Source organism: Ramlibacter monticola, from assembly GCF_016722785.1.
Taxonomy (GTDB): Bacteria; Pseudomonadota; Gammaproteobacteria; order Burkholderiales; family Burkholderiaceae_C; genus Ramlibacter; species Ramlibacter monticola.
The window spans coordinates 277,955-333,699 of sequence record NZ_JAEQNE010000004.1 but is presented as its reverse complement, the minus strand read 5'-3'; the positions used below and the strand labels follow the sequence as shown (position 1 = coordinate 333,699).

Genomic DNA, 55,745 nt, shown 5'->3' with positions numbered 1-55,745 from the left:
ACGGTATCGGTCGACCAGGTTCGTTCGGCCGGCTCGCGCGCAAGGGCGCGAGGTACGGTGTGGACCTTGGCGGCAGACTTCATGTTGGTCGAGTGTGGCAGAACCGCAGCGCTCCGGTGACCATCGCCGGAGCTGATCCTGCGTGACCGCAGCAGGGATAACCCGCGCTGCGCGGAAATCGACCGCACCGCACCCGGCGCGGCAGGCCTCAGTGCGTCTCGAACGCCGCGCAGGCCTCGAGCAGCTTGTCGCTGTCGATCAGCTCGCAGCCGCACGCAGCCACGCGCGCCTGCATCTGCAGCGCGGCCGCCGCGAGTTGCTGCCAGTAGGCCGCCGCGGCCTCCAGGTCGTAGCGGACGAGGTCCAGCTGGATCGAGAGCACGTCCATGGGCCCGCAGCGGCCCTGCAGGCGTGCGACCGCCTCGCCGTGGTGCTGCAGAGCCTGCCGGGCGGCCTTTTCCTGGATCCCGCGCATTGCCTCGAAGCCGCTGAACATCGCGCACGCCGCGTGGCTGGCCATCGTGGAATGCTGGCGGGGCAGGTCCAGCAGGGCCGACCAGGCCTGGAAGGGCTGCCACACCGCCTGCGCCGCCATGGGCGCCGTCAACCGCATATCCATTGCTCGCCTCCTTCGATGGGTGTCCCATGCATTGTTGGAAGCAGCGTGCGCCCGACCTTGACGCGGCGCAAGACGTGTCTTCGCCTACGCCCTGCGTCCGCGCCCGTCCTTCGCCGTCACCTTGAGCAGGGTCAAGGTTCCGACCCTCACCGCAGTCCTAAGCTTGCCGGGGGCCCGCTGCGCCGGCGAGAGATGCTGCCCGTCACCTTCCTCCTCTTCATCGCCTCCCTGGCCATTCCCGCCGGCTTGTTCGGCTTCATGGCGTGGGAGAGCCGCGAGGAAACCGTGGCGGCCGCGCTCCGGCACGTGGAGCAGACCACCGGCATCCTGCACGAGAACGCGGAGAAGGTGCTGGAAATCAACGCCGGCGCGCTGGAACGCGCGGCGCAATTCATGGCCGCGCCGGACGGTCGCGGCGCGTTGCACGGCTTCCTCGCCCGGGTGGAGCGCAGTTCCCCGTCGATCCAGTCCCTCTGGGTGTTCGCGCCTGACGGACGCGCCCTCGGCACCAGCATGCCGTCGCCGCCACCCCAGGGGCTGGACGTGAGCGACCGCGAGTACTTCCTGCATCACCGCGCGCATCCCGGCACGAGCTTCTTCGTCTCCGCACCGCTGATCGGCCGCGCCGACGGCCGACAGCAGTTCGCCCTGACGCGGCGGCTGGAGGACGGCAGCGGCCGGTTCGCGGGCGTCGCTCTGTCCGGCATCGCCTCCGTCTACTTCGAGCGCCAGTGGCAGGGCCTGTCGCCCGAACTGCAGCCGACGGCGGCGCTGGTGCGCGACGACGGCGTCGTGCTGGTGCGCCACCCCGCGCTGCCCGTCACGGCCCCACCCCTGCCGCCCGACTCCGAGTACATGCAGGCCGTGCGGCGCGAGCCGCAGGGCGTCCGGCAGATGGGCTCCACCATCGACGGCAGGGACCGCATCGTGGGCTTCCGCAGGCTGTCCGGCTATCCGGTGTCGATCGCCTACGCCGTCAGCCTCGACGCCGTGCTCGCCGGCTGGCATCGGCTGCTGGTGCTCTACGGCTTCGTGTGCGGCTCGGTCGCGCTGGCGCTGCTGGCGATGACGGCGCTGGTGCACCGCCGGTCCCGGCTGCGCGAGATCACCGCGCGCCTGCGCGAACGGCAGGCGGTGGTGGAGGCGCACGAGGAGGTGCAGCGCGTCACGCAGGGCTTCCAGCGCGAGCTGATCGCTGCCGTCGAGGCGCGCCAGGCCTGCATCGCGCGCGACCTGCACGATTGCGTCGGCGCTTCGCTCGCGGGCGTGTCGCTTCTCGTCGGCTCCGCCCGCGCGCTGGCGGCGGACGCGCGCGCCGCGGCCGCCCTCGACAAGGCGCAGGAGCAGGTCGCGGCGACGGCCGAGGCGGTGCGAGGCATCTCGCGCGGCCTGATGCCGGCAGGCACGGATTCGGGCGGACTGCTGCACGCGCTGGAGCAGTTCGCGGCCGACCTGACGGACACCAGCGGCGTGCTCTGCATGCTGCGCGCGCGCGGCACCTTCGCCACCCTGGGGGCCGAGGAGGCCACGCACGTGTTCCGCGTGGTCCAGGAAGCGGTCGCCAACGCGCTCCGGCACGGTCACGCGACGGAGCTGCGCATCGTGCTCTGCGAATGGCGCGGTCGCTGGCGCATTTCCGTGGCCGACAACGGCCGCGGCTGCGACTTCGGCCGCCTGCCCCGCACCCATCCCGGCCTGGGGCTGCGCTCCATGCAGGCGCGCGCCCGCGCGCTCGGCGGCGAACTCGAGCTGGGCCCGGACGCCTGGGGCGGCTGCCGCGTGCGCGTGACGTGGACCGCGTCGCCCGCGCGCCGGAGCGGGCTTGTTCTGCATCAAGATCGGGAAGCGTTCGCGCACTAGCATGGAACGCATGACCAGCGATGCCCTGCCGGCGAAGCCGGGTTCCGTGGTCGTCATCGACGACCACGACATCGTGCGCTTCGGCCTCGAGACGCTGATCCGGCAGTGCCCGGACCTGCGCTTCGCGGGCTCCGCGGCGACCCTGCGCGAGGGACTGGCGCTGATCGCCGCGGAGCAGCCCGACCTCGTGATCACCGACATGGGAACCACCGACTCGCGCGGCCTGGACACGGTGCGCGCCGTGCTGGCGGTGCAGGAGCCGCGCGCGACCCTGGTGGTGTCGATGCAGGAGGAGCTTCTGTACGGTCAACAGGTCCTCGCGCTCGGCGCGCGCGGCTACCTGATGAAGGAGAGCGCCCACGCCCTCGTGATCCCCGCCGCGCTCGCCGTGCTGCGGGGCGGCACCTGGGTCAGCCCGCAGCTCAACGCGAAGCTGCTCAATCGCTTCCTGCAGCGCGCACGGCCGGGGCCGACGGAGTTCTCCCACGAAGGCGAAATGGAGCTGACGACGCGCGAGATCGACGTGCTGGAGCTGCTCAAGTCCGGGCGCACCACCAAGGAGATCGCCGCTTCGCTGGACCTCAGCACCCGCACCGTCGACATCCACCGGGCCAACATCAAGCGCAAGCTGCGGCTGCGCAGCGGGGCCGAACTGATCGCCTACGCCTCCAGCCACCTCTAGCAAATACCTGCACCGGCTAGGTGCAAGTACATAGCGCAGCCGCGCCGCCCGCGCCCACCATGGGAGCACAAGGGGCGGAGGAACCACAATGGACTTCACCACCAGCAGCCGCGACGTGCTGGCGGCAGGCGGCGCGCAACTGCCGCCAGCGCCCGCGCGCACGCCATCGCGCGCCGCCCCCGCTCCGCAGTGCGTGGGCTGCGGCGCCCGCCAGCGCTGCCTGCCCGCCGGCCTGAGCGAGCACGAGGCGCGCTGCCTGCATGCCGTCACCATCGGCCGCCGGCGGGTGCGCAAGGGGCAGGCCCTCTACCGCGAGGGCGAGCGTTTCCTGTTCCTGTACGCGGTGCGCTTCGGCACCTTCAAGTCCACCGCGATGCTGAACAGCGGAAGCGACCAGGTCACGGGCTTCCACCTGCCCGGCGACGTGATGGGCTTCGACGCCACCGTGAGCAACCGCCATCCCACGACGGCGACCGCGCTGGAAGACGCCGAAGCCTGCGCGCTGCCCTACTCGCAGCTGACCGATGCCTGCGCCGAGGAACGCAGCCTGCGCATGCAGATGCTGCGCCTGGCCGGTGCGGAACTCGTCCGCGACCAGCGGCTGCTGGCGCTGATCGCGCACACGCATTCGGAGCAGCGTGTCGCCGCCTTCCTCCTGAGCCTGTCGCAGCGCATGCGCGAGCGGGGCTTCTCGCCCAGCGATTTCCTGCTGCGCATGACGCGCGCGGAGATCGGCAGCTATCTCGGCACCACGCTCGAAACGGTCAGCCGCAGCCTCTCGGCCTTCGCGCGGCGCGGCTTCATCACCGTGCGCCGGCGCCAGATCCACCTGGCGGACCTGGACGCGCTGCGGGCGGAGTTCGAGACCGACCTGCCGTGACGCTCGAGGCGCCACCGGACCCCGGGCAGCGCCGGGGCCCGCATTGCCCTCAACGCAGCGAACGCAGTTCCTCGAGCGTCGTGGGGGTGACGGTCTCGAAGGTTCCGTCGCCGTTCGCATCCACCTGCAGGCTGAAGCTGTTGATGGCCGTCACCGACAGCAGCAGCGCGGACTGCTTGCCGTCCACCCGCAGGCTGCCCGCCGTCACGTTGCCGGAGGGATCGGCGATGACCATGGCCGTCGGCGTGCTCACGCGGTAGTTCACGGGTGCCGTGCCCAGGCGGCTGTTGAGGCTCTCGAAGTCACCGGTCACGGTGAAGCTGTTGCTGCCGCTGCTGAACGCGACGGCCTGGCGATAGTCCCGCATCGTGAACGAACGGGTGCCGCCCGCGGTGGTGACGCTGCTGGCGAGCGAGCTCCCGGTCAGCACCACGTTGCCCTGGCTTTCGCTGGTTTCGGTGAGGTCGAACACCATGTCGCCGTTCGTGGTGCTGCTCTCGCCGCCGGCGGTGACGCCGAAGCCGGCGGCGTGGATCGTCATCACGACGTGGTGCGGGAAGGGCGAGCCAGGCAGCATGCTGCCCGAAGCGACCGTGAGCGTGAGGCCGCCCGACATCATGGTCGCGACGCCGCCCACTGATTCGCGGCAGCCCGAAGCCGTGAGCGTGACGTGGTCGCCGGCCACGAGGCCGCTGTCGCCCGCAACATCCCCCGTGACGTGCACCGAGCCTGCCTCCGTGCAAGGCATCGTTCTCTCGATCGCAACGCCCATCGGCATGCCGGAGGCCGGGGCACGCTTGCTCACGAGCGCCCGGACCGCGGCCACGAGCGGCACGCTGCCCCTCGCCGGGAGCGCATTGGGCGCGACCTGCGCGCTGAGGATGAATTCGCTGCCGCCCCGCGCGGCATCGATGTTGGTCGCGTTGTCCAGCGCGTCGGCGGCGACGGGCTTCGCATTCGCCGGGGTGATGACCAGGTCGGCCTGCAGCCCCGCTCCCCCGCCGCCCCCGCCGCCACCCCCGCCGCCGCAGGCGGAGAGCGCCAGCGGAATGCACACGAGCAGCACCTGTGTTTGCAGTGCGGTGGAAATGCGGCGACGGGTCCGTGTGGCCATGGAATCCTCCTGATCGGCAATGGCGCCTCTTCAGGCTAGGAGGCCCGGCGGCGCCGACCTTGTGGCGCATCAACATCGCTGCGTCGCCGGGTCCTAGATTGAGTGCAGGAATCCATGAGGAGGACTTCATGTACCAGCGCATCCTCGTGCCCGTGGACGGCAGCGACACGGCCGTCCGCGCACTCGTCGCCGCATTGCAGATGGCCCGCGAGAGCGGGGCCCGCGTGCGCCTGGTCCACGTCCTGGACGAAATGGCGTACCTCGCCGAATTCGATCCGCAGGGGCAGGTCATCGCGACCGCGCGGCACGCCGGCGGCAAGGCACTCGATGACGCGATGGCGATCGCGCGGGCCAGCGGCGTGCCGGCGGATTGCCGGATGCTCGAAGCGCAGGGACGCCGGCTGGGCGAAGTGGTGGCCGACGAAGTCCGCAACTGGGAGGCAGATCTCGTGGTCGTCGGCACGCATGGGCGCCGGGGCGTCGAGCGCGCGCTGCTGGGAAGCGGGGCCGAGCAGGTGCTGCGCCTCACGCCGGTGCCGGTGCTGGCGATCCGCAGTCCGGAGGCGCGGGCAATCGCCTGAACCGAGGCGCCAGGGGCGTCAGCCCTGGCGCGCGAGCTGGCGCGCCCGCGCTTCGACCTTCTCCAGCGCCTTGGCCAGCGCCTCGCGTTCCTCGGGAGAGAGGTCCGACAGCAGGTATTCCTCGCGGGCCTGCACCATCGGCACGATCTTGCGATACAGGGCCGCCCCGGCGGGCAGCAGGCGCACCCGCCACGCACGCCCGTCCTCCGGATCCGGCGAGCGGGCGAGCAGGCCGCCCTGCTCCAGCCGGGCCAGCGCGCGACTGACCTGCATCTTGTCCAGCGTGGTGCGGTCCTTGACGTCCGCCGCCCGGACTTCGCCCTGCTGCGCCAGCGCCGCCAGCACGCGCCATTCGTCGCGACCCAGCGCGAAGCGCGTGCGGTAGACCTGCGCCGTCGCCAGGCTGACCTGCTCCGCCAGCAGCGCGATCCGGTAGGGGAAGAACTTCTCGAGCTCCATGCCCCAGATGGTAGCTCGTGTTACCACCACGTGCCAGCGCGGCGGCCGGTCGCATCGGTGTTTACACCTATGAAAAAAGCGCTTGCGGGAACGACCGGGTCGGCTAGGATAGTAACCGTCGTTACTACCCAAGGCCATCGAAGGAGTTCGAAGATGAAGATCCAGCGCATCCACCACGTCGCCTACCGCTGCCGCGACGCCAAGGAGACCGTCGAGTGGTACCGCAAGTACCTGAACATGGAGTTCGTGCTCGCGATCGCCGAAGACCGCGTCCCCTCCACCAAGGCGGCCGACCCCTACATGCACCTGTTCATGGACGCCGGCAACGGCAACATCCTGGCCTTCTTCGAGATCCCGAACTCGCCCCCGATGGGCCGCGACCCGAACACGCCCGACTGGGTCCAGCACATCTGCTTCAAGGTCGAGAGCGAGGCGGTGATGCTCGAGGCCAAGGCGCGCCTGGAGGCGGCCGGCATCCCCGTGGTGGGCGTGACCGACCACACGATCTTCAAGTCGATCTACTTCTACGACCCGAACGGGCATCGCCTCGAGCTGTGCTTCGACTGCGCGACGCCGGAGCAGATGAAGCAGCTCGACGACGTGAAGTGGGAGATGCTGGAGGAGTGGTCGAAGACCAAGCGCGCGCCCAAGCACGCCGCGTGGATGCACGAAAGCGAACTCGCGCAGTGAGGGGCGTGGTGCAGAAGACCTATACCTATCCCGAGTTCGCCTACCGGCAGTCCGAGGAACAGCGTCTCGGGACGGTCAGGCGCCATCCCGTCGTGATCGTCGGCGCCGGCCCGATCGGCTTGACCGCCGCGCTCGAATGCGCGAGCCGCGGCATCCCCTGCGTGCTGCTGGACGACAACAACACCGTCAGCGTCGGCTCGCGCGCCGTCTGCTACGCCAAGCGGCCCCTGGAGATCTGGGACCGCCTCGGCGTGGGCGAGGCCATGGTGCGCCGGGGCGTGAACTGGAAGGTCGGCAAGGTCTTCTTCCACGACGACCTGGTCTACCAGTTCGACCTGCTGCCTGAGGAAGGGCACAAGATGCCCGCGATGATCAACCTGCAGCAGTACTACCTGGAGGAGTACCTGGTCGAGGCCTGCGGAAAGAGCGAGCTGGTGGACCTGCGCTGGAAGCACAAGCTGATCAGCCTGGTGCAGGAAGCCGACCATGCCAGGCTCACGCTGGAAACCCCGGACGGCATCTTCCAGTTGGAGGCCGACTGGGTGATCGCCTGCGACGGCGCCAACAGCGACACGCGCAAGATGGTCGGTGCCGAGTTCACCGGCCAGTTCTTCCAGGACCGCTTCCTGATCGCCGACGTGGTGATGAAGGCGGACTTCCCGACCGAGCGCTGGTTCTGGTTCGACCCGCCCTTCCACCGCGGCCAGAGCGTGCTGCTGCACCGCGAGTGCGACAACGTCTGGCGCATCGACTTCCAGCTCGGATGGGACGCCGACCCGGCGGAAGAGAAGAAGCCGGAAAACGTCATCCCGCGCATCCAGGCGATGCTGGGCAAGGACGTGGAGTTCGAGCTCGAATGGGTCTCGGTGTACCAGTTCGCCTGCCGCCGCATCGACGAGTTCCGCTATGGCCGCGTGCTGTTCGCCGGCGACGCGGCGCACCAGGTCTCGCCCTTCGGCGCCCGCGGCGCCAACACGGGCATCCAGGACGTGGACAACCTGGTCTGGAAGCTCAAGCTGGTGCTCGATGGCCAGGCGCCCGCCACCCTGCTCGATACCTATCACGAGGAGCGCGCCTTCGCGGCCGACGACAACCTGCTGAACTCCACCCGCTCCACCGACTTCATCACGCCCAAGAGCCGCGCCAGCCGCGCGCTGCGCGATGCGGTGCTGCAGCTGGCGGAGGAACACCCCTTCGCGCGCAAGCTCGTGAACAGCGGCCGGCTGTCGACTCCGACGCCCTACGTGCAGTCTTCGCTGAACACGCCGGACGAGGACGGCTTCGCGGGCGCGATGCGTCCCGGCACCAACTGCGCCGACGCGCCGGTGAAGCGCCGCGGCGAGAACCTGTGGTTCCTGAACCAGCTGCCCGCGGGCTTCTCGCTGCTGGTGTTCGCGCCCGAGGCGCCGGCCGCGCAGGTGAGCGTGGGCGACGTCAGCGCGCAGGTGGTGTGCGTGGGCCGCGACTTCAGCGATGCCGAGGGCCTGCTGGCGCAGCGCTACGACGCGCAGCCCGGCACCGTGTACCTGCTGCGGCCCGACCGCCACGTCGCGGCGCGCTGGCGTACCTTCGATCCCACCCGCATCCGGGCCGCGCTGGCGCGCGCCTGCAACCTGAAGGAGGCCGCATGACGCTCCAGCTCCAACCCAACATTCCCGATCCGGACGACTTCTACCAGGAGCTGATCGGCATGCAGCGCGACCTCGACGAAGAACAGGCGACGCTGTTCCAGGCCCGCCTGCTGCTCGTGCTGGCCAACCACGTGGGCGACCGCGCGGTGCTGACGCAGGCGATGGAGGTCGCGCGGCGCGCGGGTTCGCGCGCGGCTGCCGCGTAGGTCGACCGCTCTCTCCCCGGGAGGGCCGGGGTGGCTCACCCCGGGCGGCCGTCCGCCCGGGGCTGCCCCAGCCAGCGGCCGTGCCGCAGCGCCCACGTTGCGGCGACTGCCAGCCACCCGGCCGCCGCGACCGGCAGCAGGATGGCGCCCGCCGCGGGCCACAAGGCCGCCAGCACGCGGACGAACACGGTGGCTTGCAGCAGCCCGTGCAGCCGACGCGCGACGCCATCGATCGCCTGCGCGCGGCCGCTGTGGGTGGCGCTGACCCGCGTCACCATGGCGAGCATGGTCCCACCCAGGTAGCCCAGCGTGAGCGCGTGCAGGGCCGCCGTGCCGAAACGGGCTGCGGTCGCCACGTCCATCACCGGCAGCCAGGCGCAAGCGAACAGGCACAAGGCGGCGTCCCACCACAGCAGGGGCCGGAACAGCATCGCCACCATCGGCTGCTTCAGGGGCGCGCTGCCCAGCCAACGCAGCGACAGCCGCAGGCTCAAGGCGGCCGCGATGGCCAGGTGGGCCGCCACCAGCCAGCGCAGGGCCGGCTGCGTTTCCAGCCAGGGAACGGCGAGCGCGGCGGTGCCCTGCACCACGGGCACCGACGCCAGCGTCCACAAGGGCCAGTCCGGCCAGCGCGCATCCAGCCGCGCCCAGGCCCCTTCGCCCAGGAAGGGCAGCATGCGGTGCGAGACGACCACGAACACCAGGGCGATGCCCCACCACAACCCTGCGCGCACGATCGGTCCCAGCGCGTCCGGCCGTTCCAGGGCCAGCGCGATGGCGGCCGCGGCGAGGGCGGCGAGGATCGCCACCGCCGCGGCAGCGACGATCCCGGCGTGCCGGCGGTCGTCCTCCGTGCTGCCGGCCACCAGGCGCAGCATGCGAATCGCCAGCAGGCTCCACGCGAGTGCGGCCAGGCCGATTCCGAGCGCCGCCAGTGCCGCGCCTGCGTGAAAGCCGGCGACGGCGACAGCCCAGCCCGCGCTGAACACGGCGACCGGCATGCGCAGCGCGCGCGCTTCGACCGGCGGGCGGCGCAGCCAGCGCGGACCGGCGGTGAACATGAAGCCGGCGATGAAAAGGGGCATGGGTCCGAGGCCGAACCACAGGCCGTGGGCGGCGGTCGGAGGAACCCGCCAGGGCCAGGCCATGCCCGAGGCCTGCGCGAACTGGGCAGCGGCCCACCACAGGGCGGCGAGCCCCCACTGGACCCCGGCCCAGAAGAAGCACAACTTGTGCGGCGCCGACAGCAGCAGCGCGGCACTCCACCTCCCTGGCCGGGAGGGCCTGTCCGGCGCGGGGGTGCCGATCTCGACGCGGCCGGGAGGCATGCGGCGATTGTAGGATCGGCCGCCACCGCTTCGCGCCGATGCGCCCCCTCAGACGGCCATCGCCTTCACCTTCAGCAGCAGCGCGTGCGCAGCGTCGCGCCCGGACTCGTCGAGCATCGGGTACAGCATCTGCTCCTCCTTCACGTTGTGCGGCTGCAGGAGGTCGAACAGCGCCTTCACGCCGTGCCGGAAGCCGGCACCGTCCTTCTCCGTCACCGCCCGCTCCATCCCGGCGAGGACCGGTTGCATCAGCTGGTGCTCGATCCGCATCTGGCGGCTCGGGCCAGCCTCCACCATGCCGGTGCGCTGCTCGAAGGCCGGGAAGAGCACGGTCTCCTCCATGTCGATGTGGCGTCGCAGGCGGCGCAGGAATTCGCCCCCTTCCCGCTGGAGGGCGTTCCAGTCGCGCGCGGCGGCGGCCTGGAAGGCGCGCCCGGCGAACCCGTCGATGACGACGTGGTCCTGCTGCATGAAGCTGGTGATCGTTTCCATCGTGGTCCTCCGTCTGCCGCGCGCCGTGTCATGGGTGCTGCAGCTGGTCGAACTTCGCGGCGACGCCCGCCCAGCGCGCCGCATCGGGCAAGGGGTCGCGCCGCTTCACGATGCTCGGCCAGTCGCGCGCGAGCTCCGCGTTCAGCGCGATGAACTTGCGCTGGTCGGCGGGGACGTCGCTGTCCGCGTAGATGGCGTTGGTGGGGCAGGCGGGGACGCAGGCCATGCAGTCGACGCAGGTGTCGGCATCGATGACCAGGAAGTTCCGCCCCTCGCGGAAGGCGTCGGCGGGGCACACCTCGACGCAGTCGGTGTGCTTGCAGTTGATGCACGCTTCGGTGACGACGTGGGTCATGGGGCCCTCCAGGTTGACGCGAACATCCTCAGGCGGTGGCCCGCTCCGCTGGCGCCGGTGCCTTCTTGACGACGACCACCGGGCACTCGCCGGGGCCCGCGCAGGGCTCGAAGCGGCTGCGCGTCGCGGCCATCGCCGACCAGCGCCGCACGGTCTGGGTCCCCTGGACCTGCCCGAGCTGGGCGGCCGTGGGCGGGATCGGCTTGCCCTCGGCCAGCAGCTTCTCCACCCGCCGCAGCCCCAGGTAGGCCGCGCCGTAGGCGCCATTGAGCTGGCCGAGCCCGTTCGGCGCGACGTGGAACTTCTCGCCGAGCGCCTCCTCGAGCGCCTTCACCATCGCCTCGTTGCGCGTCATGCCGCCGGTGAGCATGTAGCCCGGCTCCAGGCCGACGCGGCGCATCAACTGGATCGCGCGCCCGCCCAACGAGACCATCGCGCCCATCATGATGTCCTCGGCGGGGATGCCGTTGGACAGGTGGTTGATCACTTCCGACTCGGCGAACACCGCGCAGACGCTGCTGATCGCCTTGGGCGCGGTCGAGCGCAGCGCGTAGGGGCCGATGTCCTCCGTGGTCAGGCCCAGGTAGCGGGCGGTCTTCTCGAGGAAGGCGCCGGTGCCGGCCGCGCACTTGTCGTTCAGGCGGAAGGCCTTCACCCGTCCCTGCTCGTCGACCTTGATGGCCTTGATGTCCTGGCCGCCGATGTCGAGGATGGTGCGGGTGTCGGGGAACAGGTGCACCGCCGCCTGTGCGTGCGCCGTCAGTTCCGTGATCTGCGCATGGCGGTAGGGGACGGTGTAGCGGCCGTAGCCGGTCGCGCCGACGTAGGTCACGTCCCCGCGCTGCAGGCCGGCGTTCGCCAGCAGGTCCTCGAAGACCGCTTCGGAAGCCTGCGCCAGCTTGAATCCGGTCCGCCGCACGGCGGTGCCCACGACCTTGCGGTCGCCGTCGAGCGCGATCGCCTTGGTGTAGGTCGATCCGATGTCGAGTCCAACAACGTAGATCATCTTTCCTCCTCAGGCGGTGGCCGCGGTCGGTTCGGCGGCCTGCGCCAGCACGTGGTCGCGGGCGAACAGCGCCGCACCCAGGGCGCCGCAGAAGTGCGCGTCCGGGCTCACGTTGATCTTCATTCCCACCGCGTCTTCCAGCAGCTTGACCATCGCCACGTTGCGGCTCACGCCGCCGGTGAACGTGACTTCCGAGTGCACGCCCACCCGGCGCGCCAGCGACACGCAGCGGCTGGTGATCGCCTGGTGCACGCCCATGAGCACGTCCTCGGGCAGGATGCCCTTGGACAGGTGGCTGATGATCTCGGACTCGGCGAACACGGTGCAGGTGGTCGTGATGCGCACCGGGTTCTGCGACTTCAGCGCCAGCGGCCCGAGTTCGCCCAGGGGCATCTCCAGCGCGTACGACGCCGCGCCGAGGAAGCGCCCGGTGCCGGCGGCGCACTTGTCGTTCATGGTGAAGTCGGCCACCTGCCCGTCGGGCTTGACGGCGATCGCCTTCGTGTCCTGCCCGCCGATGTCGATCACCGTGCGTGTGCCGGGAAACAGCGAGACGGCGCCGCGCGCGTGGCAGGTGATCTCGGTCACCTGCTGGTGGCCGAACGACACGTTGTAGCGCCCGTAGCCGGTGCTCGCGATGCGCGCCACCTGCGCCTCCTGCAGGCCCGCGTCGGCCAGGGCCGCGCGGAAGGCATCCTGGGCGATCGTGACCATGCTGGTTTCCATGTCGAGGAGCGCGCGCCCGACGACCTGGCCTTCCTCGTCGATGATCACCGCCTTGGTCTGGGTGGATCCGACATCGACTCCGCCGATGTATCTCATGGCTGGCTCCCCTGGGCGATGGCGGCCTGCGCGCGGGCCGAAGGCGCCGGGCCGCCGCGCTGGTGCAGCGACTCGAAGAAGGCGTCGACGCGGTTCTTGATCTGGGCGTCGGACCAGTAGCGCGGGTCGATCAGGTCCGACTCCACATAGAGGCTGGGGATGTTCATGCGCTGGTTGAGGTAGTTGCGCGTGTCGGCCATGCCGGAGGAGACGAAGCGGCAGCTCTTGATGCCGTGGAACACGACGCCGTCGACGTCGTATTCGCGGATCTGCTGCGCCAGCCGCTCGTGGGCGAAGAACTGGTTGGACAGGCCCCGCTGCGCCGCCAGGGCGGAGATCTCGGCCAGGCTCTCGAGCGGGCGGGCAGTGTCGTAGACCATTTCGCCGGCATCCATGCCGCCGGCGGCGAACGTGAGGTAGTCGGAATAGGCGAACACACCGCCCCAGGACTCGAACAGTTCGACCAGCCGGCGCATGGACACGTAGCAGGGCGTGCCGGAGAACAGCAGCCGGAAGCGCTCCTCCTTGACACGGCCTTCACCGCGCGCGACCTTGGCGCGCAATTGCTCCTCGAGCCGGCGCATGTACTCGACGCCCTCCTCCGTCCCGCGGTACACGTTCATGATGCCGATGTAGGTCAAACCGTCGAGCATCGCGTTGTACGGCGCCGGGCAGACCCGGTTGAGCGCCATCACGTTGTTCCAGTGGTAGACCATGCGGTTGACGCGGTCCTGGACCACCGCGAGCTTCTCGGGGTCGAAGCGCTTGCCGGTGATGTTCTCGCACCGGATGATCAGGTCCCGGAACTGCGACTCGACCCACTGCGAGTCGGCCATGTGCTGGGCATCGCCGCGGCGCACCTGCCAGTTCGAGCCGCGCTGGCCGGGCAGGTCCAGCGTGAAGGTGGGCGTCTTGAGCATGCGCTCCCAGATCTCGCCCCACTTGATGAACGTGCTGCACATGTTCGAGGTGATGGCGATGTCCGCGTGGGGGATCGTGCCCGCGGGATGCTTCTGCTGGCGCAGGATCAGCCCCACGTCGGCCTTGACGTAGGAGCACACGTCGGGCGAGTAGCCGTAGTCCTCCGACTCGCGCAGGTACTCCTCGGAAACCTTCTTCACGCCGGTCTGCAGCGAATTGATCTCGGGGAAGACGAGCTGGAAGTCGAAGGTGCGCAGGATCTCGATGGCATTGCCCATCACGAACACGTTGGCGACCTTCTGGCCGCGCTCCTTGGCCTTCTCGAGGTCGGCGTACCACGCCTTCATCAGGCGCTGCCCCTCCTGGATCGGGTTGAATTCGTCGGCGGGTGCCTGCGACGCGGGACGTTCGAGCATTTCGGTGGTCATGGACGGCTCCGGTCAGGCGGTGGCGAAGAGGAGGGATTCGGCGAAGGTCTCGAGCTGCATCGCCATCTGCTCGAAGGAGGTCATCTTTTCCTCGAACTCCAGCACGAGGTACTGCACGCCGACTTCGTCGAAGTGCTTGGACCAGGCCACCTGTTCGTCCAGGCCGGGCTCGCAGAACTTGGCCGCCGTGACGATCGCCGCCTCGGCCTTGCTCGAGGCCAGCATCTCCATCAGGTAGCCTTCCTTGGTCTTGCGCTCGTCGTGCTGCACCGGGCTGGCCGCGGAACGCTGCACGAAGCTCTCGGCCAGCGCCCAGATCGGGTCGCCGGTGAGGGGCACGTCGCCCGTGATCCAGCGCAGGCCGATCAGCAGGTCGTCGTCGACCACGTAGCAGTTGTCGTCGATCGCCTCCAGCATCTCCAGCGGCGGCTGCTCGCAGAAGCCTCCGACGAACACTACCCGCGGCTTGTCCTGCGCGGCGCGGCGACGGGCCCGGATGCCCTCCAGCGCGCGCTCCAGCAGCGTGTTGTGCGCCTCGCAGGCCATGCGGGTGCGCGCCCGCACCAGCAGGTAGGACTCCGTGCAGCTCACCTTCCAGGGTTCGTCGCGGCGGAGCGCGTACAGCTCGCGCACCAGCGCGCGATTGCGGTTGTAGGCGCGGAGGCTGGCGCGCAGCTTTTCGTCGCTGGCCTCCTGCCCCGACCGGCGCTCAAGCTCGCCCCGCAGGCGCTGGTACTCCGCGGCGACGAAGCGCACCGCGCCGGGCGTGTTGGGGTTCTGCGGCAGGTACAGGATCTGCGCGAGCTGGTCCGGCACGTTGCGGGCCCAGATGCCGGCGAGATGCTTGGCCGCGTCGCAGATCGGATGGGTGATGAAGCCCTTGAGCCCCTGCAGCTGGCCGTTCAGCCCCATCTCCGTCGTGGAGCGGCAGATGGAGCAGATGAACGAGCCCATGTGGGCGTCCGCGTGCTTGAGCTCCAGCTTGTTGCCGCCGCCGAGGACGTTGACGGGCAGCAGGCCCGCCGCGTGCGCGATCTCCTCGGGGAAATAGACGGGGAAGTGACCGAGGGTGCCCGTGAATCCTGCCGGCAGCGCGTCGTCCGCGGGCGGCGGCGACTGCCTGAGGGTGTTGCAGTACTCCAGGATCTCGTCCAGCCCGGCCTCGGGGTTCGCTCCTTGTGTCTCCATGTCTTGCTCCACCTAAATTGGTATTTCAGTACCGGAATGCGTCTATTGCAAAACAATGGGGCGTGTTGGTTGTTGATCTGGATCAAAGATGTAGACGGGATGAACCTTTGAAGCGCCCCGTGCGCCACATGTCCCTCTTGCGCCCTCCCCCTCCGGCGGAGGGCTGGGGTGGGGGCACTCCGCGGCGCAAAAAGACAAGGGCGCCCGCAGGCGCCCCCATCCCGACCTTCCCCCGAAGGGGAAGGAGAAATACCAACTCAGGCCGTGGCCGGCGCCGCGACGATGGTCCCGGCGCAGTCGCCGAAACCGATGCGCCGGAAGCCGTCGCGCTCGCACACGCCACGCAGCATCAGCGTGTCGCCGTCGGCCAGGAACGAACGCGTTTCCCCGTTCGGCAGCCGGACCGGCTCCTTGCCACCCCGCGAGAGCTCCAGCAGCGAGCCGGCCTGTTCCGGCCCCGGGCCCGACAGCGTGCCCGACCCGAACAGGTCGCCCGGCTGCAGGTTGCAGCCGCCCACGGTGTGGTGCGCCACCAGCTGCGCCGGCGTCCAGAACGCCGCCTCGTCCGCGCGCGCCTGCGACAGGCGCACGGGCGCCTCGCCGGCGGCGCGCATGGCGCCGGTCTGCAGCCAGGCTTCCAGCCGCACCGCCAGCGAGCCCTGCTCGCGCGTCGCCTGCGAATCGAGGTAAGGCAGGGGCTGCGCCGAACCGGCCGGCCGCTGCAGCGGCGCGCGGAAGGGCGCGAGCGCCTCCATCGTCACCACCCAGGGCGAGATCGTGCTGGCGAAATTCTTCGACAGGAAAGGGCCGAGCGGCTGGTATTCCCAGGCCTGCACGTCGCGCGCAGACCAGTCGTTGAACAACGTCACGCCGAACAGATGGTCCTCGGCCGCCTCGATCCCGACGGGCTCGCCGAGCGCATTGCCGGGGCCCACCAGGAAGCCCAGTTCCACCTCGTAGTCCAGCCGCTGGCACGGCGCGAACGTGGGCCGCTGCGCGTCGGCCGCCCGGGTCTGCCCGAGGGGACGGCGCACCGGCGCGCCGCTCGCCACGATGGACGAACTGCGGCCGTGGTAGCCGATCGGAACCCACTCGTAATTGGGCAGCAGCGGGTTGTCGGGGCGGAACAGGCGCCCGACCGAGGTCGCGTGGTGGATGCCCGTGTAGAAGTCGGTGTAGTCGCCGATCGCACAGGGCACGGTCAGCTCGATCGCGGACTGCGGCACGAGGCAGCGCGCCAGCGCGCCCTGCTGCGCGCTGCCTTCGGCCAGCGCCTGCGACAGCGCCGCGCGCAGCGCCCGCCGCGGCACGGCGCCGGCGGCCATCAGCGCGTTGAGGTCGCCGGCCGCGAGGGCGTCCAGCGTGGGTGCGAGTTCCGCCGGCCATGTGGCGTGCGCGCGCGCCGCGTGCAGGTCCAGCACCTGGTCGCCGATCGCCACGCCGATGCGCCACGGCTCGTTGGAGCCGGCGCGGCGGAAGCGGCCGAAGGGCAGGTTCTGGATCGGGAAGTCGCCGGCCGGGTCGTTGGCCGAAGCCACCCAGCTGCGCAGCGCAGGATCGTGCGTGGCGTCGATGCGCATGCTCAATCCAGCTTGATGCCGGCCGACTGCACCAGCTTGCCCCAGCGATCGCGCTCCTGGCGCGTGTACGTCGCCATCTGCTGCGGCGTGCCGGGCAGGGCTTCGAGGCCCAGCGTCTGGAAGCGCGCCTTCACCGGCGTCGAATCGAGCGCGGCCTGCAGCGCCTTGCTGTACTTCGCCACGGTTTCGGCGGGCGTGCCGGCCGGCACCACCAGCCCCTGCCAGGCGTAGGCGCTGAAGTCGGCCAGGCCCTGCTCGGCGAGCGTCGGGATCTCGGGCATCGTCGCGAGGCGCGCCGGGCTGGCCACGCCCAGGGCGCGCAGCTTGCCGGCGGCGACGTACTGCTGCACGCTGGCCGTGTCGATCAGGCCGAAGGGGACCTGGCCGCCCATCAGGTCCTGCACCGCCGGCGCGGCGCCGCGGTAGGCCACGTGCTGCAGCTTCAGGCCGGTGCGCTCGCGAAACAGTTCGGTCGCCAGGTGGTGCGGGCTGCCGACGCCGGCCGAGGCGTAGTTGACCGTCGGCTGCGTCTTCGCCCAGGCGAGGAATTCCTTGAAGTTCTTCGCCGGCACGTTGGGCGACACGACCAACAGCAGCGGGAAGCGCGCCAGCATGCCGACCGGGATGAAGTCCTTCTCTGCGTTGTACGGCAGCTTGGGGAACAGCCAGGGATTGGCGGCCAGCGTCGCGAAGTCCGCGGTGAACAGCATGTGGCCCGTGTCCTTCGAATTGGCCACGTAGGCCGCCGCGATGTTGGTCGCCGCGCCCGGCTTGTTGTTGATCACGATCGGCTGGCCCAGGGCCTTGCCCATCGCTTCCGCCACCGTACGGGCCACCGCGTCGGAGCCGCCACCGGCGGCATAACCGACCACCCACTCGATGGGGCGGGCGTCCTGAGCCAGCAGGGAAGCGGGCAGCGCGGCGGCCGCCGCGGCCACTGCCAGGAGGGTGCGACGGGAAAGGTTCTTCAGGTTCACGATCTCTGTCTCCAACGGGTAGTGTGAAAGGTGCGCGGGACGGGGCTTCAGCCCTCGAGCGCGGCCCACATCTGCTGATCGCGCTCGGCGGTCCAGATGCGCGGGTCGGGGTACTGCGTGGCCTCGTCGTAGCAGCGGGTCACGTCGAAGGGCATGCAGTGGTCGAAGATCACCCAGTGGCCGTACCTGGGCTTGAGCTTCGCGTAGACGTCGCGGTAGACCGCGTTGAGGTCCTTGCCGGCTTTCACGCCCGCCTGCACGGCGGCGTAGACATCGCTGATGAAGGCGCGCGTGCCGGCGAGGCCCTCGCGCACCTGGTTCGGCGTGGTCAGCGCGGCGCCGCGCCCGGGCACCAGCGCCACCGGCTCCAGCTTCGCGATGTTGTCCAGCGTCTGCGGCCAGTCCTTGAAGTAGGCGTCGCCGGCATAGGGCGTGGCGTCGAATTCCACCAGGTCGCCCGAGAACAGGATGCGCTGCTCCGGCAGCCAGGCCACCGTGTCGCCCTTGGTGTGGCCGCGACCGAGCTGCAGCAGCTGGACTTCGAGGTCGCCCAGCCAGACGGACATGCGGCCCTCGAAGGTCATGGTGGGCCAGGTCAGGCCCGGCGGCACCGATTCGACGGCGCGGAACAGGCGGGGGAAGCGGCCGATCTCGCTGGCCTTGTCCTGCTCGCCGCGCTCGACGATCAGGTCGTAGGTGTCGCGGCTGGCGATGATGTGCTCGGGCTGGTAGCCGGAGGCCCCGAGCACACGCACCGCGTGGTAGTGGCTCATCACCACGTACTTGATCGGCTTGTCCGTCACTTCGCGGATGCGGCGCACCACGTCCTGCGCCATCACCGGCGTGGCCTGGGTGTCGATCACCATCACCGCGTCGTCGCCGACGATCACGCCGGTGTTGGGGTCGCCCTCCGCGGTGTACGCATAGGCGTTCGGGGACAGCTGGACGAAGCTGACCTTCTTCTCTTCGAGGTCGGCGTGGGAGGCAAAGGCTTTGGTGCTCATGTTCGGTCGGTGGTCCTGATTTGCGGATTGCAAATCCGTTTGCAGGATTATGCCGCGCGGACCATGGTTGTCAAACGCGTTTGCAATGAACAAAATAGGGACATGCCCTTACCTGCCAGGAACCAGCCCGCCAACGAAGAAGGCGAAGACAGCCGCCGTGCGGTGCAATCGATCGAAGTGGGCGGCCGCCTGCTGCTCGCGCTGGCCGAAAGCCCGGGGCCGCTGCCCCTGAAGGAGCTGGCCGCGCGCGCCGGCCTCGTGCCGTCGCGGGCCCATCCCTATCTCGTGAGCTTCCAGCGCCTGGGCTTGGTGGAACAGGAGCCCGGCAGCGGCTACTACGCGCTCGGCGCCTCGGCGCTGCAGATCGGCCTCGCGTGCCTGCACCAGCTCGACCCGCTCAAGGCCGCCGTGCCCGTGGCGCAGGAGCTCGCCCGGAGCACCGGCCATGCCGTGGCGATCGCGGTGTGGGGGAACTTCGGTCCGACCATCGTCCGCTTGTTCGAGGCGCAGCAGCCGCTGCACGTCGTCCTGCGACTCGGCAGCGTGATGTCGGTGCTGGGCACGGCCACCGGGCGCGCCTTCGCGGCCGCCCTGCCGGTCGAACAGCTGGAACGCGCGATCACGCTGGCGCCGGGGCAGGAAGTCGGGGGGAGCGCGGCCGGCGCGAAGAACTGGCGCAAGGAGCTCGACGAAGTGATCGCCGAGGTGCGGCACCACGGCGTGGCGCGTGCGGTGGGCCGGCCCATCCCGGGCGTGAATGCCTTCAGCGCCGCCGCCTTCGACCACGAGGGCCACTGCGCGGTGGTGCTCACGGCGCTGGACCACGAGGATCGCCTGCAGGGAGACTGGAACGGCGCCGGAGCGCGGGCCCTGCGCGAGGCGACGGCCGCGATCACCCGCCGCCTCGGCGGCAAGGGCGTGCCTGGGAGCCGGTGAAGAACACCCGGGCCGGGCCGTCCATCGGGCCTTCTAGGCCCAAGAGTCCACTTGACCCTTGCGGGGCACCCCGTATTCTTTCGTCATCCCTGCTGTCGGGGAACGGAGGTCTGTGATGCGCCTCGCACGGAGATTCGGAGTTCCCCTGGCTGTTGCAGTGCTCGCACTCTGCGGGTGCGCGACCGAGGGCGGTGGCCCCATCTCGAAGCCGGAGTCCACCAGCGTGCGCGGAACCGCATCGCCTTCCATGCGAGCGGCGCGGGACCCGGCCACCCTGAGCAGCTGCGCGAGATTCGACGCGATGCCGCACGAGTGCGAGCACTCTCTGGGCCGCTGAGCGCGCTCCGCGGGACCCCGCTTCACGCCGCGAACCACTCGCGCACCAGCCGGTCCCAGAACCTCGCGCCGAAGCCGAGGATGTCGTCGTTGAAGTCGTAGGCGGGATGGTGCAGGTTGATCCCCGGCTGGCCCGCGGGGGTGTTGCCGATGAAACCGTAGGCGCCCGGCACCCGTTCCAGCATGAAGCCGAAGTCCTCCGCCGTCATCGCCGGCGGCACATCGGCGTGCGCCTGGCCTTCGCCCGCCACCGCCGCCATCACGCGCGCCATGAAGCGCGCCTCGCGGGGATGGTTGACGGTCGTCGGGTAGCCCGGCTTGATCAGCACCTCCGCGCTCGCCCGGTGCGCCTGCGCCACGTGCGTGCTGATGCGCTCCAGGCCCTCCACCAGCAGGTCCAGCGTCGCACGGCCCAGCATGCGGCAGGTGCCGTAGATGACGGCCTCTTCGGGGATGATGTTCTCCACGGTGCCGGCTTCGATCTTCGCGACCGTGAGCACCGCGCTGTCCAAGGGATCGACGGCCCGCGAGACGAGCGTCTGCAACTGGCCCACGATGGCGCAGGCGATGGGGATCGGGTCCACCGTCGTGTGGGGCTGGGCCGCATGCCCGCCCTTGCCGCGGATGCGCACCTCGAAGCGGTTGGCCGAGGCCATGATGGGGCCCACCCGCACGCCCATCTGGCCTGCTGGCAGCCCGGGCCAGTTGTGCAGGGCGTACACGGCCTGCACCGGAAAGCGCTCGAACAGGCCGTCGTCCATCATGCGGCGCGCACCCGCCCCACCCTCCTCGCCCGGCTGGAAGATGAAGTGCACCGTCCCGTTGAAGTCCGGCCGCTGCGCGAGCAGCGTCGCCCCACCCAGCAGCATGGCCGTGTGGCCGTCGTGTCCGCACGCGTGCATGCGGCCGCGGTGCACGCTCGCGTGCGCGAAGGCATTCGCTTCCTGCACGGGCAGCGCGTCCATGTCGGCCCGCAGGCCGATGGCGCGCGCGGGGTCCGCCGCGTCGGGGCCCGTGCCTCGCAGGGTGGCCACCACGCCGGTGCCGCCCATGCCGCGATGCAGCGGCAGCCCGAGCGCCTGCAGCCAGGCCGCCACCTGGTCGGCCGTGCGGGTCTCCTCGAATTTCAGTTCGGGATGCGCGTGCAGGTCGCGCCGCAACTGGATGAGCTTGCCGAGATGGGGGCCGAGGTCCGGGGGAGAGGGCATGTCCGGACGATCTTAGCGGCCGGCTGCGCGGCCCTGGGCTGCTTCAACGCGGCAAGGTGATCCTGCGGATCTTCCGGTTGCCCATGTCGGCGACGTAGAGCGCGCCGAGCGCATCCATTGCGAGTCCCGCCGGCAGGCTGAAGCTGGCGGATGCGCCGTCGCCATCCTGGTCGCCCGACTGGCCCGTGCCGGCCAGCACGGAGGTCTTTCCTTCGGGCGTGCGCTTGAGGATCCGGTGGCCGTACAGGTCGGCAAGGTAGCTGTTGCCGGCCGCGTCGGTGGCCACGTCGCCCGGATGCGGGAAGTCGATCGGATCCTCGGCCAGCGTGAACACGAGCCCGCCGGCGACCAGCCGGGTCTGGTTGCTGCCACCGTAGTCCGCCACGTGCAGCTGCAGGGAGTCGTCCACGGCGACTGCATGGGGCATGAAGAACTGCGCCGTCGTGGCCGGGCCGTCGAGCGTGCCGAATTCGCCCGAGCCGGCCACGGTGCTCACGCAGGCGTCGGCGCCGCAGGGCCTCGCCGCCTGCGGTAGCGCGGGCCCGTCCGCGCCGCCGCCGCAGCCGGCCAGCAGGCCCGCGGCGCAGGCGCTTCGCAGCAGTCCGGAGATGAGCCCAGTCATGTCGCATTCCCTTGTGCGGGGTCCATGCTGCGCCGGTTGGACGCCTGGGACAAGTCCCTGGCTCAGCGGTTCCAGGCGGCCTGGCGGCGCAGCACGTCGGACGGATCGCTTCCGGCGAGGGACGCGTAGAGCGTCGGCGCCGTCGCACCTTCCGTGTTCAGCAGCAGCACGCGCGAACGCGCATCGAGGGCGAGCGCTTCCCACCCGGGCGCGCCGTGCAGGGCAAGGAGCGCTGCCAGGCCGGCCGCGCCGGACTCCCCTGCCAGGATGGGCACGTCGCCGTGCCGGCCCTCGGCCAGGTGGCGCATCGCCTCCACGGCCTGCGCGTCGGAGACCGTCATGAAGGCATCGACGCACGGCTGCAGGAAGCGCCACGCCAACGGGGACGTTTCGCCGCAGGCGAGACCCGCCATCACCGAATCGACGCTGCCGCTGGCCCGGGCCGGCGCCCCGGCGCGCGCGCTTTGCAGCAGGCAGTCGGCCTGCCGCGGCTCCACCACGATCAAGCGCGGACGGCTCGCGCCCCACTGCTCCCACAGATAGCTGGCCATGCCGGCCGCGAGCCCGCCGACGCCGCCCTGCAGGAAGACGTGCGTGAACGGTTCGCCCTCGTGCTGCCCGCGCAGTTCGTCCGCGATCACGGCATAGCCCTGCATCACGTCGCGCGGGATCGCCTCGTAGCCCGGGTACGAGGTGTCGGAGACGACCTGCCAGCCGTTCTCGCGCGCGAGCCGGTCGGCTTCGCGCACCGATGCGTCGTAGTCGCCGGTGATGCGGACGATGCGCGCGCCGTAGGCGGCGATGGCTTCTTCGCGCTCCGGGCTCACGTGCGCATGCAGCACGATCACGCAGCGGCAGCCGGCACTGCGGGCCGCCGCCGCCAGGGCGCGCCCGTGGTTACCGTCGGTTGCACTGGTCACGACCAGGTCGGCCAGCGGACGGGCAAAGCGCCCCGCCAGCACGTCTTCGGGTCGCGCGCGAGCTTCGGGCAGCCGTTCGAGCACCAGCCTCAGCAGGGCAGCCGGCGCACCGAGCGCCTTGAAGCTGCCCAGGGGCGAGCGCTCCGATTCGTCCTTGATGCAGACCTGCGCCAGCCCGAGCCGTGCCGCCAGCCCCGGCAGCGTGCGCAGCGGCGTCGGCCGCGGGGACAGCAGTTCCCAACCGCAGAGCCAGCGGCGGCATTCGCGCGCGCCTTCAATGGACAGGATGCGCGAGAGCTCCCCAGGGTACGTGCTGCGACCGGCGTTTTGGTTTATGAAGAGCGTGTCCATCGTGGCCGCCATTGTGCTGCGGCCATCCGGGCCAACTCGATACCTGGGTAGCGCGCGAACGGCACCTTCGGGCCTAGGCATCGCGCGGCCGCGAATGCACCATCACTTCACCCCTCAGATCCCTTCGATCCCTCTTCCTCCTCCTCCATCTGAGGGCATCCAGCGGCCGCGCGAGCGGCCGCTTTTTTTTTGGCCGGAGCGCTTCAGCGCTTCTTGCGCGGGCCGTTCTGCCGGCGCAGGGCGCGCTCGTGCGCCACCCGGCGCGACCAGGCGTCCAGTGCGCCGCGCAGCGACGCCGGCAAGAGCTTGACCGCCCGCCCGATCAGGCCAACGAGGTAGCTGTGGACGCGGGCGGGTAAGGGGATCACCGCAGGAAGATGCGTGCGGTTTCACCCGACGTCTGCTGGCTCAGGGCCACGAGATCCGCCATCACGCGCGAATCGCTCAGCGCCAGTTCCCACAGCTTGCGGTCTTCCTCGCGCTCGCGGCGCCTTTCCGCCCAGCCGGCACAGGCCAGTTGCGCGCGGCCAGCGGCGCGCACGAGGACGGAACCGATTGCCGACAGCAGGAACAGGCAAGCCCCGAGGGCGGTGGCCCGGCTGATCGTGTGGTTGGCGCGGGCGGGGCGGGTGCCGGCGAGGACGGGGGCGGGATAGGTGAGGTGGGCGGCGCGTGCCATTGTGTGGACTCCTTGATGCTCCGAGGCTGCGGCCGGGGTGTCCGTTCGCAGTATCTGGCACCAATGATCCTGCCGGCGTGCGTTGCAGCGGCTGACATAGGTCAGTCGTACCGGGAATGGGGCTGCCGAGCTTATGGCCGGTGTGCCTCAGCCGCCGGGCGGTTACTTCACACCGCGACACACGTCTTACCCGCCCGGCCGCAGTCTGTTACGGGCTTTCGTCGTTGACCGTCGCAAGTCCCCCGTCCTCGAATTGCAAGGCGCCCGAGCGATGGCATCAGCGCTCGTCGTGCCGGGTCGCACCGCAAGGGGAGAGTGATGGATCAGAAGAACGAGAAGGCGCGCTCGTCCGCGCTGCTCGCCGTGCTGTGCACGGCGTTCGGGGCCGGCGCGCAGCCCGGCGGGGCTGCCGGGCCCGAGGGCCTCGCGACGCCGCAGCCGACGCAGGCCGCGCAGGCCCCGCAAACGGCCGCGAGCGGCGTGGCACCGACCGCACCCGCCGCTCCTGCCGCACCCGCGGCACCCACCGCGCCAAGGGCCGCAGGCACGGCGGCGGCGCGCCCGCCGGCCCGCGCAGCCTCCGCATCCCCGCCGCCGCGCGCCGCCCCCGTCGCCCGCGGCAACCGCAATGCAGGCATCGTCACGCAGGTGGACCGCAGCCTGCCGCCCTCGGTGCGCGGGCCGGTCCCCAGCCGCTTCCGTCCTGCCGATCCCGTCGGGGATGCGCCGCCCGACGTGCTGCTGGACATCCCCAACGTCTCCGTCGACCGGATCCGGCTGCTGGTGGAGAACCTCACCGCGCACGTGTCGCTGGACGCGCGCGTGGGCAACCTCGTGAAGCTCACGGCCGGCGTGGACGCGGGCATCCAGAAGGTGGAGCTCGACATCGACGGCGTGCAGGCGAGCGCGCTGCTGATCGTGCGCCTCGACAACGTGCGCGAGATCGTGAACACGACGATCGGGCTGCTCGATCACAACCCGCAGATCGTGGAGCGGCTGCTGTCGACGGTGGACAACACCGTCAACACGGTGGGCAACGTCGCCAACACGGCGCTGCAGCCCGGCGGGGTCGTGTCGCAGACCGTGGGCACGGTGGGCGGACTCGCCAACAATGCGCTGCAGCCGGGCGGCGTGGTGTCGCAGACGGTGGGCACGGTGGGCGGCATCGCCAACAACACGATCGGCACGGTGGGCAGCATCGCCAACACCGCGCTGCAGCCGGGAGGCGTGCTGGCGCAGACCGTCAACACGCTGGGGCAGACGGTCACGCGGACCGTGGACGCGACGGGCAACATCGTCGAACACACGCTGGACCAGACGGGCCAGTTGCTGTCCTCGCGCGCCGTGGCGCGCCTGCTGGACCTGCCGGTGCTGCAGCAAGGCACCAACGCCGCCGGCCAGCTGGTGCGGGTGGTGCGCGACACCAGCGGCGCGCTGATCGAGCTGACCTGAACAGCAGCGGCCAGCTCACGGGATCGCGCGTGCTGACCTCCGCGCTGACACCGCTCCAGGGGGCCCTGCAAGGCGGAGGGGTGCAGGCGCCGGCGATCAACGGGCCGAGGCCCTGATGCGCCGGCTCCAGCAGCGCTCGAGCCGCTCCTGCATCTCCGGATGGTGTCCTGCCACGCGCGGGACGCCGAGCTGCTCTCGCTGGAGCGGCCGATGAGCCAGCCTACCAGCCGTTGAAGCGCTGCCAGCGGCCCTTCACCTGCCCCTTCGCGTCGACGACTTCGTAGGCGCCGAACTGCGCCGCCGTGGAGCAGGCGTGGTTGGGGAAGATGCGGACCTGCCGGCCAACCGGCAGTTCCAGCGGATCGGAGCCGGCGCCGGAGCGGCGGGCCATGATGCCGTGCTCCTGGTTCGCGCCCACCAGGATGTAGTCGCCCAAAGGTCGCCCTTCGAGGTCGCACACGAGGCCGTAGCCCTGGTCCACCGGCTGGCCCGCGGTGCCGCGGTCGCGCGACATCGCCATCCAGCCGGCGTCCAGCAGCGTCCAGCCCTTCTCGCGCTGGTGGCCGATCACCGTGGCCAGCACCGACAGGGCGATGTCGTCGACGGCGCAGACGCCGATGCCGGCCATCACCAGGTCGAAGAACACGTAGACGCCCGCGCGCAGTTCGGTCACGCCCTCCAGGTGCTGCGCGAAGAGCGCGGTCGGGGTCGAGCCGACACTCACCACCGGACAGGCGAAGCCCGCACCGCGCAGGCGCTGCGCGGCGAGCACGACGGCGGCGCGCTCCTGTTCCGCCATGGCGCGCAGCGCCTCGGGGCTGCGGCACTCGTAGGAGGCGCCGGCATGCGTCATCACGCCGCCGACCTCCACGCCGCCTTCGGCGAGTGCGCGGGCGACCGCCAGCAAGTCCGGCGAGTCGGGCTTCACACCCGAGCGATGGCCGTCCGAGTCCACCTCGATCAGCACGCGGACACCCGACGACCCGCCAGCCAGGCGCTGGCCGACTCCGAGCGCCGACTCGACGCTGTCGAGGATGATGGACATGCGCGCGCCACGCGCCTGCAAGGCCAGCACGTGGTCCATCTTGTTCGGCGCGATGACCACGGCGTACAGGATGTCCTTGACGCCGCGCTCGGCGAAGTAGTCGGCCTCCAGCAGCGTCGATACGGTGATCGGCCCCTCCGGGCTGGTCATGATGCGGCGCGCCACGTCGAGGCACTTGCAGGTCTTCACGTGCGGGCGGAAGGCCACGCCCAGCCGCTGCACCTGCCGGCGCATGCGCTCGATGTTGCGCTCCATGCGCGCCTCGTCCAGCAGCAGCGCCGGGGTTTCCAGGGTCGTCGTGATCGCTCGCGTCATTTCGACTTGCCTTGCCGCATGTCAGGCTTCGACTTTAATGGGCCCGCCCCCGCCGCGCCCGTTGCGGGCCACCCGCCGCGCCCCTTCGCGGGGCCGGACCCCTTCCGACCCTGATGGCGGCAGGGAGGTTGGCCCGGCGCTCGCAGGCCAGGCCCGGCGCGTCGCATCATGGCACCGCTTGCGAAAGGGGGGCTCCCATGCGAAGGATCTCCAGTCTCGTTCTTCTTCTCGCGCTGGCCGCGTGCGCCGACATGCAGCCTCCGGACCCGTGCACGGCCACGCCCCACAGCACCCAGTGCCAGATGGAGCGCTACACCGGCACCCGGTAGCCCCCGGAGGACTGCCGGGCGCCGCATCGAAGGAAACACAACATGAAGATCGCCTTGGCCGCGGCCACCTTGGCCGTGCTGCTGGACCTGGCTGGCTGCGCCGCCGCCGCCGTGCCGGCCAGCAGCAACTCTCCCTGCGCTGTCGAAGCCAGCAGCGCATGCCAGACCTACCGCTACGCGAACGCGCCCTGATCCGCCGGGCGCGGGCCGGGCCCACGCTAGTGCCGGTGGTGATGGTGCCGACGCCCCGTGTGGATGCCCAGCGCGTGGTACAGCGGGCAACAACGGAACATGGCCGTCGCCATGGGCAGCAGGCCGATGTAGCCCCAGGGGCCGATGAGGTGCGTGGCCGCCAGCAACAGCAGCACGAATCCGGTGGCAAGCCGCAGCCACTGGTCCACTGCGCCCATGTTTTCCCGGTCGAACCTGCGCATGACCCACTCCTTGCGATGGTGACACCTTCAAGATAGGCCGTCATGCGCAGGGTACCTTGCTGCGCATCAAGCAGCGCCCATGCGCGCGTGCGCCTCAGTTCGGGCCGGTCGCCTCCTTCGGCTGCCTGGAGACCTTCGCGCCTTCGGTCTTGCGCTGGGCCGCCGCCGCCTGGCGTTCGGACTTGCTGGCCTTCTTCGAGGCGCTCGCGGGCCGGTCGTCGCCGGGTTGCGAGGCCTGGGCGACCGTCTTGCCGTCCGCCTTGCGCGCAGCCTTGGCGCTGGCCTTCTCGGCGGAGGTGGCGGTCGTGCTGGGCGCCGCCTTGTCCTCGCCGGGACCCGCCGCGAACGCGCTGCCGGCCAGCAGGATCGCCGCCGCCAGTGTGAAGAGCAGTCGCTTCATGGGATCTCCCGGTTCGTTGATCGATGCATTGCACGCGGGTCCGGAACGCCGGGCCCGGTTCCACTATGGTCGCGGCCGCGCGGCCGAAGTTGATGCCCCGCAAGAACGGCGCCTCCGTGCGGGCCGGACCGGCGTCCGGCGAAGCCGGTAGTGGGAAGCCCGCGTTCACGGGCACGGTGGTGGGAAGCAAGACGTTCACGGGCATCCCGCTGCCTTGAAGCCGGCCGGCGCGGCAACCGTCCGTCCGGACGACCGCCACGTTCTTGCGGGAGCGCAAATCCGGACTCCCCTGCCGCACCACTCTTCATTGCGCCGCGTCCGCGGTGGATGCGGAAAGAAGCACCGACCAGGAGGATCCCATGACAAGCACAAGCACCAGGCGCGTGGTCGTCGCGGCGGCCGCACTCGCATGCTCGATCGGCGGCGCAACGGCACTCGCCCAGAACCAGGCCGCCGGAGGCAACCTGGCGAGGCCGCACGCGCTGTACGCGGCCAATGCCGTGGTGGAGGGCCGCTCCATGGCCGAATGGTCGGCGGAGTGGTGGCAGTACGTGATGGCCAGCCCGCAATCCGCCAACCCGCTGGCGGACGCCACGGGTGCGGCCTGCAGCTTCATGCAGCATGGCCCGGTGTGGTTCCTCATGGGAACCGTCGGCAGCGGTTCCGTCACGCGCGCCTGCACGCTTCCCGAGGGCAAGGCGCTGCTGCTGCCGCTGATCAACTTCCTCGACTACAACGTCGCTTCGCAGGCCGCGGCGGAACTCAGGGCGGAGGCCGTGGGATGCATGGATGCCGTTTCGCAATTGCGGCTGGAGATCGACGGCGTTCCGGTGGCTGCGCGCGTGCTGAATACCTTGCGCGTGAAGTCCGTTGTGTTCGACATCACCGTGCCATCGAACGACTCGAACGTGCCGGCGGCGACGGTCTATTCGCCCGCGATCAGCGACGGCTACTTCGCGCTGGTCGCGCCGCTGGTGCCGGGGCAGCACACGCTGCGATTCGGGGGCGCTTCGGCGGGGTGCTATTACGCGCCGACGAACTTCCAGGTGCTGCCGTGGGAGGTGGACGTCACGTACCGGCTCACGGTGAAGCCGGTCGCGCTGCGCTGAGATCTCGAGCCTCCCTCCAGCCCTTGGACGGACAGGCTGGCGGGAAAACGGCCCGGCGAGACGCCTCCTTGGAGAAGCTCCCGCCGGGCGGACCTCGCGTGGGCTACCCGAACAGATCCGCGAACATCACTTCATAGGCTTCGGGAGGCACGAGGGAGTTGGTGTTCATTTCCAGCCACCAGATCCTTCCTTCGCGGTCGAGGATGCCGTCCACCGTGATCAGGAGGGGCGCCGGGAAGGCCTGCTGCAGCAGGCGCGCGAGGGCGCGGCCTTGATCCAGCAGTTGCGTGCCCGTGAGTTGCGCGAGAGGGTCGATCTGGTTGTCGCTCACCGGAGTGGCCCCGAAGGAGGTGGGATAGAGCTGCCCGTACCTGTAGTCGAACCAGGCCGAGCGGCCCCCCTCGAGTACGTCTTGCGGCCCGATGCCCTGGAACGCGAGGCACGCCATCACGACGGGCTTCTGCGCGAAGTTGCCCCAACTCGATTGCGCGGCAGCGATTCTGGCCCGGAGCAGAGCCTCTACGGTGTTGCGTCCGTCGCCCAAGATCGCGGGGAACTCCTGCATGTGGGCGAAGAAGGGGCGGGCGCCCCAGTACCAGACCTTCAGCATCCGCCCCGGGACGAACTGCTCTGCGAAGAACCCGCCGTCCCTGGCGATCTCGATTCCTTGCGGAACCGGCGCATTCGCCCGAAATGGCCCATGAAGCCCCTGTCCGAAAGAACCCCTGCGGGCCTTGAGAACGTAGTCGTGGTCGGGCGTGGCACGCTGCACGTCCCAGGTGGCGGGCGAGCGCAGCCCCGCCTCGGCCAGATGGGCCTTGAACAGAGCCTTGTCGGTGGAATGCGGGTGGGTGACCGCCCGGTACGGCCGCCAGCCGCCGAAGCCCCGCGCGTCCGCCGTCAGGTTGGGAAGGTGTGTCAGCCTGCCGTGGACGATCGCCTGGAACGTGGGATACATGCGGTAGTACCGCCCGCGGCACTTGACCTCCACGGAGAGGTTGCTCATGTCGAGCGTCGCTTCCGCCGCGTTCCCGGTGACCCATCGCTGCATCGCGGCGAAGTGGTTCAGGGCAATATTCAAGTAGGAGCTCATGGACTCCCTGGCCGGAATGAGGGTGATGAAGCCAGACTTCGAGTGAGAACTCGGAGTGTCACCGCTTCACGCTACGCACGTAGTGTTGGAGCGTATGCCAGTGCTCCGGCTGCCGCCAGCGACGAAGTACCCGGAATTGCCGGTCCATCCGGTACTGGCAAACACTGAGTGGTGGCGGGCGTGCCACCGAGCGACTGGCAGACTGCCCAGGAGTAAGCGGCTAGGTAGACCACCTTGACGTCGGCGGTGGCCTGCGGTGAGCGGACCCGATCAGTCCTACCAGCGGTGCGGCAGCAGGTCGTCGAGAGAGCCGGCCGGATGCTCGGGTAGCGGCTGCAGCACGTCGCGCAAGTGGGCGTGTGGGTCGTGCCCACGGATCTTGGGGCAGAAAATTGGAATCCGACCCCAACTCCTCACGGCCCGAATCCGAATCCGAATCCGAATCCGAATCCGAATCCGAATCCGAATCCGAATCCGAATCCGCGCATACAGCCTACCGCTGAAACAACACCTCGAATCGGAAGCCGGTTAAGCCCTTCTCTTGTACCAGTCCCACGAACATCTCATTGACATACGTGGTGTTTCTTCGGGTCTGCGGGATCTTAAAGATCGGAGGCAGGCTCGTCACTGAGTCGAGAAGAACATGGCGCTCCACTCGCATGACTTCGCCGTCAGTGAAGCGTTTGATCTGTGATTTTTTCTCGTCCAGCACGTCCACGATAGTGGTTGGGTTGAAGCCGAAGTACTGCACAAGCTCGCTCATCTGGATCGGCGCCAACTCGCCGTGCTCGCGCAGCACAGCGCCCAGGGAATCAACGGCTCGTTGCGAGAAGGTCGGAATGGGACGCAAACCAAGCTGAGTGAAGTCAGGCAGGACCTCTGATCGCGCCTGGTCCCCCTCCCGGTTTCTCACACCGACGGGGATGGGATAGGAGGAACCGCGCCGCGTGCCCTCGAACCATCCATCACCCCACCTCGCAGACTCGCTCGCGTCCTTGAACAGGAACGAGGCATAGTTGTTCACGTCACAGACTAGGTCGAAAAGCTTCATTGCTTCGGTGGCACGGGTCGCGAGCCGGGATAAGTTCCATTCAAAAGTTGCCCACGAATGTCATTGAGCGTGTCAAGAGCGCGCTGTCTTGTATTGACCCCGCTGAAGTCTCGCTCAAGTTGTCGATAGTAATCATCGTTGTTGAGTTTCGGATGGTACGCGCCCGCCGCTTCGCTGCCCGCCTTTTGCGGCAGAAAGACGCCGTTGTCAGCCGAATTGATTTCAATGTCCCAATCCTTTAGTCGCTGTCGAATGTCGGCAGCACGCGCATCGCCCTCGGGCACGATGTGATGCGCCGCCGAATCGCTTGGCCTCCGATAGCCTGAAGCTTCCAGTGCTTCTCCCAGCTTTTGTGACGGACTCTTGAAGATGAGATTGTCCAGCAACCCGCCTAGCGCACGCACCGGCAGCGGCAATCCTGGGGTGGTGAAATCAAGCCACGAAGGACCGTCGACCAGCTTCGGCGGCGCTCCGAGGCCCAGGCTTGGGCTGGCCTGGCCGTATCCTGGTGCACCCGCGGGGAGCTCCCTCACGATGTCAAAGCCGGGCGATCCCCCGGCACCGCGAGGTCGCACCACTTGATAGCCACCGCCCACGACCCCGGCGCCGCCGGCGGCCGTCGGATTGAACAGCGGTGGCACTTGAGCAGTCGGACTGCCGCCTTGGCCAACGTTCACCAAGGCATTTGGATCTTCGGAGTCGCTGAAGACCCGCATGTCATCGAACATCGCCGAACGCACACCTTCGTAGCGCATGCCCGCAGCCCCAAGGCCGGCGACAGGCCTGAACCCAAGGCCGTCGTTGCCGGTGTTCCAGCCATACATCGCATCGGCCCGGCCGCACTCGTTCTGCTGCGCGATCTCGTCAAGCCTGAAGCTTTGATGAGGGGTGTTCTGCGACGCCGCCATGACCGCATCGCTTGATCTGTCGATCCGTGCCCAATCGCCCGTCGCCAGCGCGGTTGGTTGGGTTCCGCCATTCGAAGCCGCGCCGGCCAGACTTTGCCCCAGCGCATTTCCAAACGCATCCACCGCAACTTGCTGGGCAACGATCCTCCCACCCCGCATTGCGGCAGCAGCAACACCCGAGACCAGCCCCGCAACCCCTCGCGCTGCAAATTGGGTCATAGGAGACCTGCCCCAGGCGCGTTCGAGTTCACCGCCAACCAGCTTTCCTATCCCCGCCCCCACTGCGCTGGCGGCGACACCCTTCCAGTCGAATCGCTTCTGCAATCCCGTGATCACGCCTACGCCTTGCGAGACGGCGTTGGTGACGGCCGCTCGAACAATCACGTTCCCAAACTCGCCCAAACCAAGGGGAATCTTCGGCAATCCCGCGGAAATGCCGCCCCCGATCGCGGAAAGCGCAACTCCTTTCCAGTCGAACTTGTCGATCGTTCCGGTTGCGAGGCCCACGAGCTGACTTGCCGCGGAGCCAGCCGCGGCCCCGGCTGCCATGATTCCTGCCTCGCCCAGGGTCGCCCCGCCGGTGGCCACGCTCGCCGTCGCTTCCATTCCAGCGGCCATCGCGTCGCCGAACGCAAGCGTCCCCGAGGTCGCGGCTCCCACCGTGTAGATCGTCACCACGACGGCCACGACGAGCATGAGGAGCTTTCCCACGCCCCCACATCCCCCATGCTTCTGCGGCGTGACCAGCGTCGGCGTCTTGTCGCCCTCGATCCGCGACGGGTCGTACGGCTTGAAGGTGTTCGCGTTGTTGCTGATCGCCGAAACCCGGTTCGGGACGTTCAGGGTCTGGCCGACCCTCAGGTCGCTGTTCGACGCCAGGCCGTTCGCCTCGGCGATGCGGTACCAGAGCGAGCTATCGCCGTACGCGCCTTGGGCGATCGTCTGCAGCGTGTCGCCCGTGCGTACCGTGTAGGCGCCGGGACTCGGGAGGGGATAGCTGGAGGTGACCTTGGCGTAACCGAAGTTGAAGTCCGCCACGTTCTCGAAGACCGGGGTGGTGCCCGTGTTGGCCTCGTCCTCCCCGACACCGTAGATGCCCAGCACCTCACCGTTGACGATCAGCTGGCGCTGCAGCCTTCCGCCCTGGTTCACGGCCAGCGCGCGGCCCTCGGAATCGTTCACGAAGGTGCGGTTGTTGGCGGCCTGTCCGGAGTCGCTGATCCCGATCAGGAAGCCGTTCGCGTCGAACTGCTGCGTGGTCGCCGCCGGGAGCTGGCGCGATGAAGTCCCTTGGATCGCACTGGATTGATAGCCCTCGAACTTCACGAAGGTGTTGACGTACTCGCTTACGCCGCCGCCCTCGTAGCTCTTCACCACGTAGCTGCGTGCATTGCCCGCCGCGTCATAGCCATTCGAAGACATCGCGGTCGCGCCGTCGGCAATACTTTCAGTGCCGTCCCAGCTGGTCTCGGACTTCAGCCCGCTGCCCTGGGTACGCCAGTCGCTCCGGTACACCCTCTGGTGCGCGAGCCTGCCGTTGCCGTCGTAGCGGTTGATCCGCATTTCCTTGCCGTTCATCTCCCCCGGCGCCAGGCCTTGATTGAGGAGTTCGGCGTACTTCGTCTCCAGGTTTCCGGGCGAGCCGGACTGGAGCACCCGATCCGCCGCGTCGTAGCGACGCAGGTCGATCTGCCTCCCGTCCTTCACCACGGCCGTGAGCCGGTTGAGCTTGTCGTAGTAGTACTGCTCGGTGGTTTCACCCTCGCTGGACGTGAAACTGAGGGCGGGGCCGGAGTAGATGGCGACGCCGTTCTCGTCGAAACCTTCGAAGACCGATTCGCCAGCCGAGGTCACCACCTTCCTGCCCCAGTAGGTATCCGACGTCCGGTTGCCGTTGGCGTCGTAGGCCAGGCGGTGACCTTGCCGGCCAAGATTGCCCAAGGCATCCACGGCGTCCACCACGCGCTGGCGGTTCATCTCGTCGTACTGGAAGTACCGGTGCGTGACGGGGGTGGACACTTCCCCCGTAAGGCCCTGGTAGCCCACGTGCGTCGTGATGTGCGTCCGGTTCCCTGCGTTGTCGTAGTCGATGGTGACGTGGGCCCGCGAATCCGCGATGTCCCGCAGCTTGCCTTGCGCGTCGTAGGCCAGGTGGTTGTCCTGGTACGTTGTTCCGCCCTGCACGACCTGCTCGCGGATGCGCCTTCCGCCGAGGTCGTACGCGTAGGTGGTGGTCGTGTTGGTCGCACTGTCCACGATTCGCGTGAGCTGTCCCGCCGCGTCGTAGCCGTAGGTCAGCGACTGTCCGCGGGTGTTCGTCTGCGCTACCAGCTGGCGTGCGTTGTCGTAGGCGTAGGAATAGATCGCTCCACCGAGATCCTTGTGACCGGACTGCAGTTGGCCGAAGTAGTCATACGTCCAGGTGACGACTGCTTCGCCCGTCGCATCGACTTCCGCGATCTTGCGTCCCTGGGCGTCGAATGCGGAACCAACGGTCTCGCCGAGGGACTGCCTGGTGGCGACGATGTTGCCGCGCAGGTCGTAGGCGTAGGAGATGACTTCGCCGTTGCCGTTGGCCTGCGTGAGCTTGCGCCCCAGTTGGTCGTACGTCCACGTTTCCTCCACGTTGCGCGTGACCGCAAGGGAAGAGAGGGTATTGCCCGCCGTGACGGTGTAGACCGGCACCTTCTCCTTCGTGAGGCGCACCAGCCGCCCCATCCTGTCGTAGCTGAAGTCCATGATGTTCTTCATGGCATCGACGGTGCGCACCTTCTCGCCGAAGGCGTCGTACGCATGGGTCACCACGCCGCCGTCCGCATGCGTTTCCCTCACGAGATTGCCGCCTGCGTCGTAGACCTGGCCGTTGACCCACCCGTTGGCGTCCTTGACCGCGACCTGCCGACCCTGCGTGTCGTAGTACAGGGAGGTGACAGGACTGCTTGCACTCCGCTTGCCCGTGACGTCCGGGGCGATCTGCTCCACGAGCTGGTTGCTTGCGTTGTACCGGTAGGTCGTCTTCCAGGAGGCCGACCGCGGGTCCGTGATCCCGACGACGTTGCCCCAGCGATCCACCTCCTGCAACACGATGGGGCGCAGCACGCGAACGTCGCCATTCACCCGCCCGGCCGCCTGGGAAATGACGCTGCCCTGCGTCGTGCTGAGCGCCCGCGACCCCGCCACCGTGGTGACACTGACGCTGTACCGCGCGGCCTGTGCTGGAATCCAGTGCGCCGGGGTATAGGGCGGAGTGGTCACCGTCACCGTCGCCGACGTCACGCTGCGGACAGTGACGCTGGCGGTTGCCTGGGCCGTCGGCGGCGAGCCGACGAAGATTTCCACCTCATAAATGTTCGGCCCCAGCGGACCGAGGGAGACTCTTTGCACGCCTGCGGGGGTGCCCCACTCCTCGCGCGTCATGGAGCTGTTGTCGATCGGGAACAGCGCCCACGCCCCGCCAGGCTGGCGGTAGCGCGCCACCGTGGCATCGATGGCCATCCACTGCAGGGTCGCCGGAATCGTCGCGGTGGCGTACATCGGCAGGCCGTTTTCCTCCTGGCCGATCACCGTTCCGACCAGCGCACCCGGGACCACGACGACGCCCGGGATGTTCGGCAGGTTCGTTTCCGGTAACCACACCGCCGGCTTGGCCGCCACCACGGTGAACGTGCCTGTCGCGTGGGCGCTCGGAACATCTTGCGTCTCGGCGTTCCAGAGAAGCTCGAACTGGTACTGGCCGGCAGCCAGTCCGTTGGTGTCGACACCGTCATGGCCGGTCTCCCGGGAGATGACGGGCAGTTCGCTCCACGGGCCGGTGCTCCCACTCGGGCGGTAGCGCAGCACCTGGTTGTACGATGGACCAGGCGGGGCCCAGGCCAGAACGCCTGGCCCCGCCGGACCATAGGTGATCGGCGTCCTGATGCTGCTGAGGGAGGGCTGGGTGACGGCGATCGTCCCGGCACCGACGACGCGAGCCGCCTCGTTGAGAGGTTTCGCCGTCACCTGGTACTCATAGCTTCCGGGGGCGAGGCCGCTCGCATCGAAACGAAATCCGCTGCCGAAGTCGGCCAGTGCGCCGGTCGACCAGAGGGTCTCGCCCACGCGTCGCAGTTGCAGGGTGAGGCTGGTGGAAGGATCCGGAGGCGCCGCGACGCGGATCTCGTTGACGCCTTCGCCTGGCGGCTGGTCGATCACCAGCCGCCAGGAGCCGTTGACGTCCTTCTTGTAGACGGAGATGCGTTCGACGCTGATCACGCCGAGATCCGGGCCGACTCCGTCCGTCCATTCCAGCGTGGCAAGCGTGGCGGGTGCTCCACCGATCAGCACGCCCGAGTCGTAGGTGCGGAGCGTTCCCCATGACGAGCGGTACTGCAAGCGGACCTTGACGTCCCCGCTGCCCAGGCCGGCCAGGCTGTTCCAGCTCAGGCTGACCGTGTTCGGCCCCGTCGGCATCGAGTTCTCGTCGGGCGTGGCGCTTTGCACCACGTTCGCCTCGACGAACTGGTGCCAGACGCTCACACCGCCCTGGACTTCGGCGCGCCCTGGCTCCACCTTTGCAACAAGGCGTCCAAGCGCGTCGTACCGGAAATCCGTCCTCCGCGTCAGTGGATTGGCGGCCGCGGCCTGCGCGCTTGCGAAACTCCCGATGTCGACATTCGACCTGGCGTCGAGATTCGACCCACCCGCGCCAGCGCTCTGGATTTCAGCCGTGCGGTGGCCTTCCGCGTCGTAGAGATAGACCCTGTCGACGCCGTCTCCCGAATTCGTGCGCCACAGCCTGCCGGCGTTGTCGTAGTCGGAGTACTCCTGCCCCTCCCCCTGCGAGCCCTTGCGGACCACCTCGCCGAAGGCGTTGTATTCGAGGGTGTCGCTCACCACGCCGGCCTGGGCCTGCGTCACGGTGCCGATCCCGCCCAGTGGCGTGTAGACGGACGTGGAAGCGGGCGTGAGCGTTTGCACGAGCTGCCCCAGCTTGTCGTAGGCATTCACCTCGAAATAGGTGCGGGTAGCGCCATCGCCGGTCACCGACTGCCAGCGCTTGGCCACGTGGCCGTAGGCGTCGTAGGAGTTGAAGGACGAGTCGCCGTTGGCATCCGTGAGCTGAATGCTGCGTCCGAAGCTGTCATGGACGGACGTCGTGATGCGGTCGTTGGAGGCGTTGCCGATTGCGACGTCGTACGAGGTCGGCGTGATGCCGACGGCCGCTCCGTTCGCATGCTCCACCTTCGCGAGCACGTTGCCATGGGCATCGCGATGGAACGTGGTCAGCGGGATGAGCGTCGTTCCGCCGACGGTGCTGGTGCGGCTGGGCGCCGCCACCGCCTCGATGCGGCCGAGGGCGTCGAAATACGTGTACGTGCTCGACTCGTCGGGGCTGGTGACGCGGATCAGGTTGCCCAGCGCGTCATAGCCGTAGGTGGTGGTCAGGGTGCCGCGGACACTGGTGCCGTTGGCGGCCGTGCTGAATTCGACGTCGAGTCGGCTCTCCGCGGTCTTCCGGTTGAGCCGGTCGTAGGAGTACGTGGTGGCGCGATCGTCGGCTGACGAAACGGGCAGGCCGTGGCCCGCCGGCGTCCACGCAACCTGCAGCGGAGTCGCGTATTCCGTTTGCCGCGCCAGGTTGCCGCTGGCGTCGAATGCACGCTCGGTCACATAGCCCAGCGCGTCGATCGTCGCGGTGTGACGCCCGCCGATGTCGTAGTAGTGTGTCGTGGTCGACCACGTCCCGGCCTTCGCGTTGTGTCGCGTCTGCACCTGGACCAACTGGCCGAATGCGTCGTACGTGTTCTGGGTCGTCCTGCCTTCCGCTCCCGCCTGGTCCGCGAGTTCCGTCGCGCTGGGGTCGTACACGTACACCGACGGCTCGAGGGTCTGGATCACGCGACCGGCACGGTCGTAGACGGTCTGGAACCTGCGATCCTTCGTGTGGTCAACGCCCGCCGCGTTGACGGCTGCGGAGACCTGCGCGCGGGTGACGGCCTGGGAGGCCTGCGTGACAGCCGGTTCTGCCAGCGTCGTGCGCTGCGCGTAACGAAGCAGGGTCGTCACTTCCCCGAAGGCATTGCGGGCGTAACTGGTGACGTAGCCCATGGCGTCCACTTCGTAGACGACGTTCCCGAGGACGTCGTAGACCTTCTGGCTGATCGCATTGCCGACGTCACGGCTGGCGACCGCGTTGCCCTGCGCGTCATAGAAGGTCTGCGTCTCGAGGGCCTGCGCCGGGGTTTCCACCCGGAGGGCCATCCCCGCTGCGCCGTTGGTGGTCACCGCGTCCCCGGCGGGGTTGTACACACCCACGGGCGGATGGATCACCCGCACCTGCCGACCCACCGCGTCGTATTCGTAGCGTGTGCTTCGTTCCTCGGGACGCCCCGTGGCTTCGGTGCGTCGCACGAGATTGCCCAAGGCATCGTAGGCCATGGTCGTCACGATCGGCACCTCGTCCCCATCCGCGACCACGCGGTTGCCCGCTGCGTCCACGCCCACGATGGGGGGCCCCACCACGGGAGGCGTAGTCTCCGTCAGCAGATGGCCGGCGGCATCGTAGGTGTACGTCCAGGTGAAATTGCGCGGATTCGTCCACTTCAGCCTGCGGCCCAGGGCGTCGTAGGCGGAGGTCTCCCTGCCGCCCAGCGCATCGGTCCAGGTGAGCCGCTGGCCGGCCGCGTTGTAGGTATAGGCGTCGCTCTGGTCGAGGGCCGCATTGGCCACGAGGGCGACCGCAGCGGCAACGCCGGGCAGGGTAGCGGCCGTGCGGGAATCGATCAGCCCCGCGTGACGGGTCGTGCGGGTGAGCATTCCCGCGCCGTTGTACTGGTTGTACTCCACGCTGGAGGCCGCCACCATCGTGCCCGAGGGCCCGAGATCGCGCAGGGTGTAGACCAGCCGGCCGGCTTCGTCGTAGACCTTCCGGGTCCTTCGGTCGGCCGTTCCATCGGGCACGATGAGCGCGCGCAGGGCCGGCAGTGTGGGCGCGTCGGCCAACGCACTCGTATCGACCGGGTCGGCGTACTCCGTCACCGCCGCCGTGTTCCCGGCCGCGTCGTAGCGGGTTTCGGTCACGGCACCCAGCGCGTCGATTTCGAGCACCTGCCGGCCGGCAGCGTCGTGGCCGAAGCGGCTGACGCGGTCGGCTGCGGGATCCGCGAGGATCCTGGAGCGGATGGCATCGACCGTGCCGCCGGCGCCCAGCGGCGGCACCGAGGCGATGGCCTTAGCGTACTGCACGCGCTGCACCACATTGCCATCCGCGTCGTACACCTGCTCGGTGACGGCGCGCAACGCGTCGACGGTGAAGACCCGTCGGTTGGCGCTGTCGTACGCCATGGAAGTGATCCGGACGCCGGCGGCGGCCACGGTATTGGGCGCCGCGCTCGCCGCCACGGTGGCGGCGTAGAGGGCCTCCCGGACCACATTGCCGTTCCTGTCGTACACGCGGCCGGTCACGGCGCCCAGACCGTTGGCGCTCCAGATCAGGCGACCGGCCGCGTCGTACACGTTGCGCTGGACGACGTCGCGCGCCGGGTCGCCCACGGCCTCGAGCGCGAGCGCGATGTCGGTCGACGTCGGTGCGGTATCCGTCGCGATGGGTGCCGCATAGGCAACGCGCTTGAGGACGTTGCCGTTTCCATCGTAGCTTTGGGCTACGACCGCACCGACGCCATTCACCGTGAAGACGGCACGATCGAGTGCGTCGTAGACCGTCCTGGTTGTTTCGTCGCGCGTCGCGTCCGCCACCGGCGCGGGCACCGTGCCTGCCACCCAGCCGTCCATCGCCACGCGCGCGGCGTAGGCCGTGCGGCTCACCACGTTGCCGTTGGCGTCGTAGACGAACTTCGTCACGCCACCGGTGCCATCCAGGGTGGCTGCCAGCCGGCCGTCCCGGTCGTAGACCCGGTGTTGCACCTGGTCCTGCGCCGGCGAGGCGACCACCCTCGCGGCGACTTCGGCGACCGTCGGGGCAGCACCGAGCGCGATGGTCGAAATGGGCGTGGCGTACACCACGGTCTTGTTCACCCTGCCGGCAGCGTCGTACCCCTCGAGGCGCGCATTGCCCATGGGGTCCACGGTGTAGACCAATCGGTCATCGGCGTCGTAGGCGTAGCGCGTGACGTTGCCGCGCGCATCCGTGCTGCTGGTGACATTGCCGTTGCCGTCGTAGGCCCAGGACCGCGTGAGCGCGAGGCCGGCCGGGTCCACGCGTTCCTGCACGCGGCGGCCCTGGGCGTCGTAGGCGTACTCGGTCACCGTGCCGCTGGGCCGCGTGACGGTCAGGACGTGGCCGCTCGCGTCGTAGCTGTAGACCGTTTCCAGGTTGAGCCCGGTAGGGTCCACGGTCTGCCGCAGCACTTGTCCGCGATTGTCGAACTGCGTGGTCGTGGCCACCCCATTGGGATCGGTGACGACGACGGCCTGCCCCTTGCCGTCGTACGAGTACGTGGTCGTCAGGTTCAGCCCGGTCGGGTCCACGCGGCGGGTGAGGACGCGGCCGGCCGCATCGTAGACGGTGGCGACCTTGAAGCCATTGGCGTCCCTGGTCTCGATTTCGCGGCCGAGCGCGTCGTAGATGCTGGACGTGGTGGTCAGCGGCGTGGCGGTGGCCAGCAGCTTGCCGTTGCGGTCGTAGGTGTAGCTGGTGAGTTGCCCCTTGCCGTCCCGGATGCTCTGCACCTGGCCGTGGCGGGTCTGCACCGTGGTGGTGGAGATCCCCTCGGGCGTCGTGACGGTCATGCTCCTCGTCGTGCGGTCGTAGGCATAGGAGGTGACCCTGCCCAGCGCATCGGTCTGGGTGAGCACCCGGTCGAAGGCGTCGTAGCTGGTGCTGCGGCGCGCGTTCAGGGGATCGACCGTGGTCACGACCCGTCCCAGCCGGTCGAAGGTCTGCTGGCGCACGTTTCCGTTCGCGTCCACGGTGCGGGTCGCCCGGCCGAAGGCGTCGTAGACGGTGGATGTGACGGTGTTGACACCTTGCACGTTGGCTGGATCCACCGTTGTCTTCGTCCGCAGGCCACGCCGGTCCACGGTGTAGGCCGTCGACAGCACCACACCGCTTGCCACTTGTTCACTGAGGGCAATCTCTTCGCCGAAGGCGTTGTAGGTACGCGTGGTGGTGTGGTCCTGGCCGTCGAAGCTGCTGCGCAGGCGACCATCCGTCGCGTAGGAATAGGTGGCGCGCAAGTCGCTCGAGGTGGCGATCGCCGCCACGGCGCTCGCGAGCGCGGCCGTCGCCAGCCCGCCGACCAGGCCGGCGGCGTCGATGCGTCCGGCATAGGCGAACTCCTGGACGACGCGCCCTAGCACGTCGTACCGGGTTTCCTTCACTTCGCCCAGTGCGTTGACGGTGTGCGTCAGCGCGCCCTCGGGGTTGTAGAAGAAAAGCGTCGTGTTCCCTGCGGGGTCCGTGCTCGAAATGCGCCGGCCCGCCGCGTCGTAGGAGTGACTGGTCCCGTGCTGGGCCCAGATCGCGTCGATCTGGGCCTGGGTCTGGCCGACGGTCAGCAGGCTCTGGCCGAGCGCGGACAGTTCCCCGGTGAGCCGCCCCTGCAGGTCGTAGCGGGCCAGGAGGGTGCGCACTTCGGTCGTGCCCACCGCGCGACTCGTGGAGACGAGATTGCCCGCCGTGTCGTACGCGTACTGGGTCACGACGCCTTCCGGGCCGGTCTCCCGGGTGAGCCGGCCCAGCTTGTCGTACACGCGCAGGGTGGCACTGTCCGCGGCTTGGGGAAGCGGGCGCAGCGAAGACACCGTGCTGGCGACGGTCGCGGTGCCCGTGGCGCGGTTCGCGTACCGCACCGCCTGGGTGAGCTTGCCGTTCGCGTCGAAGACGTTCTCGGTGAGATAGCCCTCGCCGTCGACGGCGGCGATCAGCTGCCCCTTGCCGTCGTAGAGGTTCACGCTGCGGAGGTCGTCGGCAGAGCCCAGCGGCGTAAGTTGCGCAAGCGTGCCCGTCGCGCGCAACAAGGGATCCGTGGCGTTGGCGTAGCGAATCGTCTCGTCGAGCAGGCCTGCCTCGGTGTAATGGAACACCGTCAGGTAACCCTCGGCGTCCAGCGTGCCTGTCAGCAGGCCGTCGCTGTCGTGGAAATAGCGGATGCTGCGGTCCGCGTCAGAGGCGACGGGCGCGGCGATGGTGCCAGGGACCAACGACGCCGCCGCCCGGCCGTTGGCGAATTGCACGACTTCGACGAGCCGTGACGCGCCGTCGTAGCGGTTCTCGGTGACCGCCGCCATTCCGGCCGTGCCGAAAGTGCGCGCCGTGCGCAGCAGCCGCTGCGCAGAATCGTACGAACGCCACTCGTGCACGTCCGCGGCGTTGGCGAGGGGCCGAACCGTCCCCGGCGTGGCAGCGGCCACTGGCAGCCCGGTGGCATCCACCAGCAGGGCCGTGTTCACTGCCGTGCCGTAGGTGACGGTGTGGGTCAGCAGGTCGCTGCGGTCGAACGCGTACTCGGTCATCCTGCCGTTACCGTCGATGTCGGCGACCTTGCGCCCGGCGGCGTCGTACATCGCCCAGCTGCGCACGCCGGTCGCATCCTCGGTCATGCGCAGGCGGTTGCCGGCGTCGTAGAAGTAGCGGGTCTCCCCCAGGCTCGCCGCCGCGGCATCCGAGCGCGTCACCGCGACCAGCCGCCCGGCTGCGTCGTAGGCGCTGGTGGTGACCAGCCCGTTGGTCAGCGTCACCACGGTCTTGCCGGCCGCGTCGTCGTATTGGGTCACCGTCACCTGGCCCAGGGCGTTGGTGCTGGTGAGCACGCGGCCCAGGCCGTCGTAGGTGTAGCTCGTGATGCCCGCGGCCGCGCTCACGGACTGCAGTAGCAGCCCCGACTGCGAATACACGAAGCTCTCCACCGACTGGGAGCCGTCGGCGACGCCCTCTCCGGTGGCGGCGACGCGCGCGTAAGCGGTGCGCGTCTGCAGCTGGCCGCGACCGTCGTAGGCGAAATCCACCCGCTGGGTGGCCGTCAGGTCCTGGGTTCCCGCCCAGGCGGCCATCTCCGCTTCGGTGGGAACCGCCGTGGCCGCCAGTCCGTCCGTGGGATAGAGCCCGCTCGCATAGGTGATGGAGGCCACGCGATCGCCGAAGCCGTTGTAGCGGTATTCCGTGACGCGCCCCTGAGGCGTGACCGTGAAGCGCAGCAGCTTGCGACCGGCTGCGTCATGGACGTACCGGGTCGTCGCCGGGGCGTCCGGCAGGAGCGGGCCCGCGGCGTCCGGATCGGGCGTGAAGTAGACCGTTTCCGTCGACAGCTGGTTGGACGCATCGAAGGTTCGCGTCACGGTGTTGCCGGCCGCGTCGCGCCGCAGCACCTGGTTGCCGTTGGCGTCGTAGCCGAAGCTCACCAGGCGCGACTGGCCGTCGCGAATGGCAATCACGTCCCCGGCGCCGTTGTAGCTGAAGGTCCTGGTGGGGATGCCCGCGGCCACCGCCGGAGCGGTGATCCTGGTCAGCCGGCCGGCGGTGTCGAAGTCGTAGCGGGTGACCAGGCCCTGCGCGTCGGTGGCCGTCGCGAAGCCCAGGTCGTAGGTGAAGCTGGTCGTCTGGCCCAGGCCGTCGCGGACGGAAGCGACCTTGTAGCTGCCGCCACCGAGATCGATGTAGGTGAAGGCGAGGCTGTTGCCATCGGTCTGGGTGATCGTGGCGAGGCGCGCGCTGGTGCCCTCGTAGGTGTAGGTGGTGCGGTACACCTTGCCGTCGGCCACGCTGTTGTCCGAAGGCGTGAGGTCCACAGTGACCGCGTCCAGGCGGCCACTGGTGTCGTATTCGTAGCGCACCACCGTCGTGGGCGTGGCGCCGAAGAGCGTGCGCACCTGCGCGAGCTGGTCGCCCTCGTAGTCGTAGAAGGTGACCTCCCCCTTCGCGGTGGTGACCGAGCTCAGGAAGCCGTTCGCCCCGTACGCGTAGCGCAGCGTGTTTCCGCTCCCGTCCTCGCTGGCCAGCAGGCGCCGCGCGCCGCTGCCCTCGTAGCGCTGCGTCGCATCGGTGCTGCCGTCGCGCCATTCGAACTGGCTTTCCGCCGCAAGGTAGGCGATCGTGTCGTGCGCACCCGCCCCCTCCGTGGTCAGGTACAGGCCGCGGGCCGCGTTCCAGGTGTAGACCGCCGTGCTGCCGTCGGCATCCGTGCGGGAAACGGTGCTGCCCGCGGCGTTCAGCGTGCCGGCGAGGGCGAGCGAGACCACCCCGCTGGCCCAGTTGTCGCCGTTGTCGTCGTTGAAGGTGCCGCCGCTGTCGTACGTCCGGACCACGGCGGCGTCCGGCCCCCGCGCCACGAGCAGTTCGTCCTGTGCCTGCAAGACGAGCAGGCCCGTGGACACGTTCACATAGACGTTCTGGCCGTTGCGGCCCTGCGCCGGATCGCCGACCAGGCCCGCCTGCCCGAGGACCTCCCGGGAGCCGAGGTTCAACCCCGCCCTGATGCCGCTGACGATCCCTACCATGGCGTGTCCGTTCCTTGGTTACGACTGCGGCACCCGACAGGCACCCTGCACCAAGTACATCGCCGGCGAACAGGATTCGTTTAGCGGCTCCGGATGGACCAGGGGTGTGCCCTCAATGGGCCCAAAGGCCACTGTGGCCGCCCCGCCCATGCGGCTAAGGTGCGGACCGCACGCCTCGGGAATCCGTCCATGCTTGCCCTTCGAAAGAGCCTCCTCCTCACCGCGGCTTTCTTCCTTCTCTCGGGAGGTGGGGGCGTGCTGCGCGCCGAAGAGCCCCCCGCCGCGGCCGCGCCGGCGACGACTCCGTCGCCCTGGCTCGCCTTGCCCACCGTGCAGTCGAACCCGAAACTGGGCACCTCGGTGGGCGCGCTCGGGGCCTACCTGAAGAAGTTCGACGCGCAGTCGCAGCTTTCGATGTTCGGCATCGCCGCGCAGTACACCTCGACCAATTCGATGGTGGGCACCGTGTTCGCGAGGACCTCGTTCGGGGCCGACCATCACCGGATTTCGGTCATCGCGATAGGCGGCACCATCAAGAACGACTACGACGACTTCCTCGGGACCGGGCAGCCGCTCAAGTCCGAAGACCACATCCGGGGCCTGATCGCGCGCTACCTGTACCGGATCAAGGACGACTGGTTCCTCGGCGCCCAGCTGGTGGCCACCAATTACCAGATCGTCGGCCAGACCGCGCTCGACGACGACATCCTCGGCCTGCTCGGATTGACGGGTTTCAAAGCGGGGGGCATCGGCCTCGTGGCCATGCACGACTCACGCGACGTCCAGGATTCCCCCACGCGCGGCTGGCTGCTGAATCTCAACAACATCGCCTACCGCCAGCGCATCCAGGGCGATGCCGATTTCGACGTGTACCGCGGCGACTTCCGGGGCTTCTGGACCCACGGCGACCGCCACGTCCTGGCCGTCCGGCAAAGCAACCAGTGGACGGTGGACGCACCGCCCTCCGCGTTCGCGCCCGTCCAGTTGCGCGGCTATACGGTCGGGGAGTTCCTCGGGAAGAACATGTCGTCCCTCGAGGTCGAGGAGCGCCATCGCATCGCCGAGCGCTGGACGGCCACGCTCTTCGCCGGCGTCGCCTGCCTTTACGGCGCGGGGAAAAGCTGCAGCCAGTCCGAAAACCGCTTCCCGAGCATCGGCGCCGGCGTGCAGTACCTCCTCAAGCCGGCCCAGGGGATCGTGGCCAACCTCGAATTCGCGCAGGGCAAGGAGGGCAACCGCGCCGTGCTGTTCAAGATGGGGTACGCCTGGTAGGGCGCCGTCACTCGCGCACGGCGACCATCACCGAATAGGCCTTGAACACGGCGGTGGCCGGGACGCCCACCTTCAGGCCCAGGGCTTGCGCGCCCTCGTTCGTCACGGTGGCAGAGACCGTGCCGCCGCCCGGCAGGGTGAGGACGACGAGGGTGGAGACCTGGCCCTTGTCCATGCGCGAGACCGTTCCGGAGAGCTGGTTGCGGGCGGAGAGCTTCCAGCCCGCGAAGTCGGTGACCAGGACGACGGCCGAAGCCTTGACCAGCACCAGGGCTTCCTGCCCGACGCGCGCGTCCAGGCGCTTCGCGGCGGCGGCCGTCATGGTCGCCACGATCTCGTCGCCCGTGCCGATGCGCACGGTGACCTGCGCCGACACGGGCCCGAGCTCGAGGGCGCTGATGGTGCCGGCGTACTGGTTGCGGGCCGTGGTCTTCATGGACATTCTCCTGAGCAGGCCGGCAAGCTCCGGCATGGTGGCCAGGCGCGCTTCCTGCGCGCCGAGGAATTCGTCGAGTTCGGCCCGCAGGCCGTCCCAGGCCTCCAGCAGCACGCGGGCCTGCGGGGTGAGGCGCGTGCCGCCGCCGCCGGCGCCCCCCGCGACCGACGCGAGCAGCGGCTGCTGCGCGAGGTTCGCCGCGTTCTCCAGGATCAGGCGGGCGCCCTTGTGGCTCAGGCCCACCGTGGCCGCGGCGCGCAGGATCGAGCCGGTCGCCTCCACGCCGCGCAGCAGTTCGAACACGCGCGTGTCCATGCCGCCGGCGATGCGCAGTTCGGCCGAGAGCAGGCGCGGCGGCTGGGCGGAGCCGGGCAGCTTCATTCCATCAGGGCGACGGTCTTCACCTGTGCCCACACCGGCAGTCCCGGTGCCAGCGCCAGCGCATGGGCCGAGCGCCGCGTCAGCCGCGACAGCAGGACCGCCTCGCCCACGCGCACGCGCACCAGCACCAGGCCGGGATGTTCGTCGTCGCCGAGCGCGTCCACCACCCCGCGCAGCTGGTTGCCGATGCTGGTGTCGACCTGTCGCGCGCGGGCAATGCTCACGTCGCGCGCCAGCACGCGCAGGCGCACCGCGCGGCCCACGGGCACGCCGTGATCGCGCGTCCACAGCTGGCAGGCGCCGTCCTCGGCCTCGAAGCGCGCCAGCTGCCAGTGCGCATCGCGCTCGGCGACGGTGCCTTCGAGCACCACGCCGGCGTCCCCGCCGAGCGACAGGGGAAAGTCCAGGCGTGCCAGCATTCCGGAGGCGGGCCCGTGCGCGAGCACCAGGCCCGCTTCGAGCAGGACCAGGTGGTCGGCCAGCCGGGCGACCTCGTCCACGGAATGGGTCACGTAGACGATGGGGACACCGAGGCGCGCCTGCAGCGCATCGAGGTAGGGCAGCACCTCCGCCTTGCGCCGCGCGTCCAGGGCGGCCAGCGGCTCGTCCAGCAGGAGCAACTGCGGGCTCGTGGCCAGCGCGCGCGCGATGGCCACCCGCTGGCGTTCCCCGCCCGACAGGGTGGCGGGTCGGCGGTCCATCAGGTGCGCGATGCCCAGCAGCTCGAGAACCTCTGGCAGCGCGATGCGCCGCCGCGCCTGCGGCGTGCGGCGCAGTCCGTATTCGAGGTTGCCGCGCACATCCAGGTGCGGGAACAGGGCCGCCTCCTGGATCACGTAGCCCACGGGTCGCAGGTGCGGCGGCACGAAGAGGCGGCGCGTGTCGTCCTGCCAGGTCTCGCCCGCCACCATGACGCGGCCGCGCGCGCGTTCCACGCCGGCGAGCGCGCGCAGCAGGGTGGTCTTGCCGCAGCCCGACGGGCCGAACAGCGCGGTGACGCCGCGCGCCGGCAGCTCCAGGTCGACCCGCAGCTCGAATGCTGGGCGCGGCAAGTGCAGTTGCAGCGCGATCACGCGGCGGGAACCTCGCGCCGCGGCCGGTTCAGCACCTGCAGGGCAACCAGCACGAGCAGGCAGAACGCCAGCATGCCGCCGGCCAGCGCATGCGCCGCGGCGAAGTCGCCCGCTTCCACGTGGTCGTAGACGAGGACGGACACGGTGCGGGTGCGGTCCGGGATGTTGCCCCCGATCATGAGCACCACGCCGAACTCCCCCACGGTGTGCGCGAAGCCCAGCACGGCGGCCGTGAGCACGCCGCCGCGGGCCTGCGGCAGGGCCACGGTGAAGAAGCGGTCCAGGGGACTGGCCCGCAGCGTGGCGGCGGCCTCCAGCGTGCGCTCGTCCAGCGCCTCGAAGGCCTGCTGCAGCGGCTGCACGACGAAGGGCATGGAGTACAGCACCGAGCCGACCACCAGCCCGCCGAAGGTGAAGGGCAGCCGGCCCAGGCCCAGGAGCCCCGTCAGCTGCCCGACGGGGCCGTGCGGTCCCATGGCGACCAGCAGGTAGAAGCCGAGCACGGAGGGCGGCAGCACCAGGGGCAGCGCGACCACCGCCGCCGCGAACGGCTTGGCCGCGGAACGCGTGCGCGCCAGCCACCACGCGACCGGGGTGCCGATCGCCAGCAGCAGCAGGGTGGTGAGGGCCGCGAGTTCCGCGGTGAGGCGGATCGCGCTCCAGGCTTCGGGGCCGATTCCCATCAGGGGCCCGACAGGGCGTAGCCGTAGGACTCGATCACTTGCCGTGCCGCGTCGGTCTTCAGGTAGGCCAGCAGCGCCCGCGCCGCGGGGTTGGCCTGGCCCGCCTTCAGCAGCACGGCGTCCTGCCGGATCTCGCGGTACAGCGCGGGGGGCACGATCCAGTATGAACCGGCGACCGGCTTGCCCGGCCCCATCACCTGCGACAGCGCCACGAAGCCCAGTTCCGCGTTGCCCGTCGCCACGAACTGGAAGGTCTGCGCGATGGTTTCGCCGAGCACCACGCGCGGCGCCAGCGCCTGGGCGAGGCCGCGCGCCTTGAGAACCTCGTAGCCGGCCACCCCGTAGGGCGCGAGCCGGGGATTGGCGATGGCGATGTGGCGGAAGCGGTCGCTGGCCAGCACCGTGCCCTTGTCGTCGACCAGCCCGGGCTGCGGGCTCCAGAGCACCAGCTTGCCGATAGCGTAGGTGAACTGCGTGCCGCCCACCGCATGGCCTTCCGCGACCAGCTTGCGCGGCGTCTCGTCGTCGGCCGAGAGCAAGACCTCGAAGGGCGCCCCGGCCCCGATCTGGGAGTAGAACTTGCCGGTGGCGCCGCTGGCGATCTTCACCACGTGGCCGCTCGCGGCAGCGAAGGCCTCGGCGATGCGTTGCATGGGGCCCGCGAAATTGGCCGCCACCGCCACCTGGACCTCGGCCGCCTGGGCCCAGGGGGAAGCCGCGAAGGCGGCAAGGACGAGAAACTTGCACAGCATGGGGCAGGTCGGCAAGGGACGGACCAGCGAATGGTACCGGAATACCCAACGGTCCGACCAGCCAAGGTGACGGCAGGCACGCGCAGGCGCCAGCGCCTCGGCGGCGCGGCGCGAAGAATCGAAGACGAGGGCGTCAGACGCCCCGGGCCGATGGCCGCGCTATCCGCGCGATTTGCCCATCATCCGCACGATATCGTCGAGCGGGTTGCCGTCGCCGTTGGAGTCCAGCATGGCGGCCAACCCGCCGAGTCCTCCGCCCGCGCCTTGGCCGCCCTGCGTCCCGCCGCCGAGCACGCCTCCCAGGAGTCCGCCCAGCAGTCCGCCCAGCCCCCCGGTCTCGGCCTGGGGGGCGGCCGCAGCGCCACCGCCCTTGGCCATGAAGCCGCTCACCAGCATGGCGACCAGCGGCAGCATCTTCTTCAGGAGCGCGGGGTCCAGCCCGGTCTGCGACGAGGCGTCGTGCGCTACCGCGCGGCTCACCTCGGGCGAACCGAAGATCTGGCCGAGCACGGCATCGCCCGCCGCGACATTGGTCGGCTCCGGTGCCAGCACCTGGTCCATGAGGGAGCCGCCGCCCAGTCTCGACAGCAGGTCACCGACGCCCTCGGTGCCGCCGGCCTGCGCCTGGTTCCGGAATCCGCCCATGATCGCCGGCAGCAAGGCCGCGGCGCCCGCTTCGGCGTGCTGCGGATCGATGTTCAGTTCGCGGGCGATGGCTTCCAGCCCGCCCGCCTGCGCCAGCATGTCCGTGATCTGCATGGCGGCTCCTCAGTTCACCAGTTCGGCGGGCACCTTGCCGCCGTTGGCTGCCAGCTTCTGCATCAGCACCTTGTGCAGCCACATGTTCATGCGGGCCGAGTCCGCCATCAGGTCGGGCGGGCACTGGAGTTCGGTTGCCAGTTCCTTGCGCGCCTGCAGGCTGCTGTCGAGGTCCAGCAGTTTCAGCAGGTCGACGATCGAGGTGCGCCAGTTCAGCTTCTGCGCATTGGCGGCGGCCTTCTGTTCCAGCAGCGCGGTGACGTCCACCTCGGCCATCGGCGTCGTCGGCGCGGTTGCTGCAGGGGCGGCCCCGGCGACGTTGGTCGCGGGCTGCTGCGCCGGCACGGGCGTGCGCAGCATCTCCTCGACCTTGCTTGCGCCCGCATCGAAGCCCAGCTTGTCGAGGATCTTGGAGAAGAAACTCATGGCAGCCTCCTGGAGAGAAAGCGCCATGGGCATGGCCAAGGCGCCGGGCATGCTAGCCCCGTTGCACGTGAGCAGGTGTTTCTCCCCAAGGATCGTGGGGCATCGGGCGCCCTCGAATATGACGATCATCATATTTGCGCGTACACTGCCGCCCATGGATACCGCCCCCGCGAGCCGCAAGCAGCAGACGCACGACCGCATCCTGGACACGGCGGCGCGCGTGCTGCGCGATACCGGCTTCCACGGCGTGGGCGTGGCCGACATCATGAAGAAGGCCGGGCTCACGCACGGTGGCTTCTACGCGCACTTCGCTTCGCGCGAGGCCCTGCTCGCGGAAGCGCTGGAACGCGCCGGGCAGGACAGCCAATTGCGCCTGCAGAAGTCCATCGCCGCCGGCGAGGCCAAGGGCATGAGCCGCTTCCAGGCGCTGGTGGAAGGCTATCTTTCGGATCGGCACCTCAAGGCGCCCGATGCCGGCTGCCCCGTCGCGGCCCTGGCCTCCGAGATGCCGCGCCAATCGGAGGCGGTGCGCGAGGCCGCGGCGCTGCGCGTGAGGTCGCTGGTCTCCCGTGTCGAGGCCTGCCTGCCGCCCGGCCACGAGGCCGACGCCGCCGCCGTGATCGCCAGTCATCTGATCGGCGCCCTGCAGCTGGCCCGCATGCTGGGCGACAACGCCGGCGGTCGCCGGCACCTGGCGGCATCGCGCCGCTTCCTGCTGGAGCAATTCGAACCCCCACTCCGCTGATGCGCGCCCGCCCGCGACGCGCATCGCCCTCACGCGCGAATATGACGACCATCATATGAACCAGGAATCCACCATGCAGCTTGCCGCCGCCCTGCCGGCACCGACCCCCACGCAGCGGATGCTGCGCGGACCGGTGCTGCCCACGCTCCTGCGCCTCGCCACGCCCAACGTGCTGGGCCTGCTCGCCAACACCGTGGTGATCGGCTTCGACGGCTACATCGTGGGCCGGCTGGGTCCGGAGGCGCTGGCCGGCGTCGCGGTGGTCCTGCCGGTCGCCATGCTGATGCTGCAGATGTCCGCCGGCGGCTTCGGCGGCAGCACGACGGCCGCGGTCGCGCGTGCACTCGGCGCCGGCGATGCGGCCGGGGCCACGCGCGTCGCGCAGCACGCGCTGCTGCTGGCGCTCGCGGCGTCGCTGCTGTTCACGCTGCTGTTCTCCAGTCCCGCGGCCTATGCGCTGATGGGCGCCCGCGAGGGCGTGCTGGCCCAGGCGGCCAGCTATGCCGGCGTGCTGTTCGCGGGGGCCGCGGCGGTCTGGTCGGTGAACGTGCTGGCCGGCGTCGCGCGGGGCACGGGCCAGATGGCCGCGGCGGCGCTGGCGCTCATCGCCACCACCGCGATGCACCTGACCCTGTGCCCCCTCCTCGTCTTCGGCGTCGGTCCCCTGCCGCCCCTGGGCGTCGCGGGCGCGGCGGCGAGCACGGTGAGCTGCAACGCGGTCTCGGCGCTGGGCCTGCTGGCGTGGCTGTCGCGCCGCGGCCAGCCCGTGCGCGTCCTCGGCCCCCGCTGGCAGTTGCGGCGCGCGGCGTTCCGGGCGATCCTGCGGATCGCGCTGCCCTCGTCGCTGAACCCGGTGCTGAGCAATAGCTCCATCGCCCTGGCCACGGCTTTCGTCGGCAGCTTCGGCAGCCTCGCCGTGGCGGCCTACGGCATCGCCGCGCGGCTCGAATACATCCTCGTGCCGATCGCCTTCGGCTTCGGCAGCGCGCTCACCGCGATGGTGGCGACCAACCTCGGCGCCCGCCAGCCCGCCCGCGCCAAGCGGGTGACCTGGGCCGGCGCCGGCCTGGTGTGGGCGGTCACGGGCCTCATCGGCGCCTGGGCGGCGTTGTGGCCGCAGGCGTGGATGGGCCTGTTCACGTCCGACGCCGCAGTGCAGGCCGCGGGCAGCAGCTACCTGCGCATCGTGGGCGGCTGCTACGGCTTCTTCGGCCTGGGACTGGCGCTGTTCTTCGCCTCGCAGGGCGCCGGCCGCCTCGCATGGCCGCTGCTGGCCAGCACCGTGCGGCTGCTTGTCGTGGCGATCGGCGGCTACGTCGCGGTGCGCGTCGCCGCTGCGCCGCCCGAAGCCCTGTTCGTCGTCGTCGCGCTGAGCCTCTCGGCGCTGGGCCTGACGCTGTCGGCCGCGATCCACTTCGCCGATTGGACGCGCGGGTCGCAGCCTCCCGCCTGAAGCCCAGATGCAATGACCGGACCCGCTTCGCGCCGCAGCCAGGGTGCACCCGGGCTGCCTCACGGCGGGGGTGACCGGAGCCGAAGCCGCGTCCTCGGCAGGAAAAGCGAGAAAAACCCCAAGGGGGACTCGCCTTTCCTCCCGCCCCGCGAGTAGGTCCAAAGGGCAATGACGGGGACTGCACCGCTCCGGCATCCTCGACAGCCACTACACCTCGCCCGCGGAGCACGCCATGAAGATCCTGCGACGCGCGTTGCCCGGCCTCGCCCTCCTCGCGGCGCCGCTCGCGCACGCCTCCTTTCTTTCCGGCGAAGCGCTGGACACCGCCGCCGACTGGGTTTCCTGGTTCGTGATCTTCTTCGTGCCCGCCGTCGCGATCGGGGGCTTCCTGTTCGTGCATGTGCTGCCGGAAAAGATCGCCGAGAAGCGCCAGCATCCGCACAAGGACTCGATCAAGGTCCTCTGCATCCTGTCGCTGTTCTTCGGCGGCATGCTGTGGCCCCTGGCGTGGCTGTGGGCCTACACCAAGCCGCTCGGCTACCGCGCCATCTACGGCTCCGACAAGCACGACGACTATTACCTCGAGGAAGGCGAAAAGGCGCTGGCCGGCAAGCTCTCGCCGGCGGAAGTCGAGCACCTGCGCCACGAGCTGAGCGGGATGGAGCAGAAGGGGCCGTTGTCGCCCGAGCTGCGCCAGCTCATCGCGCAGCTCGAGCGCCCGTTGGCGGCGCAGCCGCCCATGACCGTGCTCACCACGCAGGACCGCCGCGTGGCCGAAACCGCGGGTGGAGGGACCAAGTAATGGAAGTCGTGCTGCTTGCCATCTACTCGTTCTTCGTCTGGCTGATCTTCTTCAAGTTCAAGTGGCTGCCGTGGAACACGCTGTCGCAGGTGATCGTGATCACCATCCCGATCGTGGGGCTGACGGCGCTGATCCTGGCGCTCAACGTGGTCGCGCCTTCGTCGCACGACGTGCGCGTCATCAAGTACGTCGTCAACGTGACGTCCGACCAGCGCGGCCGGGTGCTCGAGGTCGCCCCCGCCAACAAGCCGATGCGCAAGGGGGAGGTCCTGTACCGGATCGACCCCACCCCTTACCAGCTGCAGGTCGCCAGCCTCGAAGCCCAGCTCGCCAACACCGTGGGCAGCAGCCGCGAACTCGAAGAACAGCTGACCGGCTCCGCGGCCCAGGTCTCGCAGTCCAAGTCCGCCATCGACCAGGCGTCGCAGCGGGTGCAGCAGACGAACGCCGACCTCGAACTCGCCTTGAAGCGCGCCGCGCAGTACCGCGAGCTGGCGGGCAAGGGCGCCGGCAACAAGTTCGACCTGGAACAGGCGGAGACCAACCTGCGCAACGCGCAGGCCGCGGTGGACTCTTCCCGCAGCGCCGAGGCCCAGTCGCGCGGCGCGCTGGCCCAGGCGCTGGCGGGTGAACGCCAGATCCGGCAACGCATGGGCGCCAAGTCCAACGGCGAATGGGCGCAGATCGCCCAGATCCGCGCCCAGCTCGACCAGGCGCGCTTCGACCTGGCGCAGACCACGGTGCGCGCGCCCGCCGACGGGACGCCGATCAACGTGCAGTTGCGGCCGGGAGCGCTGGTGACCACCCTGGCCAACCTGCCGGCCCTCACTTACGTGGAGGACGAATTCAGCGTGATCGCCCTGTACGAGCAGAACGAGCTGACCAAGGTGAAGGTCGGCGACGAGGCCGAGATCGCCCTGGAGACCCTGCCAGGCGAGATCATCAAGGCCAAGGTGGAGGCCATCATCTGGGCGAACGGCCAGGGCCAGTCGGCGATCAGCGCAACCCTGCCGCAGACCGGGTCCACGCCGCCGCCACCCGGGCGCTTCCCCGTGAAGCTGACCGTGGACCCGAAGTTCCGCGACGTGTTCTTCGCCGCCGGGGCCCGCGGCGCGGCGGCGATCTACACGGAGCACCTGGAATTCATCCAGGTCGTGCGCAAGATCATCTTGCGCGTGAACACCAAGATCAATTACCTCATCCTGAAGCTGCACTGATGGCCCCGCCCGCATTGCGATGCGTCACCCTGGCGGCGGCTTGCGCGGCAGCCGTGGCGGGTTGCGCGCTTCGGTCGCCTCCCGACGCACAGCAGATCCGCTCGCAGTCCCTGCCGCAGACCCAGCTGCCGCCCCAGTGGACCGGCGGTCCCACCCCGCCCGGGGCGGTGGCCAATGGGTGGCTGCAGACCTTCCAGGACGCGCAACTGGAGACGCTGGTCGCCGAAGCCGTCGCGTACAACCCCGATTTGCAGCTCGCCTCGGCGCGCGTCGAGGCCGCCGAGGCCAGCGCCCGGGCTGCCGGCGCCGCGCTCTACCCGCAGGTGCACCTCACCGGCCACGGCGGCGGCAAGCTCGGCGGCGACGGCAGCGGCGTCAACGGCATCGGCCTGTTCGCCAGCTGGGAACTGGATCTCTGGGGCAAGGTGCGGGCGCAGCGCGCGGCCGCCTCCGCGCAACACGAATCCACGATCTTCGATGCGATCTCCGCGCGCGAGTCGATCGCCGCGCTGGTCGCCAAGAGCTGGTTCCTGGCGCGCGAGGCGGCGGTGCAGCGGGCGATCGCGGGCGACATGATCCAGTCGGCGCAGAACCTGGTCGAGCTCTCGCGCGACCGGGCGCGCGTCGGCAGCGGCGACGAGCTGGAAATCAGCCAGGCGGAAGCCAGCGCACTGTCGTACCGCGACGTGCAGCTGCAGGCGGAGATCGCGCGGCTGAACGCGCTGCGCGCGATCGAGATCCTCGCTGGCCGCTACCCCGCCGCCGCCGTCGATGCCGGCCTCGCGCTGCCGGCGGTGCCGGGGCCGGTGCCCGCGGGCCTGCCCTCCGAGCTGCTGGAGCGCCGCCCCGACGTGCGGGCGGCCGAGCGCCGCGTCGCCGCGGCCTTCTACCGCACCGAGCAGGCCCGGGCAGCGCGCCTGCCGACGATCTCGCTCACCGCGTCGGTGAGCAGCATCACGAGCGACCTGTTCGTCATGAAGGAACGCGACAACCCCATGGCGGGCATCGGCGCCACGCTCTTCGCGCCCCTCTTCAACGCGGGCGCGCTGCAGGCCCAGGTGGACGTGCGCAGCGCCGAACAGAAGGCGGCCATCGCCGAGTACGGGCGCATCGGCCTGCGCGCCTTCGGCGAAGTGGAGGGAGCGCTGTCGCAGTCCTTCACCCTGGACAGCCGCGCGGACGTGCTGCAACGCGCGGTGAGGGCGAACGAGTCGGCCCTGGGCTACGCGCGCACGCGCTACCAGGTCGGCAACGGCGACCTGCGCGGCGTGCAGAACCAGTTGCTGGCCCTGCACTCGGCGCG

General features: G+C 69.7%; 50 protein-coding genes (2 of these 50 running past the window's edge). 18 read left to right on the top strand and 32 right to left on the bottom strand.

The window, feature by feature from the left end:
• Nucleotides 1–83: the 5' portion of a helix-turn-helix transcriptional regulator gene (locus JJ685_RS18180; protein ID WP_201675730.1), read on the bottom strand. Its footprint begins 1,135 nt before the window's first position; 83 of the gene's 1,218 nt are visible here — the first part of the coding sequence; the start codon lies at nt 81–83; its stop codon lies beyond the left edge, outside the window.
• A gap of 125 nt (nt 84–208) precedes the next feature.
• A complete protein-coding gene (locus JJ685_RS18175; protein ID WP_201675729.1) occupies nt 209–619 on the bottom strand; it encodes a phasin family protein in 411 nt (136 codons plus the stop codon).
• 192 nt (nt 620–811) lie between these two features.
• On the opposite strand from JJ685_RS18175, the gene JJ685_RS18170 reads away from it, so the two are divergent.
• The 3 genes from JJ685_RS18170 to JJ685_RS18160 all read left to right on the top strand — a co-directional run bounded on the left by JJ685_RS18170 (nt 812) and on the right by JJ685_RS18160 (nt 4,041).
• Nucleotides 812–2,479 (top strand): cache domain-containing sensor histidine kinase, encoded by a 1,668-nt coding sequence (locus JJ685_RS18170; RefSeq protein ID WP_201675728.1) that lies wholly within the window; start codon nt 812–814, stop codon nt 2,477–2,479.
• A 10-nt stretch (nt 2,480–2,489) separates the two neighbouring features.
• A complete protein-coding gene (locus JJ685_RS18165) occupies nt 2,490–3,161 on the top strand; it encodes a LuxR C-terminal-related transcriptional regulator (RefSeq protein WP_201675727.1) in 672 nt (223 codons plus the stop codon).
• An 88-nt stretch (nt 3,162–3,249) separates the two neighbouring features.
• Entirely contained in the window at nt 3,250–4,041 is a 792-nt protein-coding gene (locus JJ685_RS18160; protein ID WP_201675726.1) for a helix-turn-helix domain-containing protein, read from the top strand.
• A 49-nt stretch (nt 4,042–4,090) separates the two neighbouring features.
• Here JJ685_RS18160 and JJ685_RS18155 read toward each other — a convergent pair whose 3' ends face one another.
• Nucleotides 4,091–5,155 carry a hypothetical protein gene (locus tag JJ685_RS18155; RefSeq protein WP_201675725.1) on the bottom strand — a complete coding sequence of 355 codons (1,065 nt, stop codon included), beginning with the start codon at nt 5,153–5,155 and terminating at the stop codon, nt 4,091–4,093.
• A 128-nt stretch (nt 5,156–5,283) separates the two neighbouring features.
• Between JJ685_RS18155 and JJ685_RS18150 the strand changes: the two genes are divergently transcribed.
• A complete protein-coding gene (locus JJ685_RS18150) occupies nt 5,284–5,736 on the top strand; it encodes a universal stress protein (RefSeq protein ID WP_201675724.1) in 453 nt (150 codons plus the stop codon).
• Nucleotides 5,737–5,754: 18 nt separating this feature from the next.
• Here JJ685_RS18150 and JJ685_RS18145 read toward each other — a convergent pair whose 3' ends face one another.
• Complete coding sequence (locus JJ685_RS18145) at nt 5,755–6,195, bottom strand: MarR family winged helix-turn-helix transcriptional regulator (RefSeq protein ID WP_201675723.1); 441 nt, start codon at nt 6,193–6,195, stop codon at nt 5,755–5,757.
• Between the two features lie 153 nt (nt 6,196–6,348).
• Here JJ685_RS18145 and JJ685_RS18140 point away from each other — a divergent pair, with 153 nt between their 5' ends.
• The 3 genes from JJ685_RS18140 to JJ685_RS18130 are packed head-to-tail and all read left to right on the top strand — an operon-like array spanning nt 6,349 to nt 8,722.
• Complete coding sequence (locus JJ685_RS18140; protein WP_201675722.1) at nt 6,349–6,885, top strand: VOC family protein; 537 nt, start codon at nt 6,349–6,351, stop codon at nt 6,883–6,885.
• 8 nt (nt 6,886–6,893) lie between these two features.
• Nucleotides 6,894–8,516 (top strand): FAD-dependent oxidoreductase, encoded by a 1,623-nt coding sequence (locus tag JJ685_RS18135; RefSeq protein ID WP_201675721.1) that lies wholly within the window; start codon nt 6,894–6,896, stop codon nt 8,514–8,516.
• A complete protein-coding gene (locus tag JJ685_RS18130) occupies nt 8,513–8,722 on the top strand; it encodes a DUF2783 domain-containing protein (protein WP_201675720.1) in 210 nt (69 codons plus the stop codon). Before JJ685_RS18135 ends, JJ685_RS18130 begins: the two co-directional genes overlap by 4 nt.
• Before the next feature lie 35 nt (nt 8,723–8,757).
• Here JJ685_RS18130 and JJ685_RS18125 read toward each other — a convergent pair whose 3' ends face one another.
• The 10 genes from JJ685_RS18125 to JJ685_RS18080 form a co-directional block, all read right to left on the bottom strand.
• Nucleotides 8,758–10,050 carry an NnrS family protein gene (locus JJ685_RS18125; RefSeq protein WP_201675719.1) on the bottom strand — a complete coding sequence of 431 codons (1,293 nt, stop codon included), beginning with the start codon at nt 10,048–10,050 and terminating at the stop codon, nt 8,758–8,760.
• Between the two features lie 48 nt (nt 10,051–10,098).
• Nucleotides 10,099–10,542, bottom strand: coding sequence for a hemerythrin domain-containing protein (locus JJ685_RS18120; RefSeq protein WP_201675718.1), 444 nt, complete (start codon nt 10,540–10,542; stop codon nt 10,099–10,101).
• A gap of 28 nt (nt 10,543–10,570) precedes the next feature.
• Nucleotides 10,571–10,897: a ferredoxin FdxA gene (fdxA, locus tag JJ685_RS18115; protein WP_201675717.1), complete on the bottom strand. Its 327-nt coding sequence runs from the start codon at nt 10,895–10,897 to the stop codon at nt 10,571–10,573.
• 28 nt (nt 10,898–10,925) lie between these two features.
• On the bottom strand, nt 10,926–11,903 hold the full coding sequence (locus JJ685_RS18110) for an acyl-CoA dehydratase activase (RefSeq protein WP_201675716.1): 978 nt from the start codon (nt 11,901–11,903) through the stop codon (nt 10,926–10,928).
• 9 nt (nt 11,904–11,912) lie between these two features.
• On the bottom strand, nt 11,913–12,725 hold the full coding sequence (locus tag JJ685_RS18105; RefSeq protein WP_201675715.1) for an acyl-CoA dehydratase activase: 813 nt from the start codon (nt 12,723–12,725) through the stop codon (nt 11,913–11,915).
• Nucleotides 12,722–14,074, bottom strand: a complete 1,353-nt coding sequence (locus JJ685_RS18100) for a 2-hydroxyacyl-CoA dehydratase subunit D (protein WP_201675714.1) — start codon at nt 14,072–14,074, stop codon at nt 12,722–12,724. The genes JJ685_RS18105 and JJ685_RS18100 overlap by 4 nt, the downstream gene beginning before the upstream one ends.
• Before the next feature lie 12 nt (nt 14,075–14,086).
• Nucleotides 14,087–15,262, bottom strand: coding sequence for a 2-hydroxyacyl-CoA dehydratase (locus tag JJ685_RS18095; protein WP_201675713.1), 1,176 nt, complete (start codon nt 15,260–15,262; stop codon nt 14,087–14,089).
• A gap of 257 nt (nt 15,263–15,519) precedes the next feature.
• Entirely contained in the window at nt 15,520–16,842 is a 1,323-nt protein-coding gene (gene fahA / locus JJ685_RS18090) for a fumarylacetoacetase (RefSeq protein ID WP_201675712.1), read from the bottom strand.
• 2 nt (nt 16,843–16,844) lie between these two features.
• Nucleotides 16,845–17,819, bottom strand: coding sequence for a Bug family tripartite tricarboxylate transporter substrate binding protein (locus JJ685_RS18085; RefSeq protein WP_408015478.1), 975 nt, complete (start codon nt 17,817–17,819; stop codon nt 16,845–16,847).
• A gap of 47 nt (nt 17,820–17,866) precedes the next feature.
• A complete protein-coding gene (locus tag JJ685_RS18080; protein WP_201675711.1) occupies nt 17,867–18,823 on the bottom strand; it encodes an MBL fold metallo-hydrolase in 957 nt (318 codons plus the stop codon).
• A gap of 102 nt (nt 18,824–18,925) precedes the next feature.
• Between JJ685_RS18080 and JJ685_RS18075 the strand changes: the two genes are divergently transcribed.
• On the top strand, nt 18,926–19,759 hold the full coding sequence (locus JJ685_RS18075) for an IclR family transcriptional regulator (RefSeq protein ID WP_201675710.1): 834 nt from the start codon (nt 18,926–18,928) through the stop codon (nt 19,757–19,759).
• A gap of 359 nt (nt 19,760–20,118) precedes the next feature.
• Here the strand turns inward: JJ685_RS18075 and JJ685_RS18070 are convergent, their stop codons facing one another.
• The 5 genes from JJ685_RS18070 to JJ685_RS18050 form a co-directional block, all read right to left on the bottom strand.
• Nucleotides 20,119–21,303 carry a M20 aminoacylase family protein gene (locus JJ685_RS18070; RefSeq protein ID WP_201675709.1) on the bottom strand — a complete coding sequence of 395 codons (1,185 nt, stop codon included), beginning with the start codon at nt 21,301–21,303 and terminating at the stop codon, nt 20,119–20,121.
• Nucleotides 21,304–21,346: 43 nt separating this feature from the next.
• Nucleotides 21,347–21,925 carry an NHL repeat-containing protein gene (locus JJ685_RS18065; RefSeq protein ID WP_201675708.1) on the bottom strand — a complete coding sequence of 193 codons (579 nt, stop codon included), beginning with the start codon at nt 21,923–21,925 and terminating at the stop codon, nt 21,347–21,349.
• Nucleotides 21,926–21,987: 62 nt separating this feature from the next.
• Nucleotides 21,988–23,196 (bottom strand): diaminopropionate ammonia-lyase, encoded by a 1,209-nt coding sequence (locus tag JJ685_RS18060; RefSeq protein WP_201675707.1) that lies wholly within the window; start codon nt 23,194–23,196, stop codon nt 21,988–21,990.
• Between the two features lie 203 nt (nt 23,197–23,399).
• Nucleotides 23,400–23,564 (bottom strand): hypothetical protein, encoded by a 165-nt coding sequence (locus tag JJ685_RS18055; RefSeq protein WP_201675706.1) that lies wholly within the window; start codon nt 23,562–23,564, stop codon nt 23,400–23,402.
• Entirely contained in the window at nt 23,561–23,875 is a 315-nt protein-coding gene (locus JJ685_RS18050; RefSeq protein WP_201675705.1) for a hypothetical protein, read from the bottom strand. The genes JJ685_RS18055 and JJ685_RS18050 overlap by 4 nt, the downstream gene beginning before the upstream one ends.
• A gap of 318 nt (nt 23,876–24,193) precedes the next feature.
• On the opposite strand from JJ685_RS18050, the gene JJ685_RS18045 reads away from it, so the two are divergent.
• Nucleotides 24,194–25,327 carry a hypothetical protein gene (locus tag JJ685_RS18045; RefSeq protein WP_201675704.1) on the top strand — a complete coding sequence of 378 codons (1,134 nt, stop codon included), beginning with the start codon at nt 24,194–24,196 and terminating at the stop codon, nt 25,325–25,327.
• Nucleotides 25,328–25,547: 220 nt separating this feature from the next.
• Here JJ685_RS18045 and JJ685_RS18040 read toward each other — a convergent pair whose 3' ends face one another.
• Nucleotides 25,548–26,687 (bottom strand): DSD1 family PLP-dependent enzyme, encoded by a 1,140-nt coding sequence (locus tag JJ685_RS18040; protein ID WP_201675703.1) that lies wholly within the window; start codon nt 26,685–26,687, stop codon nt 25,548–25,550.
• A 197-nt stretch (nt 26,688–26,884) separates the two neighbouring features.
• Between JJ685_RS18040 and JJ685_RS30130 the strand changes: the two genes are divergently transcribed.
• Both JJ685_RS30130 and JJ685_RS18035 read left to right on the top strand, forming a co-directional pair.
• Nucleotides 26,885–27,016: a hypothetical protein gene (locus tag JJ685_RS30130; RefSeq protein ID WP_269117417.1), complete on the top strand. Its 132-nt coding sequence runs from the start codon at nt 26,885–26,887 to the stop codon at nt 27,014–27,016.
• 42 nt (nt 27,017–27,058) lie between these two features.
• Nucleotides 27,059–27,208, top strand: coding sequence for a hypothetical protein (locus JJ685_RS18035; RefSeq protein WP_201675702.1), 150 nt, complete (start codon nt 27,059–27,061; stop codon nt 27,206–27,208).
• Nucleotides 27,209–27,234: 26 nt separating this feature from the next.
• On the opposite strand, the gene JJ685_RS18030 is transcribed toward JJ685_RS18035, so the two are convergent.
• Both JJ685_RS18030 and JJ685_RS18025 read right to left on the bottom strand, forming a co-directional pair.
• Nucleotides 27,235–27,450 carry a YgaP family membrane protein gene (locus tag JJ685_RS18030; RefSeq protein WP_201675701.1) on the bottom strand — a complete coding sequence of 72 codons (216 nt, stop codon included), beginning with the start codon at nt 27,448–27,450 and terminating at the stop codon, nt 27,235–27,237.
• Between the two features lie 94 nt (nt 27,451–27,544).
• Entirely contained in the window at nt 27,545–27,850 is a 306-nt protein-coding gene (locus tag JJ685_RS18025; RefSeq protein ID WP_201675700.1) for a hypothetical protein, read from the bottom strand.
• 359 nt (nt 27,851–28,209) lie between these two features.
• Between JJ685_RS18025 and JJ685_RS18020 the strand changes: the two genes are divergently transcribed.
• Nucleotides 28,210–28,959 (top strand): hypothetical protein, encoded by a 750-nt coding sequence (locus JJ685_RS18020; protein WP_201675699.1) that lies wholly within the window; start codon nt 28,210–28,212, stop codon nt 28,957–28,959.
• A gap of 103 nt (nt 28,960–29,062) precedes the next feature.
• Here JJ685_RS18020 and JJ685_RS18015 read toward each other — a convergent pair whose 3' ends face one another.
• From JJ685_RS18015 to JJ685_RS18000, 4 genes are all read right to left on the bottom strand, one after another.
• Nucleotides 29,063–30,040 carry a hypothetical protein gene (locus JJ685_RS18015; RefSeq protein WP_201675698.1) on the bottom strand — a complete coding sequence of 326 codons (978 nt, stop codon included), beginning with the start codon at nt 30,038–30,040 and terminating at the stop codon, nt 29,063–29,065.
• Nucleotides 30,041–30,328: 288 nt separating this feature from the next.
• Nucleotides 30,329–30,469, bottom strand: coding sequence for a transposase domain-containing protein (locus tag JJ685_RS30445; protein ID WP_201675697.1), 141 nt, complete (start codon nt 30,467–30,469; stop codon nt 30,329–30,331).
• A 76-nt stretch (nt 30,470–30,545) separates the two neighbouring features.
• Nucleotides 30,546–31,076, bottom strand: coding sequence for a hypothetical protein (locus JJ685_RS18005; RefSeq protein ID WP_201675696.1), 531 nt, complete (start codon nt 31,074–31,076; stop codon nt 30,546–30,548).
• A 23-nt stretch (nt 31,077–31,099) separates the two neighbouring features.
• On the bottom strand, nt 31,100–44,410 hold the full coding sequence (locus JJ685_RS18000; RefSeq protein WP_201675695.1) for a LysM peptidoglycan-binding domain-containing protein: 13,311 nt from the start codon (nt 44,408–44,410) through the stop codon (nt 31,100–31,102).
• Between the two features lie 222 nt (nt 44,411–44,632).
• On the opposite strand from JJ685_RS18000, the gene JJ685_RS17995 reads away from it, so the two are divergent.
• Nucleotides 44,633–45,715: a BamA/TamA family outer membrane protein gene (locus tag JJ685_RS17995; protein WP_201675694.1), complete on the top strand. Its 1,083-nt coding sequence runs from the start codon at nt 44,633–44,635 to the stop codon at nt 45,713–45,715.
• 7 nt (nt 45,716–45,722) lie between these two features.
• Here the strand turns inward: JJ685_RS17995 and JJ685_RS17990 are convergent, their stop codons facing one another.
• The 6 genes from JJ685_RS17990 to JJ685_RS17965 form a co-directional block, all read right to left on the bottom strand.
• Nucleotides 45,723–46,532, bottom strand: coding sequence for a TOBE domain-containing protein (locus JJ685_RS17990; RefSeq protein WP_201675693.1), 810 nt, complete (start codon nt 46,530–46,532; stop codon nt 45,723–45,725).
• Nucleotides 46,529–47,605: a molybdenum ABC transporter ATP-binding protein gene (modC, locus tag JJ685_RS17985; protein ID WP_330901799.1), complete on the bottom strand. Its 1,077-nt coding sequence runs from the start codon at nt 47,603–47,605 to the stop codon at nt 46,529–46,531. Before modC ends, JJ685_RS17990 begins: the two co-directional genes overlap by 4 nt.
• The gene (gene modB, locus JJ685_RS17980) at nt 47,602–48,288 is read right to left on the bottom strand and encodes a molybdate ABC transporter permease subunit (RefSeq protein WP_201675692.1); all 687 of its coding nucleotides are present in this window, start codon (nt 48,286–48,288) and stop codon (nt 47,602–47,604) included. The genes modC and modB overlap by 4 nt, the downstream gene beginning before the upstream one ends.
• Complete coding sequence (gene modA / locus JJ685_RS17975; protein ID WP_201675691.1) at nt 48,288–49,040, bottom strand: molybdate ABC transporter substrate-binding protein; 753 nt, start codon at nt 49,038–49,040, stop codon at nt 48,288–48,290. The genes modB and modA overlap by 1 nt, the downstream gene beginning before the upstream one ends.
• A gap of 159 nt (nt 49,041–49,199) precedes the next feature.
• Nucleotides 49,200–49,799 (bottom strand): DUF937 domain-containing protein, encoded by a 600-nt coding sequence (locus JJ685_RS17970; protein WP_201675690.1) that lies wholly within the window; start codon nt 49,797–49,799, stop codon nt 49,200–49,202.
• A gap of 9 nt (nt 49,800–49,808) precedes the next feature.
• Nucleotides 49,809–50,225: a DUF3597 domain-containing protein gene (locus tag JJ685_RS17965; RefSeq protein ID WP_201675689.1), complete on the bottom strand. Its 417-nt coding sequence runs from the start codon at nt 50,223–50,225 to the stop codon at nt 49,809–49,811.
• Between the two features lie 154 nt (nt 50,226–50,379).
• Between JJ685_RS17965 and JJ685_RS17960 the strand changes: the two genes are divergently transcribed.
• From JJ685_RS17960 to JJ685_RS17940, 5 genes are all read left to right on the top strand, one after another.
• Complete coding sequence (locus tag JJ685_RS17960) at nt 50,380–50,970, top strand: TetR/AcrR family transcriptional regulator (protein WP_201675688.1); 591 nt, start codon at nt 50,380–50,382, stop codon at nt 50,968–50,970.
• A 55-nt stretch (nt 50,971–51,025) separates the two neighbouring features.
• On the top strand, nt 51,026–52,423 hold the full coding sequence (locus JJ685_RS17955; RefSeq protein WP_201675687.1) for an MATE family efflux transporter: 1,398 nt from the start codon (nt 51,026–51,028) through the stop codon (nt 52,421–52,423).
• A gap of 232 nt (nt 52,424–52,655) precedes the next feature.
• Nucleotides 52,656–53,225: a DUF3302 domain-containing protein gene (locus JJ685_RS17950; protein ID WP_201675686.1), complete on the top strand. Its 570-nt coding sequence runs from the start codon at nt 52,656–52,658 to the stop codon at nt 53,223–53,225.
• Entirely contained in the window at nt 53,225–54,442 is a 1,218-nt protein-coding gene (locus JJ685_RS17945; protein ID WP_201675685.1) for an HlyD family secretion protein, read from the top strand. The genes JJ685_RS17950 and JJ685_RS17945 overlap by 1 nt, the downstream gene beginning before the upstream one ends.
• Nucleotides 54,442–55,745, top strand: the 5' portion of a protein-coding gene (locus tag JJ685_RS17940) for an efflux transporter outer membrane subunit (RefSeq protein WP_201675684.1). Its footprint extends 85 nt past the window's final position; 1,304 of the gene's 1,389 nt are visible here — the first part of the coding sequence; its start codon is at nt 54,442–54,444; the stop codon falls past the right edge of the window. The genes JJ685_RS17945 and JJ685_RS17940 overlap by 1 nt, the downstream gene beginning before the upstream one ends.

What these genes read in the sequence shown, in the direction of transcription:
- JJ685_RS18175 (WP_201675729.1), bottom strand. Translation starts at nt 619, where the DNA reads ATGGATATGCGGTTGACGGCGCCCATGGCGGCGCAGGCGGTGTGGCAG.
- JJ685_RS18170 (WP_201675728.1), top strand. Translation starts at nt 812, where the DNA reads ATGCTGCCCGTCACCTTCCTCCTCTTCATCGCCTCCCTGGCCATTCCC.
- JJ685_RS18165 (WP_201675727.1), top strand. Translation starts at nt 2,490, where the DNA reads ATGACCAGCGATGCCCTGCCGGCGAAGCCGGGTTCCGTGGTCGTCATC.
- JJ685_RS18160 (WP_201675726.1), top strand. Translation starts at nt 3,250, where the DNA reads ATGGACTTCACCACCAGCAGCCGCGACGTGCTGGCGGCAGGCGGCGCG.
- JJ685_RS18155 (WP_201675725.1), bottom strand. Translation starts at nt 5,155, where the DNA reads ATGGCCACACGGACCCGTCGCCGCATTTCCACCGCACTGCAAACACAG.
- JJ685_RS18150 (WP_201675724.1), top strand. Translation starts at nt 5,284, where the DNA reads ATGTACCAGCGCATCCTCGTGCCCGTGGACGGCAGCGACACGGCCGTC.
- JJ685_RS18145 (WP_201675723.1), bottom strand. Translation starts at nt 6,195, where the DNA reads ATGGAGCTCGAGAAGTTCTTCCCCTACCGGATCGCGCTGCTGGCGGAG.
- JJ685_RS18140 (WP_201675722.1), top strand. Translation starts at nt 6,349, where the DNA reads ATGAAGATCCAGCGCATCCACCACGTCGCCTACCGCTGCCGCGACGCC.
- JJ685_RS18130 (WP_201675720.1), top strand. Translation starts at nt 8,513, where the DNA reads ATGACGCTCCAGCTCCAACCCAACATTCCCGATCCGGACGACTTCTAC.
- JJ685_RS18125 (WP_201675719.1), bottom strand. Translation starts at nt 10,050, where the DNA reads ATGCCTCCCGGCCGCGTCGAGATCGGCACCCCCGCGCCGGACAGGCCC.
- JJ685_RS18120 (WP_201675718.1), bottom strand. Translation starts at nt 10,542, where the DNA reads ATGGAAACGATCACCAGCTTCATGCAGCAGGACCACGTCGTCATCGAC.
- fdxA (WP_201675717.1), bottom strand. Translation starts at nt 10,897, where the DNA reads ATGACCCACGTCGTCACCGAAGCGTGCATCAACTGCAAGCACACCGAC.
- JJ685_RS18110 (WP_201675716.1), bottom strand. Translation starts at nt 11,903, where the DNA reads ATGATCTACGTTGTTGGACTCGACATCGGATCGACCTACACCAAGGCG.
- JJ685_RS18105 (WP_201675715.1), bottom strand. Translation starts at nt 12,725, where the DNA reads ATGAGATACATCGGCGGAGTCGATGTCGGATCCACCCAGACCAAGGCG.
- JJ685_RS18100 (WP_201675714.1), bottom strand. Translation starts at nt 14,074, where the DNA reads ATGACCACCGAAATGCTCGAACGTCCCGCGTCGCAGGCACCCGCCGAC.
- JJ685_RS18095 (WP_201675713.1), bottom strand. Translation starts at nt 15,262, where the DNA reads ATGGAGACACAAGGAGCGAACCCCGAGGCCGGGCTGGACGAGATCCTG.
- fahA (WP_201675712.1), bottom strand. Translation starts at nt 16,842, where the DNA reads ATGCGCATCGACGCCACGCACGATCCTGCGCTGCGCAGCTGGGTGGCT.
- JJ685_RS18080 (WP_201675711.1), bottom strand. Translation starts at nt 18,823, where the DNA reads ATGAGCACCAAAGCCTTTGCCTCCCACGCCGACCTCGAAGAGAAGAAG.
- JJ685_RS18075 (WP_201675710.1), top strand. Translation starts at nt 18,926, where the DNA reads ATGCCCTTACCTGCCAGGAACCAGCCCGCCAACGAAGAAGGCGAAGAC.
- JJ685_RS18070 (WP_201675709.1), bottom strand. Translation starts at nt 21,303, where the DNA reads ATGCCCTCTCCCCCGGACCTCGGCCCCCATCTCGGCAAGCTCATCCAG.
- JJ685_RS18065 (WP_201675708.1), bottom strand. Translation starts at nt 21,925, where the DNA reads ATGACTGGGCTCATCTCCGGACTGCTGCGAAGCGCCTGCGCCGCGGGC.
- JJ685_RS18060 (WP_201675707.1), bottom strand. Translation starts at nt 23,196, where the DNA reads ATGGACACGCTCTTCATAAACCAAAACGCCGGTCGCAGCACGTACCCT.
- JJ685_RS18050 (WP_201675705.1), bottom strand. Translation starts at nt 23,875, where the DNA reads ATGGCACGCGCCGCCCACCTCACCTATCCCGCCCCCGTCCTCGCCGGC.
- JJ685_RS18045 (WP_201675704.1), top strand. Translation starts at nt 24,194, where the DNA reads ATGGATCAGAAGAACGAGAAGGCGCGCTCGTCCGCGCTGCTCGCCGTG.
- JJ685_RS18040 (WP_201675703.1), bottom strand. Translation starts at nt 26,687, where the DNA reads ATGACGCGAGCGATCACGACGACCCTGGAAACCCCGGCGCTGCTGCTG.
- JJ685_RS30130 (WP_269117417.1), top strand. Translation starts at nt 26,885, where the DNA reads ATGCGAAGGATCTCCAGTCTCGTTCTTCTTCTCGCGCTGGCCGCGTGC.
- JJ685_RS18035 (WP_201675702.1), top strand. Translation starts at nt 27,059, where the DNA reads ATGAAGATCGCCTTGGCCGCGGCCACCTTGGCCGTGCTGCTGGACCTG.
- JJ685_RS18030 (WP_201675701.1), bottom strand. Translation starts at nt 27,450, where the DNA reads ATGCGCAGGTTCGACCGGGAAAACATGGGCGCAGTGGACCAGTGGCTG.
- JJ685_RS18025 (WP_201675700.1), bottom strand. Translation starts at nt 27,850, where the DNA reads ATGAAGCGACTGCTCTTCACACTGGCGGCGGCGATCCTGCTGGCCGGC.
- JJ685_RS18020 (WP_201675699.1), top strand. Translation starts at nt 28,210, where the DNA reads ATGACAAGCACAAGCACCAGGCGCGTGGTCGTCGCGGCGGCCGCACTC.
- JJ685_RS17995 (WP_201675694.1), top strand. Translation starts at nt 44,633, where the DNA reads ATGCTTGCCCTTCGAAAGAGCCTCCTCCTCACCGCGGCTTTCTTCCTT.
- JJ685_RS17990 (WP_201675693.1), bottom strand. Translation starts at nt 46,532, where the DNA reads ATGAAGCTGCCCGGCTCCGCCCAGCCGCCGCGCCTGCTCTCGGCCGAA.
- modB (WP_201675692.1), bottom strand. Translation starts at nt 48,288, where the DNA reads ATGGGAATCGGCCCCGAAGCCTGGAGCGCGATCCGCCTCACCGCGGAA.
- modA (WP_201675691.1), bottom strand. Translation starts at nt 49,040, where the DNA reads ATGCTGTGCAAGTTTCTCGTCCTTGCCGCCTTCGCGGCTTCCCCCTGG.
- JJ685_RS17970 (WP_201675690.1), bottom strand. Translation starts at nt 49,799, where the DNA reads ATGCAGATCACGGACATGCTGGCGCAGGCGGGCGGGCTGGAAGCCATC.
- JJ685_RS17965 (WP_201675689.1), bottom strand. Translation starts at nt 50,225, where the DNA reads ATGAGTTTCTTCTCCAAGATCCTCGACAAGCTGGGCTTCGATGCGGGC.
- JJ685_RS17960 (WP_201675688.1), top strand. Translation starts at nt 50,380, where the DNA reads ATGGATACCGCCCCCGCGAGCCGCAAGCAGCAGACGCACGACCGCATC.
- JJ685_RS17955 (WP_201675687.1), top strand. Translation starts at nt 51,026, where the DNA reads ATGAACCAGGAATCCACCATGCAGCTTGCCGCCGCCCTGCCGGCACCG.
- JJ685_RS17950 (WP_201675686.1), top strand. Translation starts at nt 52,656, where the DNA reads ATGAAGATCCTGCGACGCGCGTTGCCCGGCCTCGCCCTCCTCGCGGCG.
- JJ685_RS17945 (WP_201675685.1), top strand. Translation starts at nt 53,225, where the DNA reads ATGGAAGTCGTGCTGCTTGCCATCTACTCGTTCTTCGTCTGGCTGATC.